Here is a 57,671-nt window from a genome sequence, read left to right as displayed (position 1 = left end):
GCCGGCGCCGGAACCGAGCCGCGAGGACACCCCGGACGGCCGACCAGTCCGTGGGATCCTCCGGTGGGATGTGGCGCAGCGACCACCACAGCAGCACCAGCACCCCCGTGGCGGCGGCCAGCGCGGCACCCGACCAACCGGCCCAGAGGGCCGCGGCGGGGAAGAGCAACCCGGCCACCAGCTGGCTGGCCTGGACCCCGGACTGTTTGACCCCGATCCACCCGGCCCGCTTGACGGCGGGCACGGCCGAGTAGATGACGCGGTTGGTGGTCGGGTTGGCGATCACCTGTGCCGGGCCGACGAGGACGCACGCCACGATCAAGGTCCAGTACTGCGGGCCGAGGGACGAGACCAGCAGTGCCAGCACGGTTCCGCCGTAGTTGAAGACCAGTTGGCTGCGGATGCTGAGGACGTCGGCGAGCCGCCCGATCACCATGGAGGAGACGGCGGCACTGACGAACAGCACCGTCACGAGGAGACCGAACTGGCCGGCCGAGACACCGAGTTCCTGGATCAGCAGGTCCGAGGTCGCCGAGAGCCCGTAGTTGAGCAGCGGGCCCACGCCCATGGCGATGAGCAGTACGGTCAACAGCGCCGCGCCGGCTTTCGGCACCTCAGGTTCCGGTGCCGGACTTGACTGGCTCACTCCATTCCTCGATTCCCTAGAGCGGTGGAAAACGCCTCAGCGGCCTGCTGTAGCTGGTCGATGAGGACCGACAGCCCGGCGTCCGGCAGCCGCTCCGTGGGGGCCACCACGGCCAGGCCGGCCACGGTGCGCCCGGTGACCTCCCGCAGTGGCACCGCGACGGCGGAGATCCCCTCCGTGCTCTCGCCTCGGGACACCGCGTAACCGGCCTGTCGGATTCTAGCCAGCATCCCCGTCAGGTCCGGCACGGTGTCCACGGTGTGGTCCGTCAGCTTCTTCAGGCCACCGCCGAACATTCCGGCGACGTCGGCCGGGGCCAGATCCGCCAGCATCACCCGGCCTCCGGCCGTGCCGTACGCCGGCATCCGGGCGCCGATGCGAGGAGAGGCCCGGAGGACATGCGCGGACTCGATGCCGTCGACGAACTCGACCTCGGAACGGACCAGCACGGACAAGGAGACCGACTCCCCCGTGGCCGCGGCGAGGGACTCCATGGGCCGGTGGGCCGCACGCCGGATCTCCCGGTTCTCCACCACACCACCGGCCAGGGAGAGCAGGGCGGCCCCCGGCCGGTAGACGCGGCTGTAGGGGTCCTGGACCACATAGCCCCGCGAGGCCAGCGTGCCCAGGAGGCGGTGTGCGCTGGACGGGGCGATGCCGAGGTCCTCCGCGATCTCCCGCACGCGGACACCTCCCTCCGCCATGACACGGTCCACCACGGTCAGTGCGTGGACCACAGACCTGATCTCCGTCATGGCATCCTCCTCGTCCCTGGGCGGTAATCGTTCCGTACAGCAGAACATTTGACCTGATCGTTCCGCCTGGCGCTCCTGCATCCTACGCTTCTGGAAACACCGACGTCATCCACAGCAGCTGGGCCTGCCAGACCAGCACGAGTCACACGAGTCAGGAGCCCCGATGAGAACCACCGCGAGGACAGGGACGAGCACCCGGCGCCGCAGCCGCTGGCTGGCACCACTGCTGGCAGCACCCTTGCTGCTGGCCGCCTGCGGTGATGGCGGCACCTCAGGCCAGGAGTCCAGTGGCGGAACCGGGTCGCCGGCCGAGGGCACCGCCACCGGCACGGCCGGGCCCGCGGGCGCCACGGAGGTCCGGGTGGCGGACACCGCCGGCATGCCGTCGGCCTTCCTGCAGTACGGGGTGAACGAGGGCTACTTCGAGGCGGAGGGCCTGGACGTCACGGTCGATGTCAGCATCGGCGGTGCCGCGGCCGTGCCGGCCGTGGTCAACGGAGAGACCCAGTTCGCCGGCTCGAACACCGTCAGTGCCATCCTGGCCGCCAGCAAGGGCCTCCCCATCATCATCGTGGCCGCCGGCACCCGCACCATGGAGGATCCCGAGGACGATTTCGCCCGCATCATGGCCTCCGCCTCCAGCGGGGTCGAGGAGGTCGAGGACCTGGAGGGCGCCACGATTGCGGTCAACACGTTGGAGAACATCAACGACGTGGTCATCATGACGCTGATGGAGGATGCGGGCGCCGACCGCACCCAGGTCAAGTTCGCCGAGATGGGCTTCTCGGACATGCTCCCGGCCCTGGCCAACGGGCAGGTCGACGCAGCCCTGCTGATCGAACCGTTCGTCACCATGGCCGTGGACCAGGGCGCCACGGAGGTGGCCAGCCCCTACGCCGAGTCCCGGCCGAACATGATGGTGGGCACGTACATGACCTCCGAGGAGTACGCCGCCGAGAACCCGGAGACGGTGGAGGCGTTCCAGCGGGGCATCAGTGCCACCGGACAGGCCATCGCCGAAGACCCGGACGCCTTCCGCGAGGCGCTGCCCGAGGTCACCACGATCGAGCCCGACCTCGCCGGCCAGATCCACCTGCCCGCCTGGGACGCCTCGGTGGACCTGGAGACCCTGAAGTTCCTCAACGAGCGCATGGTCCGGTACGGGCTGATCGACGAGGAGATCAACGTCGAGGACATCGTCACCGCGCCCTCTGACTAAGCCACCCCTGCCACCCCACCGGAGAGACCCGAGGATCCAGCACATGACCAGTGACACGACCGCCCAACCCGCACCCCGCCCCTACCGGCGCATCGCCACGGAGGAGGCCTGGGCACCGCCGGAGATGTTCGACCTGTTCCGGGGGATCCTCGGCGACCACCCGGAGGACGATCCGGGGTTCATGAGCCTCATGGGCTACTACGTCCTCAACGACGGCGACCGTCCGCGATTCATCCGCGAGCGCATGACGGACACCGAGGGGGTGCGCCTGCAGGAGATGGACGCGGCCGGCGTCGACCATCAGATCCTGTCCCTGACCGCCCCGGGCACCAACCCGCTCCCCCCGGTGCAGGCGACCGACCTGGCCCGGCTGGCCAACGACCAGCTCGGCGAGATCGTCCGGAACCGGCCCGACCGCTTCTCCGGCCTGGCCGCCGTGCCCTTCACCGCGCCCGACGCCGGCGCCGCCGAGCTCGAGCGGGCCGTCACGCGACTGGGCCTGAAGGGCGCCATCCTGAACTCCCACGTGCGGGACCGGTACACGGACACGGACGAGTTCCTGCCCTTCTATGAGGCCGCCGAGGCGCTCGGGGTGCCGGTCTACCTGCACCCCAACGCCCCCTCGGCCAGCCTGTTCAAGCCGCTGCATGACCGCGGCCTGGACGGCTCGATGTACGGCTTCGGGGTGGAGACCGGCCTGCATCTGATGCGGCTGGTGGTCTCCGGGGTGTTCGAGCGCTTCCCGAACCTGACGATGGTGGTCGGCCACCTCGGGGAGGCCGTCCCGTTCTGGCTGAACCGGATCGACTACATGTACGGCAAGCAGGTGGCCACGGGTCGCTACCCGCATGTGAAGCCGTTGCCGATGAAGCCCTCTGAGTACATCCGCCGCAATGTCTGGATCACCACGAGCGGCATGCCGTGGCAGGACGAGGTGATGTTCGTGCGGCAGATGATGGGCGCCGACCGCGTGATGTACGCGATGGACTACCCCTACCAGTACGAGCCGGCCGAGGTGACCCTGCAGGACAACCTGCCGATCTCGGCGGAGGAGAAGTTCGAGTTCTTCGAGGGCATCGCCACCCGGGTGTTCAACCTGGACCTCGGTTCCTGACCCACACACGCTTCGAGTCGAGTGGGGGGGTGTTTTCGCCCGGCACCCACCCCAACCCGACTGAAAGTAGGGCGGCAGGATCAGGAACCGAGTTTCGAGCGCAGGGCGGCGAGCGCCGCCGTCGCCGCCGTCCACAGGGTGGGCTCGGGGACGGGGACGAACCGGGGCGAGTGGTTGACCGGCATGGAACCGGAGTCCACGGCCTGGGCGTCGAATCCCCCGAAGAACCAGAACACGGAGGGCACTCCCAACGCGCCGGGGAGGATTCCGAAGTCCTCCGAACCCATCTTGGGCTGGCCGTCTTTCACCTTCTCGGCGCCGAGGGCTCCGCGCAAGGTCTCGACGAGCTCCGCCGTCGCGTCCGGGTCGTTGAAATTGCGGGGGAAGCGGTAGAGCTCCTCGATCACCGGCTCGGGTGCTCCGGAGGCCTGCGCCTCGGCGGAGATGATGCGTCGGAGGGCGGCCAGCACCGTGGTGCGCACCTCGTCGTCCATGGTGCGGACGTTGAGGGTGAACTCGGCGGAGTCCGGGATGATGTTCTCCTTGAGCCCGGCATGGAAGGTGCCGACCGTCACCACAGCGGACTCACGGGCGGAGATCTCCCGGGAGACGATCCCCTGCAGCCGCGTGACGATGTGGGCGCCGAGCACGATGGGATCGATCGAGTTCTCCGGCTGGGAGCCGTGGGACTGTTCCCCTCGCAGGGTGACCTTCCAGGAGTCCGCATAGGCCATGGCGGGCCCACCGACCACCTCGACCGTCCCGGCCAGACCCGGCATGACGTGCTGGCCGAAGATGATCTCCGGGTGCGGGGCGCGGTCCCAGAGGCCGTCCTCCACCATCGCCTGTGCGCCGGCCGCCGTCTCCTCCCCGGGCTGGAAGATCAGCACGACCGTTCCGGACCAGGTCTCTCGCCGGGCAGCCAGCACCTCGGTGGCGGTCATCAGCGCGGCCACGTGGGTGTCATGGCCGCAGCCGTGCATCACCGGAACCTCGGTGCCGTCGGCCAGGGTGCCACGGGCGGTGCTGCGGTAGTCAACCGTGGAGTCCTCCTGGATCGGCAAGCCGTCCGTGTCCGCCCGGAACCCGACGACGGGCCCGGCGCCGTTGCGCAGCACGCCCACCACGCCGGTGCCACCGCAGCGGAAGTGTTCGATGCCCAGCGTGTCCAGGTGCGCCTCGATGAACGCCGCCGTGGCGTGCTCCTGCATGGACAGCTCCGGATGAGCATGCAGATGCCGGTAGAAAGCGAGCATGCGCTGGCGCAGCTCGGCCGGGATCTCCGGGTGGTCGGTGTCGGACGGATCGAGGTGGGTCTGGGACTGCATCGTGGCCTTTCGGGAGGTTTTGGCGAGGAGAGGGAGGGTTTGGCGAGGAGGGGGAGGGTTCGGCGAGGTATGGAGGAAGTCGGCCGGGGACGAACCGGCAGAGCGGTCAGGCCGACGCGGAGTCGCCCGGCTCGGCCGTTCCGGACGCGGAAACCGCCGGCTCGAAGGGCTCGCGTTTGCGCACGTACCAGCCGATCACGAGGGTGACGATCACGGAGATCGCCGTGGCGGCCATGCCCAGGGCGGGCACCAGGGGCACCAGCACGAACTGCACCAAGGCGGCCACCACCGCGGCCACCGCGGTGGCGCGGACCTGCTTCAGGGAGACGATGGCCTGGATGATGACCGCGCCCAGCACGGCGGGCAGGACGTACACCCGGACCACGTCTGTGACGGACTCCGGGATGACACTGATGAGCCAGGTGCCGAGGATCCCCACGAAGACGAGGAGGGAGAGCAGATGCACGAAGGCCGCACCGCAGATCGCCATGACGGCCGCGAGCCCGCCGCGGTGCGTACCGGGCTTGGCACCGATCCGCGCCTGGGCGATCAGGGCGGAGGGCAGCAGCTTGTTCGAGATGTTGCCGATCATGAAGGCCTGGTACATCGAGGCCGGGCCCAGGATCGGGAAATAGGTGATCGGCTCGATGATCCAGATGACGAAGAAGGTTCCGGCGACGGCGGCGAAGGCGGTGAAGAGGGCGGTGGCGGTCACGCCGAGGTCGGCGAAGAAGACCAGGTAGAGCGGGCCGGCCAGGGAGAAGACCAGCCCGGCCAGCATGGTCAGCCGGCCCCACCGCGAGGTGGTGGCATCGAATTCGGCCATGCTGCCCGGCGACGCGGAGGTTGTGGAGGTGGCGGAGGTGGCACTGGCGGTGGGGGATGGTGCGGTCATCGGGACTCCTGGCGATGGAGGGGATCAAGGGGGTGGGCGGGACGGCCCGGCTCAGGCGGCCGGCGCGAGCCCGGCGGACTGGGCGAGGTAGGCGGCGGCGAGGCCGAGCAGGATGGCGATGCCCAATCCCCACTCGCGCAGCCACCGCATCCCCGGCAGTCGGGCCAGCAGCAGGCACACTCCCATCACGAGAGCCGAGGCGGCCAGGGTGATCAGGTGCACCGAGCTCTTGGGCACCTCGGCGAAGCCGAGGGAGAGGAAGGCACCGAGCAGGGCGGCCGCCGGGACCACGGTCATGAGGGCCGGGTTGACCTTGGCCATGCGGTGTTCGCCCTTCTTCAGCAGGGGTGTGAGGATCAGGGTGGCGAGCATCCACATGGCCCCGCCCAGGCTCATGGCGAAGAACATGATGGCGAACGCCTGCTGGTCATAGGAGGGGCCGCCCAGCTCCGCGCCGACTGTCCCGGCGGCGATGCTGGCCGCGGCCGTCTCATACTGCACCGACCCGATCAAGCCGATGCGGACCAGGGTGGCCGGGGTGCCGAACAGGGCGAGCAGGGCGACGGCGACGAGGACCACCGCCAGCGAGGGGCCGATCGCGGCGATGGCCCCGGTCCGGAAGGTGGTCTTTAGTTCCTGCTGACTGAGGCCGGCAGCCGGCGCCGCCTTGCGGGCGGCCATCATGTAGATCACCGACTGGACGGCGATGACGAGGAAGACGCCCAGGGCACAGATCCAGAGGACGGGCATGTTGGCCAGGGCCAGCACGCCGTTCGGGTCGGCGGCCGGGGCAGCGGCCGCGCTTGCTGCTGAGATCATGGCGATCCTTCAATTCGTGAGGTCGGTTCCGGCTCGGAGCTCGGAACTTGTTTGATGCACTTCGTCGCTACCATTGTGATGTGCGCTACATCACTTCACGAGAAATCGCAGGAAATTCACACTCATCGGAGGTTAGAGGCACATCATGAACAAAGCGCCCCGCCTCCTGGACGAAGGCGATCTCCAACTGGTCCATGCCCTGCAGATCGGGCCGCGTTTGCCATGGACGGTCTTGGGCGAGGTCCTCGAGCAGCATCCGACCTCACTGGCCGCCCGGTGGCGCCGGCTCGAACAAAGCGGCTCCGCCTGGATCACCGCCCACCCGCTGGGACACCCGGACCAGATGGCCCTGTCCTTCCATGACGTCCGGTGCCAACCGGGCCACCGGCAACAGGTCGCGGAGGCCATCGGCAGGATTCCGGAGGTCTTCTCGGTGGAGGAATGCCACCGGGACCGGGACTTCATGTTGACCGTCATCTCCCCCGAGCCGACCCAGCTCACGGAGATCGTCTATCCACAGCTTGAGGACATTCCCCATCTGTCCGGGTACGAGTCCACGTTCTGCACCCGCCTGCACCGCACCGCGGCCAACTGGGAGCTCGATGCTCTCAGTCCCCAGCAGCGGCGCGCGCTCCGCGCGGCCGCCGACCCGCCGCCGACACCCGAGGCGCACCCGGGCCCCCCACCGCCGTCCTTCGGTGCCATCCTGCGCGTGCTTGGCCGCGACGGCCGGGCCACCGCGGCACAGGTCGCGGAGGCCACCGGTCTGCACCCGGCCACGGCTCGACGCCGGCTCCAGCGGGTGCTGGACTCCGGCACCCTGAGCTTTCGCTGCGACGTGTCCCACCGGGCCACGGGCTACCCCGTGATGTGCCAGTGGTTCGCCCGGCTCCCGGCCGCCGACCACGATGCGGCAGCCGCCGAACTAGCGGGGCTCGGCGCCCTGCGGCTGTGCGCCTCGACGACGGGCCGTTCCAACTTCATGTTCATGATGTGGCACCGATCGCCCACGGACATCATGGCCCTGGAGCGGCGGGCTTCAGAGAAGCTGCTCCGCCTGGAGATCCGCGAGACCGTCATCATCTCGAACATCCCCAAACGTGCCGGGTGGCACCTGGACGCCGACGGGCGGCGCCGGGAGGACTTCGTCGAGGTGGGCCACCACTGGGATTGATGAAACCGGTCAGCAGACCGTCCACAGGTCGATGATGACCCGGTCGGGTTCGCGGCGGCCGGAGCCGATGACCACGGTGGACTCCAGCCAGGACCAGGTCTCGCCGGCCACCTCGAAGCGGGGCGCGCAGCGGAAGTAGATCCGTTCGGCGGGCACCCGTTCACCGCGGGCCAGGGCGGAGATGTCCTCGGCCGAGCCGGTGCGATAGGCGGCGTTCATGACGTAGAGCCGGTCGCCGTCGTCGGTCTCGATGACGTACCGGGCATCCAGGTCCGAGGCCGTGTCCGACTGGATGAGCTGGAAGTCCGCGCCGCCGGGCAGGATGCGTCCGTTCAGCCCGGGCCCGGTGACGGTGCCTCCGGAGATCGGGATGACGCGGCGCAGGCCCCGATGGGTCCTTCCGACCTCCACGGGTTCGGCCACGTCGACCGCCACGGTGGCCAGGAACTCGAGTCGGGGCGGGGTGGGGCCGGCAGTGGTGTCGAGGCGTCCGGAGGCGGCGGCAGAGGTCTGGGGCATGACCACCACGCTAGGGCCGGCTCCCCGCGGACGCCATGCACATCCTCCGTGCATCCGATGCACAGCGAATTCCGTTGAGATCGCCAACGGTCGGGGGCACCATGAGGTGTTATGGATCACATCACCGCTTCGCAGCCCCGCGCCTCGGGCGGCCCCTCCCCGGACCCCGCCGCCGTCTCCTCCCGTGGCTCCGCCCCGGCCACCACCACCTCGGCCGCCGCCGGCACCGCTGCGCGGCGCGCCGGCCGCCCGCGGGACCTCGTGGCCGTGAACATCGGCAACGCCCTGGAGTGGTTCGACTGGAACATCTACGCGATTTTCGCCCCGTTCTTCGCCGCCCAGTTCTTCCGCGCCGAGGACCCGGTGTCCAGCCTGCTCTCCACGCTGGCCGTCTTCGCGGTCGGCTTCCTCATGCGCCCGGTGGGCGGGTGGCTGTTCGGCCGGCTGGCGGATGACAAGGGGCGGAAGTTCAGCCTGACCCTGGCCATCTTGCTGGCTTCCTTCGGCTCCCTGCTGATCGCCGTGGCCCCGACCTTTGACGCGATCGGCGTGTGGGCCGGCGTCGTCCTCCTGGTGGCCCGGCTCATCCAGGGATTGTCCCACGGCGGCGAGACCGGCAGCGCCTTCACCTACCTGGCCGAGATCGCCCCGCAGGACAAGCGCGGCTTCTGGGCGTCCACCCCGTGGCTGGGCGTGGGGGTGGGCACCATGCTCGCCACCGGCGTCGGCGTGCTGCTGACTGCCCTGCTCTCCGAGGCGCAGATGGCCGAGTTCGGCTGGCGTATCCCCTTCGCCGTCGCAGCCGTCCTCGGGGTCTACGCCCTCTACATCCGCAAGACCATGAACGAGTCCGAGGTGCACACCGAGCGAAAGGAGCGCGACGAGCGCGAGGGGGTGGACTCCCTGTCCCTGCGGGAGGTCCTCTCCGAACTGGGCCGTGAATGGAAGCCGCTGCTGCAGATCGTCGGTTTGACGATCTCCGGCGTGGTGGCCTTCTACACCTGGTTCATCTTCGCCCCCGGCTACGCCTCCCGCGAGTTCGGCATGGATCCGAACGCCTCCCTGGTGGCTGGGCTGTGCGGCCAGGCCGTGTTCCTGGTGGCCATCCCCGTGATGGGCAAGCTCTCCGACCGCTTCGGACGCAAACCGGTGCTGATGGTCTTCGCGGCCGGCTTCGCGCTCGTGGCCTTCCCCCTGGAATGGATGCTCGGCCCGAGCCCGTTCATGCTCTTCCTGGCCATGGCCGCCGGCTCCGTGCTGCTGGCCGCGAACTGCGCCCCGCTCGGCGCCGTCTTCGCCGAGCTGGTCCCGACCAAGCTGCGGGCCACCCTGATCGGGGTCGGCTACGCCACCTCCGGGGCGATCTTCGGCGGCACGGCTCCCTATCTGAACACCTGGTTGTCCAGCATCGGGATGCACGGGTTATTCGTGGGCTACATGATCGTGCTCTGCCTGGTTAGCGTGGTGGTCATCATCAAGATGCCGGAGACCGCCCGCCGCGACCTCCGCTGAACCCGCCGGCACCGGTCCGGCAGGAAGACGGGAACGGGTGCGACTGACACTGCGCCAACTCGAACACTTCTGCGCTGTGGCTCGGACGGGCAGTATCAGCGCCGCGGCCGCCCAGCTGAGGGTGTCCAGGACCTCCGTCACGGAAGCCCTGGACACCCTCGAGCGCATCTCCGGCACCGTGCTGTGCCACCGCAGCAAGGCCGAGGGCGTGGTGCTCACGGCCTCCGGGGAGGACTTCTTCATCCGGGCGCGCTCGGTGCTGGACCAGGCCCTCGACCTTGAGGTGCCCGACGGCGACCGGCAGCTCGGCGGCACCCTCGCCGTCGGCTGTTTCCGGTCTCTGGCACCGACGGTCCTGCCCGCGTTGTGGTCCGAGTTCGCCGCGCGGCATCCCGGCGTCACCGTCTCCGTGACGACCGGGAACCGGGCTGAGCTGGTGGAGCAGCTCTCCCTCGGCATTCTGGACGTGGTCCTGGCGTACAACCTCCATGCCCTGCCCGGACTGGGATCCGCCCGCCTCTACGACACGACGATGTATGCCCTTTTGCCGGCCGACCACCGCTTCGCCGAGCGGGGACGGGCACCCCTGGCCGAGTTGGCGGCGGAGCCCCTGCTGCTGATGGACGTCTCCCCCAGTTCCGACGACATCCTCTCCTACTTCGCCCACCACGGCGCGGCCCCGAACGTGCGGATGAAGTCCCCGGACTTCGAGCTCATCCGGTCCCTGGTGGCCCGCGGGCTGGGCTATTCAATCTTCATCCAGCGGCCCCGGCACGATGTCTCCTATGAGGGGCTGCCGGTGGCCTGCGTCCCCCTGGACCCCGAGCCCCACCTGGAACGGGCGTCCATCGCCTGGTCGGAACGGCGGCGGCTGCCCGCCCCGGGCCGGAGTTTCGTGGACCTGGCTATCGCCCTGGGTCCGCAGGTTGCGCCGGCGCCGTGATGGCGAGGCCGGTCAGGACCCCAGCCGGCCCTCCGGCCGGGGCTCGTTGCTGACCACGGGGGTGGATCCGGTGTCCGAGCCGGAGCGCCGGGGCCGGGCGCCGTCGAGGTCCTTCTCCTCGGCATTCCGCTCGGGCGGGCGACCCTCGGAACGCGGTTCGCCCTCGCCCTCACTCTGCCCCTCGCCACGGCGATCGCCGGCCGAGTCTGTACCCGAGCCCGGGTCTCTGCCCGCGCTGGCAGAACCAGTCGCACCGGCGGAACCGGCCGGCGTGGGGACGGGGCGTTGCGCCTCACCGGAGCGCAGGGAGGACCGCAGGTCCCCGAGGGACATCGCGGAGGTCTGCACTTCCAGCTCATCACGCCACTGCGGATCGGGCTCGGTCAGGTAGCCGACGGGGGCGTGCTCGCCGAAGTGGTCGGCGTCCGCCTCCCGCCAGTCGGCGGCCCAGCCGCGCGGCGGCTCGTTGAGCAGTTCGTCCTCCCGCAGCCAGTGGTAGATGGAGGCGTAGGAGCGGGTGTTGAGGTGGTCCACCCGGCGGCGCAGCATGCGGGTGTTCAGCTGGGACGGATGGTTCAGGCCCATCGACGCCATGATCTGCACGGCCTCACGGACGGTGAGCTTCTGGTAGTTGTGCACGCGCTTGGACTTGTCCTCCACGTCCAGCGCCCGGGTGAGCCGCGGGTCCTGCGTGGCCACGCCCACGGGGCAGTGGTTCGTGTGGCACTTCTGGGCCTGGATGCATCCGGTGGCCATCATCATGGCGCGGGCGGACATGGTGAAGTCGGCCCCCTGGATCAGCCGTTTGACGATGTCCGATCCGGTGGCGACCTTGCCGGCCGCGCCCAGCTTGATCATGTGCCGCAGCCCCGTGCCGACCAGGGCGTTGTGCACCAGCATGAGGCCCTCGGTCAGCGGGGTGCCCACGTGGTCGGAGTACTCCAGCGGGGCGGCACCGGTGCCGCCCTCGGAGCCGTCCACGATGATGTAGTCCGGGGCGGTCCGCTCCTCCCAGATGGCCTTGCACATGGCCAGCACGTCCGTGCGGGAGCCCACGCAGAACTTGATGCCGACCGGCTTGCCGTCGGAGAGTTCGCGCAGGCGGCCGATGAACCGGACCATCTCCCGGGGCGTGGTGAAGGCCGAATGGGAGGCCGGGGAGATGCAGTCGACGCCGACCGGCACCTCGCGCGCCTCGGCGATCTCCGGGGTGACCTTGGGGCCGGGCAGCACACCGCCGAGCCCGGGTTTGGCCCCCTGGGAGAGCTTGATGGTGATGCCCTTGACCTCCGGCAGGGTGGCCTTCTCCGCGAAGCTCACCGGGTTGAACCGGCCGTCCTCGGTGCGGCAGCCGAAGTAACCGGAGCCGATCTCCCAGAACAGGTCCGCCCCGTTGCCCCGGTGGTACTTCGTCAGCCCGCCCTCTCCGGTCTCGTGGATGAATCCGCCCAGGCCGGCCCCCTTGTTCATGGCCACCACCGCGTTCTTGGACAGCGAGCCGAAGGACATGGACGAGATGTTCATCAGGGACAGGTCATAGGGCTGGCGGCAGTCAGGGCCGCCGATCCGCACGGTGGGGATCTTCTCCGGCGGCGCCACGGGTGCCGTGGAGTGCAGGAGGAACTCGTAGCCGATCCGCCCCGTGTCCCGCTCCGTCCCGAAGGCCTTGTGGTCGTCCGCACCCTTGGACCGCGAGTACACGATCGAACGGGTATCCCGGTCGAAGGGCTTGCCGTCGAAGTTCCGCTCGATGAAGTACTGCTGAATCTCCGGACGGATCGACTCCAGCAGGTACCGCATGTGCCCGATCACCGGGAAGTTCCGCAGGATCGCATGCCGCTTCTGGGTCAGGTCCCAGATGGCGAGTCCCACGAGCAGCAGGGCGACCAGGCAGAGGAAAATCCATGCCCAGAACCCGACCAGGTAGGCGATGACCAGGATGAGGACGAGCGTGGTGAGCCCGCCGATGATGAGGAGGCGGTTGTTCATGCCTCCCATCCTGCACCCGCGGGAGGCAGAACGCACGACGGCGGCGCGCGGCCTCCCCCGTTCAGGTCACCACAGGTGAGGGGCCGGCTTCCGGGAGCCCGGGAGGGCGACGTTGGTGCGCCACTCGTGCAGCCATTCAGGCAACTCGAGTTCGGCTGGCTTCGGCTGACCGAGCTCCTCGGCGACCGCTGTCAGGATCTCCTCGTTGGACACCGGGCCGTCGGGACCAAGGAGCCGGGTGGCGACATGGGCCCTGACGTAGACCTCGCCGTCCACCACGAAGCGCTGCTCGAACCAGATGGACTTGTCATCCAGGCCGATGATCCGGGTCTCCAAGGTATAGCGCTGCCACAGGTTCACCGATTTCCGGAAGGCGATCTGTTCGGCCTGCACCACCGGCGACCACTTCTTCTTCCGCATCAGGTCCCAGACACCGGCACGGACCATCAGATCGAAGCGGCCCAGGTCCATGAGGGAGAAGTACATCCCGTTATTGACGTGCACCGCGATGTCCACGTCGGTCGGCAGGGCCCTCAGCGGCAGCGAGGAACTGTCCCAGATGCCCAGCTTGGAGCGGCGCCGCGAGGTGATGAGCAACAGCAGGGTACGGAAGATCAGGTGCATGACCTCATCGTGCCAGCAATGTTACTGACAAGTAAAACAGGGGCGACGACCCGCCGGGCCACCCGCACGCTGACCCGATCTAGGCGAAGGCGCTGAACCCGGTGAGGTCGCGGCCGATCAGCAGAGCCTGGACGGACTCCGTGCCCTCGTAGGTATGGATCGCCTCGATATCCGCCTGGTGGCGGATGACCCCGTTCTCGAGCAGGATGCCATTGCCGCCGAGCATGTCCCGGGCCTCGGAGGCGATCAGGCGGGCGGTGCGGGTGTTGTGGTATTTCGCCAGGGAGGCCTGGGTGGGCCGGAGGAGACCCTCGGACTCGAGGTGGGCCAGGTTCACGCAGTACATCTGCATGGCCACCAGGTGGGAGAGCAACCGGGTCAGCTTCTCCTGGACCATCTGGTGCTGGGCCAGCTTCTTGCCGAACTGCACCCGCTGTTGCGAGTAGGCCAGCGCAGACTCGAAGCAGGCCGTGGCATGGCCGAGCGCGGACCACGCCACGCCGGCGCGGGTGGCATAGAGGACCCTGGAGGTGTCCTTGAACGAGTGCGCGCCGGGCAGCAGGGCCTCCGCAGGCAGTTCCACGTCATCCAGGTGGATCAGAGCCTGGTCGATGGCACGCAACGCACCCTTGCCGGCGATGACCTCGGCCCGGTAGCCCGGGGTCTCCTGCGGGACGAGGAAGCAGCGGACCGCTCCGTGGTCCTCCTCGCCCTCCGAGTCCACGCGCGCCCAGACGAAGGTCACGCCGCCCGAGGCCCCGTTGCCGATCCACTTCTTGGCGCCCCGCAGCACCCAGCCGGCCCCGGTGCGGGTGGCCCGGGTGGCCAGTCCCGAGGAGTCGGAACCGTGGTCCGGTTCGGTCAGAGCAAAGGATCCGAGCACCTCCCCCGAGGCGATGCGCTTCACGTACCGCTCCTGCTGCTCCTGACTGCCGAAGTACACGAGGGTGCGCAAGGCGAGCCCACCCTGGACCGCCAGCACGGTGCCCAGGGAGCCATCCACGCGGGAGAGCTCCATGTTGACCAGGCCGGTGGCCAGCGGGGAGAACTGCTCCAGGTCCGGGTGGGTCAGCCCATCGTTGAACAGCTGGTGGCGCCCGAGGCTGGTGGCCGCCTCGATCGGGTATTCATGACGGTCCCAGCCCTCAGCCATCTGATCAGCGACGGCGGTGGCAGCCTTGCGCGTCCGCTCCCAGATCTCGCGGTCCGCGGCGGGGATGGCCCGGAAGGCGCCGTAGTAGTCGATGTCCAGCGGGCTGGTGACGTCATAGGCGGGTTCGGTGGCGCCGGGGAACGGTGATCCGGCGGCGTCGGGCGCACGCTCGGTGCGGGCAGGGATCTCGGTCATCCCCTCAGCATAGGTGGGACTGCGTGTCAGATCCAGTGGCACTCAATTTCAACTGGAGGCGTTCGACTCCAGCGCCTGGCGGACTCGGCGCAGCACCTCGCCCGAGGGCATCGTCGTGGGAAAGCTGGCGACCACCACCTGGCCGGGCACGAGGGCGGGGTCCGGAACCCGGCCGGAGCCGTCGGCGAGGTCCGCACCCGCTGCCGCGCCGGCGTCGTCCGCGGGGTGCGGTGCATGTCCCGGACCGGCCCCCGTCTCGGCATCCGCCGGAGAACCCACCCCGAAACGCAGCCGGACCATGGCCAGCGCACGGTCCAGCGCCTCCGCGTACCGCGCGGTGACCTGGGCGCCCGCTTCCCTGTCACCGTTGCCGGCAGTGCCCCCGCTGCCCTCCATATCCCCACTGTCACCATTGCCCTCGTCGCCACCGCTGCGGACGGCCTGGCGCAGGAAGTGGTTGTGGGTGGCCGTGACGAGGGCGGCGAAGCCGATGGCGTCCACGGGCTCCAGGCCGGGCACGGTCCGGCGCAGATGCCCGGAGAAGAGCTGCTCGTAGCGGCGTTCCGTGACGATCTCGCGGTCGCGCAGGGCCTGCACCCCGCCGACCACGGCGTACCGGCGGCGCGCCAACTCCAGGTCCTCGGACAGGTGCGCGAAGACCCGCTCCGAGGCGGCGCACACGGTGGTCCAGGGGTCACTCTGCTGCTCGTCCATCCACGCGGCGAGCTCCTCGATCAGCGGCGGGTGGTCCGCGAAGACTGCGTCCTCCTTGCCACCGACCTGACGGAAGTACGTGGAGCGGGACAGCCCGGCGGCGCGTGCCAGGTCGTCCACGCTGGTGGCCTCGAAGCCCCGCTCGCTGAAGAGCTCCACGGCGGCCTCGACCACCAGGGATCGGACCTCGACGGATCGGGACTGCGCAGGTTCTAGAGTCATGCGCCCGACTCTATCCAGCCCCGCCCCGCCTTCCCCCCTACACTCCCATCCGGAGTGGTCAGAGCAGGTGGTCGGTCAGATGGTCCGGGGTGCCGAAGCGGTGGGCCGTGATCGAGATGGCCTGCTCATGCACGAAGGGCAGCAGCTCCACATCGCCGGCCGAGACCACGGGATTTGCGTAGACGGCCACGTCCGGCGAACCGTCAAGGGCCTCATGCAGGGCCAGCACGGCCGCACGGGACGCCTCGGCCCCTGCCTCAGCCCCGGTTCGGGAACGCGACCCGGCCCCTGAACCGGACTCGCTCCAGTCCAGCACCAGGCGAATGCGCGGGTCGCCGCCGGAGGGCGCCGACGGCGGCAGCTGGGTCAGCTGCGCGGCCCGGGCGTGGAACGCCACCGTGTCCTCGATCCGCACCTCCACCTGCGGATCCCCGGCCAAGATCTGCCCGACGCCGGCCGGCAGTTCCTCCGCCACGCTCACCGTGAGCGGTGCCCCGGTCCGACGGCCGGCCATGATCACGCGCAGCAGGTGCACCAGCGGGCCAGACTCCCAGCGGATGGTCACCGGGACCGGACGGTGGCGCAGCACGTTGCGCTCCGCCATCAGTCCGGAGATGTCCGTGGCCAGGCCGAAGCCCTCGTTCCACGCCTGCTCGTCCAGGCCGGCGGCGCCGGCCAGCCATGCGCGGTCCTCGGCATCCAGACCTGCGGCGTCGGCCCACACCGATCCTGCCGAGTCAGCCTGATTGTCGCTGTGGCTAGGCAGGAGGTCTGTGGCCGGAGAAGCGGCTGCCGGGGCGTCCGTCCAGGACCCCAGTCCATGCAGGTAGTGCGGGCCACCCGCCTTGGTGCCGGCGCCGACGGCGGAGCGCTTCCAGCCACCGAAGGGCTGGCGTCGGACGATCGCGCCGGTGATGCCGCGGTTGACGTAGAGGTTGCCGGCATTCACCGTCTCCAGCCAGGTCCCGATCTCGTCCGGGTCCAGGGAGTGGATTCCGGAGGTCAGGCCGTAGTCCACGGCGTTGACGAGCTCGATGGCGTCCTCGAGCGTCTCAGCGGTCATCACGCCGAGCACGGGCCCGAAGTACTCGGTGAGGTGCGCGTCCGAGCCCGGGCGGACCCCGGCACGGATGCCGGGGCTCCAGAGCCGCCCGGTCCCGTCCAGTTGACGCGGTTCCAGTGCCCAGGTCTCTCCGGTGCCCAACTCGGTCAGGCCCCGCTGCAGCTTCTCCCCCGGGACCTCGATCACGGGGCCCATCTGCGAGCGCGGGTCCTCCGGGTAGCCCACGGTCAGGGAGTTCACGGCGTCCACCAGCTGGCGGTGGAAGCGCGGGGAGGTGGCCACGGAGCCGACGAGGATCACCAGGGAGGATGCCGAGCACTTCTGCCCGGCGTGGCCGAACGCGGAGGTCACCACGTCCTTGGCGGCCAGGTCCAGATCGGCACTCGGGGTCACGATGACCGCGTTCTTACCGGAGGTCTCGGCGAGCAGCGGCAGGTCCGGGCGGAAGGAACGGAACAGCTTGGCCGTCTCGTAGCCGCCGGTCAGGATGACCCGCTCCACGTCCGGGTGCGCGATGAGTCCCTCACCAAGCTCGGCCTCCTGCTCCGGATCGATGCTGATGAAGCTCACCACGTCCGAGGCGAGCGTCCCGGCCTCCTCGGCACTGACGCCGTCCAGGGCGGTGAGTCCAGCCACAAGGCCCTCACGAATGGATTCAAAGACGACGGCCCCGGTCCGGACCGACTGCGGGGCCGGCTTGAACACCACAGGAGCCCCAGAGGCCAGCCCGGCGAGCACGCCGCCCGTCGGGATGGCCACGGGGAAGTTCCACGGGGGGATGACGAGCACGAGCTTGGACGGGTGGAACTGGGCGCCGGGCACCTCGTCGAGCCCGCGGGCCAGCCGGCCGTAGTACCGCGCGAAGTCGATGGCCTCGGAGACCTCCGGATCACCCTGGTCCAGCGTCTTGCCGGTCTCGGCGGCCGCCACCTCGAGCAGGTCCGCTCGGTGCGCCTCGAGGGAATCGGCCACGGCGCCCAGCACGCGCTCCCGCTCGGCTCCGGTCAGGCTCGCCCAGGCATCGCCCGCCGCAACGGCCTTCCCGACGGCGGCCTGCACCTGGTCCGGTGAGGTCACCGTGGCGGCGGCCACGGTTTCGGTGCCGAGCGTGGATCCCGGGATGTTGGCGGTGATGGACTGCCCCCAGTCGCGGTTTGCCGCGAGCGACGGGTCGGTGTCCGGGGTGTTGGCGAAGCCGTCCACGGGCTCCGGCACCGGGCCGCGCGCCACGTCGAGAGCCGCAGCCTGCCGGTTCTGAGTGCGGGCCGGCGTCGGGATGGCGGTGTCCAGGTCCTCGAGCGAGGCCACGAAGCGGTCCTGCTCACGGGCGAAGAGTGCCGGATCCGTGTCCAGTTCGAAGACGGCGGACATGAAGTTCTCCTGGCTGGCCCCCTCCTCGAGGCGGCGGATCAGGTAGGAGATGGCCACGTCGAACTCGTGCGGGTGGACCACCGGCGTGTAGAGCAGCAGCGAGCCGACGTCCTGGCGGACGGCCTCGGCCTGACCGGTGGCCATGCCCAGCAGCATCTCGAACTCGACGTCCGGGCTGCGGCCACCCTGCTCCCACTGCGTGGTGAGCCCGCGTTCCTGCACCAGCAGCCAGGCCAGCGCGATGTCGAACAGGTTGTGCCCGGCCACGCCGATCCGCACGTTGCGGGTGTGCTCGGGCGTGAGGGCGTAGTTCAGGACGCGCTTGTAGTTGGTATCGGCGGCCTGCTTGGAGGGCACCGTGGCGGCGGGCCAGCCGGTGACGGAGGCCTGGACCTGCTCCATGGGCAGGTTGGCGCCCTTGACCACGCGGACCTTGAGCGGGGCACCGCCGGCGGCCACACGGCGTGCGGCGAACTCCTGCAGGCGGATCATGGCATCGAGGGCGTCCGGCAGGTAGGCCTGCAGCACGATCCCGGCCTCGAGGTCCTGGAGCGCGGGATTGTCCATCAGGCGCATGAACACGGCCAGGGTCATGTCCAGGTCGTGGTATTCCTCCATGTCCAGGTTGATGAACGTGGGGCCGGTGCCGGTGGGTCCATCGGCAGCACCCTGGGAGGCGGCGAGCTCGTAGAGCGGCAGGAGGTGCGCGGTGACCTCCTCGACCGCCTCGTTGAACGCCCAGGCGCTGTGCGGGGCGGTGGCGGCGGAGACCTTGACGGAGACGTAGTCCACGTCATCCCGCTCGATCAGGGTGCGGATGCCGTCCATCCGGCGGTCGGCCTCCCGCTGGCCGAGGATGGCCTCGCCGAGCAGGTTGATGTTCAAGCGGATGCCCTCGGTCCTCAGCTTGGCGATGGCCGGGCCGAGCTTGGCGTCCGTGGCGTCCACGATCAGGTGGGAGACCAGCTCGCGCAGGACCTTGCGGGCCGCCGGCACGGCGATCGGGGCCACGGCGGGGGCCAGCCGGCCGCCCAGGCTCATGGCCGACTTCATGTACCACGGCAGGAAGCCGGGCGTCTGGGGCGCCAGGTCCGCGAGCGCCTCCGCGGCGATCCGGTGGTCCTCGGGGCGCACCACCCGGTCCACGAAGCCGACCGTGAAGTCCAGCCCCGCCGGGTCCTTCAGTACGCCCGCCAGCTGCTTGGCCGAGAAGTTCGAGGGGTGCTTCCGGGCCTCCCGGAGCCAGGTCCGGACCTGCTCGACGGCGGCCGGGGCCAGTGCGCGCAATTCCTCGGGATCCGGGATGGCTGGGTTTGCGGGTTGGGCGGAGCGATCAACGGGGTGGGACGTCATGCTGTCATTGTTCTCCCTCGCACTGTGCGTGACTAGCGAACGTTTCCGGGGAGTATTGTTCGGTTGATCCGAACTGTTTCTGGGGCGTGCCGGTGGCCTCCGGCCCTTGCACCCTCCGCCCACCCGATCCCCACGCACCCGATCCGATCCCTCGTGAAAGGCCTGAGTCATGTTGGACGTCCGCCGCCTCGTCCTCCTGCGTGAACTGTCCATCCGGGGCACGATCTCCGCGGTAGCCCGGGCCATGAACCTGGCCCCCTCCTCCGTCTCCGAACAGTTGTCCCTGCTGGAGCGGGAGACCAAGACCGAGTTGTTGCGCCGAGTCGGGCGGAACGTGCAACTCACGGAAGCGGCGATGGCCCTCGTGGAACGGGTGGAGCCGATCCTCGGTGCCCTCGAGGAAGCCGAGACAGCTCTCATCTCAGCCGGATCGGCCGGTGGCGCCATCAGTGGGCGCGTGCGCCTGGCGGTGTTCCAGTCCGCGGCCCTCGTCCTGATCCCGCCGGCCCTGTCCCTGCTGCGTGAGCGCCATCCCGCTCTGCGGCTGGAGATGGTCCAGTACGAGCCGGAGCGCGCGCTGCATGAGACGTGGGCCCGGGACTTCGACGTGGTGGTCGCCGAACAGTATCCCGGACATTCGGCACCGCACTGGCCGGGTCTGGACCGCCGCCAGTTGGTGAAGGACGAGCTGCAATTGGCCGTTCCGGCCGCGCTCACGATCGACGGCCAGCCCCTGCCGGCCGGGGAGGAACTGGCCACCCTGCTGCAGCACCGGCCGTTGCCCTGGGTCATGGAGCCGCGGGGCACGGCCACCCGGCACTGGGCCGAGCAGCTGATCCGGTCTGCCGGCCACGAGCCGGACGTCCGCTTCGTCTCGGCGGACCTGCAGTCCCACGTGAAGCTCGTCGAGTCCGGCAATGCCGTGGCACTGCTGCCCGGCCTGACCCTGGTGGACCACCCTCAGCGGCTGCGCCGGATCTCCCTGCCCGGGCGGCCGTTGCGCACCGTCTTCACGTCCATCCGATCCTCGTCGGCTCGGTCTCCGGCCGTCGTCGCCGTCCGTGCCGCCTTGGAGGAGGCGGCGCAGCCGCTGGATGCTGAGACCGGCTGATAACGAACAGGTCGCGACCGGCGCGGAACGGGGTCGGGGGGTTGCGTACTCGCATAGCATGGGGGAGTCGGTGGCCAGATGTCCGCTGCCCTGCGAATGTCAGGACCGACGCACTCGACCCCCGTGAAGCACCTGACGAAAGGGACCCATGCGCCAGGATCCGCAGGCACTGCCGCTCGGCGGGGTCGCGACGGACCTGTCCACGGACCAGTCAACAGCGGTGTGGCACCTGCCCGCGGACACCGAGCCGCAGGAACGGCTGTGGATGGCCTTCCCCCGCGACTATGCGCAGATGGGAACCTCCACGTGGGAGCTGTCCGGGGCACGCCGCGCCTGGACCCGGGTGGCGCACGCGGTCATGGACTATGAGCCGGTGACCCTGCTGGTGGATCCGGCGGACCGGCAGATCGTGCACACCTACGTGGACCCCATGTTCCCCATCGTGCCGCTGGCCATGGACAACCCCTTCCTCGGCCTGACGGGGCCGACCTTCACCACCGGTGACGTGAATCCGGCCACGGGCCAGCGCCAGCTTGGCATGATCGACTGGGTCTTCAACGGCTTCGGACGCCGGCCCGGATTCGAGTACCGCCTGGACGACGTGGTGGGCGGGACCATCTCCGACCTCACCAACGCCCGGCGCCAGCTCTCCCTCATGGTCAACGAGGGAGGTGCCTTCATCACCGACGGCGAGGGCACCCTGGTCGCCTCCGAGGCCGTCCTGCTGGACCCGGCGCGCAACGGCGGTTGGACCCGTGAGCACGTCGAGGCCGAGTTCACCCGCTACACGGACATCCGCAAGATCATCTGGCTGCCCGGCGGGCTCACCCGCAATCAGGGGCGGTTCGGCCTGGGCGGGCACATCGACCAGCTCATCGCCTTCGCCTCCCCCACCGTGCTGCTGTTGCACTGGCAGGAGAACCCGGCCCACCCGGACCACGCCGTCTCCGCCCGCACCCTGTCCATCCTCCAGAACGAGACCGACGCCCAGGGCCGGCCCCTGAACGTGGCCACCCTGACCGCACCCCTGGCCGGCCAGGACGACCGCGGCCCCCTCGCCTGGTCCTACGTCAACGTCCTGCCCGTCAACGGCGCCGTGGTGGTTCCCTCCTTCGAGGACCCGCACGACGACGGCGCTCACCAGCTGCTGCGGGCCGCCTACCCGGGGCGCACGGTCGTGCCCATCCCGGCGCAGCGGCTGTACCGACGCGGCGTCGGCATCCGCCAGGTCGTCCTGCCGCAGCCCTCCCGGAAGGTGCCCGCCTAGACAAGGCGTCCGTGGCGCCGGCCGCTCCGTGCCTCACGGTCTGCACCTCTCACGTTGTGCACCGCGATTCCCGATGATCGTGAACATTCCCACTCAGAATGACCGGGACTCTTCACGATGAAAGGGAAAGCCGCATCGGCTGATTCTCCACAGGCCGATCCTCCTGCGTCGTCTGATTCTCACAGGCCGATCCTCCACAGCCGGCAAGATGCTCACAATGGTCCACATCTACCCTCCAGCTGACCGCTCGGGACCTCCCGATCGTGATGTCCTGACTGGCATGATGGCCGCCTCGACAGGATTCTCAACCCCGGATCTCCAGTTTCCACTCGAGGCGACCTCCCCGCAGGCCTGACCCTGCGGGCATCAAGCACCAGCATGGCCGGCTCCGTCAAACGTGCGAAGCCGAAGGGGGCGGCCTGGCCGCTCTTCGGCGAGCGGAGGATTTCTGTGCCACGGGCGTGGAGTGACCTGTCCGCGGCACAGCAAAACCCGTTCCGCCAGCACCTCTTCCCGGGATCCTCGATGGTCCTGGAAGACCTCCGGCTGTGCCTGGCAGACACCTTGCCGCGGCTACCGTGGGAAGACGCCATCGTGGTGGCGGACGCGCTGCTGAGTGGACTGAGAAGCACTTCGGCCAGCATGCCGGCCGCCATGAACGCAGCGATGGCCACGCCGTGGAGCGTTCAAGACCTAACCTCCCTAGCCAACTCGTGCACCACCCAGAAAGCCGCCCACCGCCTACGTCAGATCGCGGCCTTCGCCTCGCCCCTGTCCGGATCCCCCGGCGAATCGTGGAGCCGAGTGGTCATAGACCGGCTTGGCTTCGAACCGCCAGTATTGCAACACCAGGTACGGGCCGTCGATGGTCGACTTCTGGGCATCCTCGATTTCTGGTGGAAGGGACTTCGGCTTGCCGGGGAGTTCGACGGCAAGAGGAAGTATGCGGGCAGCAACAGCTACTCGGGGCGCGACGTCGATCCAGTGATCCTGGATGAGAAGCTGAGATCTGAACGCATCCAGGAAGAAGGCATTCGCTTCGTCCGCTGGATGTGGGATGACCTGACGTCGCCTTGTCGACTGGAAGCCAAGCTACTGCGGGCAGGCGTCCCCCGTCACTGAATGCCACTGAGAACCCACCAGCCGCTCGCAGCAGCCGGCTCAGGGAGCCACTGCCTCAGTCGGTTTCGGGGGTGAACAGCTCGCGGACGTCGTCGGCGGTGATGGTGGAGGAGAAGGCGGCGTCCCCGTCGGTCAGCGAGGAGAACAGTGCTGCCTTCTTCTGTTGCAACGCCAGCACCTTCTCCTCGATCGTGCCTTCGGCCACCATGCGGTAGACCATCACGGTTCGGTCCTGACCGATGCGGTGGGCGCGGTCCACAGCCTGAGCCTCCGTGGCGGGGTTCCACCACGGGTCCAGCAGGAACACATAGTCGGCCTCGGTCAGGGTCAGGCCGAAGCCGCCGGCCTTGAGGCTGATGAGGAAAGCCGGAGCCGTCCCGGTCTTGAACCCCTCGATCACCTTCGCGCGGTTCCGCGTGGACCCGTCCAGGTAGGCGAAGCGGACGCCACGGTCCGCCAGGGCGTCCCCCACGCGCGTCAGGAAGGAGGTGAACTGGCTGAAGATGATCACTCGGTGGCCTTCGGAGACGATCTCCTCGAGCTGGCCCATGAGCGCCTCCATCTTGGAGGACGGCACGGAGGCGTACTTCTCGTCCACGATCGCCGGATCCAGCGCCAGCATGCGCAGCAGGGTCAGCGACTTGAAGATGATGAAGCGGTTCTCCTCCATGTTCTCCAGCAGCCCCAGGACCTTCTGCCGCTCGCGCTGGAGCACCTGGTCGTAGAGCCGGCGGTGCTTCGGCACGAGCTCCACGTGGCTGACCTGCTCCTGCTTCGGTGGCAGGTCCGAGGCCACGAGGTCCTTGGTGCGCCGGAGCATGAACGGCCGGATCCTCCGCCGCAGCCGAGCCATGCGCTTCGCGGCGAACCGCCGCCCGTCCTCGGAGGAGTCCGGCTGCTCGATCGGCTTGGTGTATTCGGAGCGGAACACCGTCGGCGAGGGGAACAGGCCCGAAGCCGTCAGCGAGAGCAACGCCCACAGGTCGGACAGGGAGTTCTCCATGGGCGTGCCCGTGATCGCCAACCGGAACGGCGCCCGGATGGCCTTGGCGGCCTGGTGCGCCTTCGCGGCCCGGTTCTTCACGAACTGGGCCTCGTCCAGCACCAGCCCGTCCCAGTCGAGCCCGGTGTACTCCTCGGATCCCAGCCGCAACAGGGTGTAGCTGGTGATCACGACGTCGGCTCCGGCCGCCTCCTCGGCCACGCTCGTCCCCCGCTTGGCGGTGGTGGTCTCGAGCACGCGCAGGGTCAGCTCCGGCGCGAACCGTGCGGCCTCGTCCTTCCACACGGCCAGCACCGATGACGGTGCCACCACCAGGAAGGGCGGGGCACCGGCCGTCAGCTGCCGCGCACGGACCATCAGCGCCAGGGTCTGGATCGTCTTGCCCAGCCCCATGTCATCAGCCAGGATCCCGCCGAGGTGGTGGTCGTAGAGGAAGGACAGCCACGCGAACCCCTCCAACTGGTAGGGACGCAAGGTGGCCTGCAGGCCCGAGGGGACGGCCGGCGTCGGGATCTCGGCGAGGTCTTTGAGCGCACCCACGGACTCCCGCCAGGCGACCGCTTCCTCGGACTCGTCCGCGAGGTCCTCGAACTCCTCCCAGAGCGCGACGTCGTACTTGTTGATCCGCGGCGCGTCAGACTTCCACTCGCCCATGGACTCGGCCTCGGAGATGAGCTCGCGCAGGCGGTTCAGCCCGGGATGGTCGAGGGAGAAGTAGCTGCCGTCGTTCAGCATCAGGGTCTTCTTGCCCTGGGCCAGCGCCTTGAAGACCGCGGTGAACGGGATGAGCTGGCCACCCACGGTGATCTCGAAGCCGAGGTCGAACCAGTCGTTGTCCCGTGGATTCGCCGCCTCGACCTGGGTGACGCGGACCTGGGGATCGTCCGTCAGCTCGCGGTAGTCCGGGCGCTTGCCGTGCTCGACGACCTTGACGTGGTCCAGCTTCGAGAGGATCGGCAGCACGTATTCGACGAACCGGGCGGTGTCCGCCCCGTGCAGGTGCGTGTTGCGGATGGTTCCGGGGAGCACGGTCACGCCGTCCGTGGCCTCCTCGGCGGCCGCGCGGACCGCTTCCAGCACGGCGTCCTCGTGCTCGACGTCCCGGTCCACGTCCACCCCGCGGGCCCGGCCGGAGTAGCCGGTCGGGGACCAGCCTCCGCGGGTGTGAGGACGCCGGTGCTCCACGGGCAGTTCGCGGCGCGGCCCCCAGTACAGCCAGGACCACTCCAGGGCGGTCTCATGGTTTTTCCGGTGGTCCACCTCGAGCCACAGCTCGGGGGCCGGAACCTCGGGGAACTCCACCGTCCCGTCAGCGCTGTCCACGTCCATGATGCGGGACAGCCGCGGGTAGACGTCGTAGAAGAACTCCTCGGACTCCTCCTGCGGGATCCGCAACGGTTCCGGCTGCTGCAACAGGTCCAGCACCGGGCGGGGGATGGCCGCCGACGCCGACGCCGGCGCGAGCGTCAGGCGCACGGGCGCGAGATGGCGCGGGGCGTCGTCGAGGATCTCGGTGGCCACGAACCCCCCGGCGCCAGCGGCCCGGGCCCCGGGGATGACCTCTCCTGCGGACTCCACGATCGGGGCCACCTCCAGGCCCTGGCCCGGTCCGCTGACGTCCAGCCGCACGGTGGCCGGCCCGGTGAAGACCACCTCACTGAGGATGCCTTGGCCCACGAACTCGACGCCCATGTCCTGTGCCCGCAGCAGGAGTTGCCAGGCCGCTGGGCCGGACAGGGAGTCCAGACGCAGGGTCTCGTCATTGCCGTAGGCGTGCGGCCGCTCGGCGAGGTAGAGGCGGTAGAGCTGTCCGAGCAGGTCCACATGGTCCCCGCGCAACTGGTGGCGCAGGCCGCCGTACTGGAACTTCTTCCAGGTCAGCCCACCCTTGATCCAGTTGTCCCGGGTGCCCCGGCGCATCGGCCGTAGTTGGACGTGCAGCGGGGCCCCCTCCTGGATGTCCGCCACCGAGGCCTCGTTGGCGCCCCAGCGCCGGCGCATCTCACTGCGCGGCTCGGCCAACAACTCCACGCCGATCCCCACCGGCTCCTCGGCGTGGGTGACGGCCTCCTGCCCGGTCAGCTCGCCGAGCACGGTCCGCCAGTCACCTACCGCCGAGCCGGCCTGGGCTCCACCGCCACCGTGCACTGTCGAGCTATTCCCGACGCCGGCACCGTCCGTGAAGCGGTCCACCTCGCCCCATCCCTGGGCTGGCGGGGCCGCATTCGGATCGAACATCCCGGCCAACGGCGCCCCGGGAGCCGGCGGCCGCAGGTGATCCCGGATCGCCAGGGTCGTAGCCGCATAGAGCAGGGCGGCGGCATGCTTGCAGTCGTTGCGGACCGGGCAGTTGCACCCGCCCCGCAGCGGGGTCCATTGGCGCGGCAGGGACTCCGAGGAGGCTCGACCTGGCACGAGGATCGCGAACGTGTCATACGGCAGCGGGTCATTGCCCTGCACCTGCCCGAACAACGTGCGCGGGGAGCTCGGTGCCGATTCTCCGGCACGGTCCGGGCCGGATCCACCGTCCGTCGGCTCCCACAGCAGCCCGGAGACCACTCCCTGGCGCGCGTATTTCTTGCCGCGCTCGGCCGCCTGGGCGCCCACCAGCCGGGCGATGTCCTGGTCGGCGACATAGGGGTAGGAGGGGGAACTGCTCATCCCTCCATCGTTTCACGGCCCACGGACACCCTCAGCCGCTCTCCACAGCGCGCCGATGCTATATCGGTAGTACTCCCATCGCCGAATAGTGCGCTCTGGGGAATGCTCTGAGTAATACTGAATCGCGGACATCACCGCAGCCGCGGTGGACAAACGTGTGGAGGGCAGACATTGAGCGAGGACGACCTACTGGAGAATGACGTCTTCATGTCCGTGCCGACGTGGGCGCCATCCCCGGTTCGGACAACGTCTACGACGTCATCGGTGCAGCTTTCATCTTCGTCAGCCTGCTTGGCGTGTTCTGGTGGCCGGTTGCGCTGACACCGAGGTGGTACCGGGACTGGCTGGCGTGGGGTGGGCCCATGGAGACTGATCCCTGGCCCACGGTCGAGGAGCGTACGGAAGGACGGCGCTGAGCGACTCCTAAGCTTCAGTAGATTCCCGACGACGGCCAGCCGCCCCACCGCGCGGTTCATTCCTTGCGTCGGTCTCGGTGGTGTCGGCCCTCACGGCGCCGGCCCCAGTAGATGCGGACGACTCCGGTCCGTCGCCAGCGGATTCGCCCGCCGCCGGCGCGGACACGTCTCCGAACCCGGTCCCGCCCTGGCCTTCCGCGGCAGGCGAGGCATCCGTGGCGGACACCGGCGCCGCCGTCGCGATCCGAGCCTTGCGGTGCCGGGTCTCCATGCCCTTCAGGTCGGAGGCGATGAAGGAATTGATCCACCGCGACTGGGGATCGGCGTCGATCATGATGGCCTTCAGCAGCAGCGTGGCGGGCAGGGCCAGGATGGCGCCGAGCGGTCCGAGGATCCAGGCCCAGAACAGCAGGGACAGGAAGGAGACGGTGGGGATCACTCCCACGGCATCGCCGGTGAACTTGGGCTGGATGATCGATTGAATGACGAAGTTCAGCACCGAGTAGGCGGCCACCACGGCGAAGAACGCGCCCCAGCCGCCCTCGACCAGCCCGAGCAGGGCCGGCGGGATCATGCCGATGATGAAGCCGATGTTGGGGATGTAGTTCGTCAGGAAGCTCAGCACGCCCCAGACCCAGATCATGGGCACCCCGATGATCGCCAGGGCCACGATGTCCAGGCCGGCCACGATCAACCCGAAGAGGGTGGTGACGACCCAGTACCGGCGGACCCCGTAGGCGAAGGCGGTGAGGGCGGAGCCGAGCTCGTACTTGGCGGTGTTGAGCAGGGCCATACGGCGGTCCACGGCCACGGAGTCCATGGCCAGGAAGAAGACGGCCATGATCACGGTGGCCAGCAGCCCCAGGATGGCGGTGACGTTGGAGAGCAGCGCGGTGACGATCCCGGTGGCCGTGGACACCACGGTGGACATGTTGAGGCCGGCGAGCTGCTCGATCATCATGTCCGGGGTGACGCCGAAGCTGCCGATCCAGGTGATCATGCTGTTGTAGATCTCGTTGAACTGCTGCCCGTACTCGGGCAGGGCCATCACGAGTTCGGAGGCAGACCACAGGATCAGCGCCATGAACACCAACAGCACGACGACGACCACCAGCACGGTGACCGAGGCTCCGATGAAGCGGTGCACGCCCTTCTTGATGAGCCAGGCCTGCAGCGGATAGGCGATGATCACCAGGTTCAGTCCGAGGAACACGGGGCCGATGATGGTCTGGAGACCCTGTACGAATTGCAGCGTGATGACCAGGCCGGCCAGACACAGCACGATCACCAGGAATCGCGGCCAGACGCGGTGCGATCTGGTCTCGGGGGTCATGCCGGAGGCATCTGCAGTGTCCACGTCCGAGAGTCTACGGCGGGCCCCGGGCACGTTGCTCTCAGGGAGGACCCTGAATCCCACCCTGAGAACCACCCGGAGCCACAGCGGCTGACAGCACCGCAGGGCCCGGTTACCCTCGGACCATGATCCGCGACGAGAGCATCCAGGGATACGTGAACCGTCTGGCCTCCGGTGAACCCACGCCGGGAGGAGGGGCCACCGGTGCCCTGCTGCTGGCCCAGGGGGTCGGTCTGCTGGCCATGGCCGCCCGGTTCAGCGACCACGAGGAGCTGGCGGAGCGGGCGGCCACCCTGGCCTCGCGCGCCCTCGCCCTGTCCGATGACGACGAGCAGGCCTTCGCCCGGGTCTCCGAGGCCTTCGGTCTGCCGAAGAACACGGACGCGGACCGCCAGGAGCGCTCCCGCCGGATCCAGGAGGCGATCCGGGCAGCCGCCGTGCCCCCGCGGGACCTGGTGGAGGCCTCTGCTGATGCCCTGCGGATCGCGGAGGATATCTTGGCTGACTGCAACGCGAACGTGCTCAGCGATGTCGGGGCCGGGCTCGGCTGTGTGCGTGGGACGTTGGTGGCTGCGGCGGTGACCCTCGAGACGGACCTGGCCCCGCTGAAGGACGAGGACGCCAGCACCCAGGTCAGCACGGACATCCGCGAGGCCGACCGCCTGACCGGCCACGCCGACGACCTCATCGGCCGCACGCGCCAGCGGATCTGCGGTTGAGGATCTGCGGTTGAGGATCACTGCCGGCCGCCCCGGCGCAGCCCTCACCGCCGTCCCAGCCATCACAGTCCCGCTCATCGCAGTCCCGGTCCCCCACCGACGACGCCGGCACGCAGCACCCGCTGGACCGTCGGGTCCGCGGGGCGCTGGTCCCGCCACGATGGGGCCGGGGCCGCCGCGGCGGCGTCCGGCATGCGTCTGAGCTGGGGCCGGCCGGCCCGGGGAAGCGGGGTGTTCGGGGTGTTCGGGGTGTTCGGGGTGTTCGGGGTGGAGCGCAGCATGCTCATCATCTCCGTAGACTGTTGCCAAGAAGTTTATGCAGAGATTTCTCTGCAAAGATGTCTATGCAAAGGTAGCTCTGCACATGGCCGATGACAAGACCTCCGCGCACGATTCCCCCGATCCAGTCGTCGGCGAGGACGCCATGCCGGGGGTGGCGTCCCGGGCGCTCGACGCCCGCGCCATGAAGGCTTTCGCCCACCCACTGCGGATGGCGATGTACTCCTACCTCACGGACCGCGGCACGGCGACGGCCACCTCGATGGCCCAGCACCTGAACGAGAGCACCGGTCAGACCAGCTACCACCTGCGCCAGCTGGAGAAGCACGGCTTCGTGGAGGAGGACACCGGGCGTGGCTCCGGCCGGGAGCGCTGGTGGAAGCCCGTGGGGTTCGCGGTGCCGACCTACGAGCTCTCGCAGGACGAGTCCAACCGGCCCGCCATCCAGGCCCTGTTCCAGACGACCCTCAACCAGCGCGCGCAAGCCCTCGGGCGGTGGCTGAGCGTGGAGAACCACGCCGACCCCGACTGGGTCAGGGCCTCCATCGACTCCTCCAGCACCCGCACCATGACCGCCCGGCAGGCGCGGGCCCTGAGCGAGGAGCTGATGTCCGTGATCGAGCGCCACGAGCAGGCGCTGGACCATGCGGAGCCGGCCCCGGACGCCCTATCCGGGCAGACCGCGGACGGTGAGGAGACCCGCCGGGTCCGTCTCTACCTCAGCGTCTTCCCCCTGGTGATCGAGGACTGAACGCCCCGCCCACGGCCACAGCCCAGGTGCTGCTGCTCGATACCGCAGGCGGATCTCTGCGCTCAGGGTCCTGCCGCGATTTCCGGGCCGCGCAGACGGCGGAGCAGCAGCCGGTCCAGGCTGAACCGGCCCGGCCCGACCACGGCCAGCACCAGGGCGCCGACACCCAGTCCGGCGGCCAGCTCCCACCCTCCGTCCGCGGCGAAGATGCCATTGCTCAGGTGGGCGAACACCACCGCCCCGGCCAGCACGAGCCCGGCCATCAGGCCGGCGATCGGTGTCAGCAGGCCCAGGATGAGCAGCACGCCGCCGCCGATCTCCACCGCCATCGTGAATACGGCAGCGGCTTCCGGCAGGGGGATGCCCATCCCGCCGAAACCCTGTGCGGTGGCGGACACGCCCTGGAGGACCTTCTGCATCCCATGGGCCACCAGCACCACACCGAGGACCACCCGTGCCAGCAGCAGTACGGCGTCCCGGATCAGCTGCGGGACGGGCACCACACTGGCGTCCGTGTCCACGGTCTTGGCGTGGGAGGGACGAGCAGCGGCCGATCGGGAGGACGAGGGAGACGGCGGGGAGGAGGCGGGAGACATGGAGCCGCTGGCCGCAGGGCGGAAGGGCGCCGCCCCGGCCTGTTGCCACTCCACGCCGCGGGGCTCCTCGTGTCCGCTCCTGGCGGCCAGGGCCTCGGCAGCGCGTTCCTCGGGCGTCTTCACCTCAGTAGTTCTGGTCATTCCTTCGAGGCTTCCGCGCCGGAGCGGTCGCGTCAAACGGCTTGCCGGTGAGGCGGCGGATGCACAGGGCCTTGCCAGTTGAGGCCAAGGATGCCCCCCTCAGGCCAAGCTTCTATCCTCCGCAGCGCGAACCCGTCGCCCTCCAGCTTTTACGAATCCGTAACATCGGCATGCCCTATGGAAACATCTCTCTGGTTTATTGATAGTGAACACAGTTTCACCAGAATGCACAACCTGAAAGGTGTTCCGATGACTTCCACTGTTCCTCTGACCGGAGCTGACGCCAGACCTGCACCGATCGGCTTGCCGGAGCCCACTCTGGCCGAGCTGGCCGCCGCAGACGACGTCCGGTTCCTGCTGGCGACCTTCGTGGACATGACCGGCCGGCCCTGCGCCAAGCTGGTCCCGGTCTCGGCCGCCGACGAACTGCAGTTCGAGGGTATGGGATTCGCCGGATACGCGGCCGGGATGATCGGCCAGAACCCGCAGGACCCGGACCTCGTGGTCTTCCCCGATCTGGCGTCCTATGCCCCCTTGCCCTTCGTCAAGGAAGGACTGGCCATGGTCCAGTGCGATCCCCACGTCGAGGGCGTCCCCTGGCCCTACGCACCTCGCGTGGCCCTGAAACACACGCTGGCCAAACTCGCCGAACGCGGAATGCGCCCCATGGTCGGGGCGGAGCTGGAGTACTTCCTGGTCCGCACGGCGGACAACGGCACCATCATCACCGCCGACGAGCGGGACAGCTCTCCGAATCCCTGCTATGACGCCCGCGGTGTGACGCGGATGTACGAGCACCTCACCGAGATCTCCGCGGCCATGAACAGCCTGGGCTGGGGCAACTACGCCAACGACCACGAGGACGGCGCCGGTCAGTTCGAGCAGAACTTCGCCTACGCCGACGCTCTGACCACGGCAGACCGGGTCATCACGGCGCGCTACATCATCGCCATGCTGGCCGCCGAGCGGGACATGACCGCCACCTTTATGCCCAAACCCTTCACCGACCGGCCGGGCAATGGGATGCACCTGCACCTGTCCCTGTGGGATGACTCCGGGCCTCTCTTCCCGGACGACTCCGACGGCAGGTCCCTGGGGCTGTCCGCACAGGCATACTCCTTCATCGGCGGGGTCCTGGAGCACAGCTCGGCGCTGCTGGCCTACCTGGCCCCCACGGTCAACTCCTACAAGCGCCGCAATGCCCAGACCACGGTCTCCGGAGCCACGTGGTCCCCCCGGAAAGCCACATATGGCGGCAATGACAGGACTCACTTCATCCGAGTCCCGGACGGCAACCGGATCGAGCTACGCGGCGGGGATGGATCCGGCAACCCCTACCTGATGATGGCGTCCGTCCTCGAAGCCGGGCTCGACGGCATCGACCGCCAGGTCGATCCCGGCGACCCCTGCGGCCCTGGCATCCAGCCGGACAGCGCGGCGGACCTGCCGAGCACCCTGCTGCATGCGGCCGCGGCCCTGCGGGCCGACACGACCGTACTCGGCGCACTCTGCGGCAGCCGTGCCGTCGGCGAGTACTACGCCGATGCCAAGGAACAGGAGTTCCTCTCCTGGCACAACCAGGTCAGCCAGTGGGAAGTGGATTCCTATCTCACCCACGTCTGACCCGCTCAGCCGCCCCTCCCACCATCACCCCGGACCCAGGAGACAGCCATGTGCGGAATTGCCGCCCTCCAGATCACCAATCCCGCCCTGCGCTCCCAGTTGGGCTCTCTGCTGAACACCATGCTGTGCGAGGTCATCGAGCGTGGTCCCGACTCGGCCGGCATCGCCGTCTACGACAATCCGGCCCTCACCGACCCCGACACAACCGTCCTCAGTCTGCTGGGTGGCGAGCAGGCCCTCTCTCCTGCCGGCCTCGCCTCCGCACTGGAGCGGGAACTGCCGGAGGCCGAGGTCACCGTCGAGGTCCTCGGGGACACGACCTTCGTCTCAGGCCAGGCCTCCTCCACCGAACTCACGGCGGCCCTTGAGACCGTCCTTCCGGGCCGGGACATCATTGGCCAGGGCCGGCACGTGGCGGTGATGAAGGGCGTGGGCAACCCCCGCGACGTCGCAGAACACCATGGGCTCACCTCCATGACGGGAACCCGCGGGGTCGCCCACACCCGGATGGCCACCGAATCGGCGGTCACCGCCGCGGGATCCCACCCCTTCTCCGTTGCTGATGACCTGTGCTTGGTGCACAACGGCTCCTTCTCCAACCACGCCACGATCCGGCGGGACCTCGAGCGCCAGGGGGTGGTCTTCGACTCGGACAACGACTCGGAGGTCGCTGCCCGCTACCTCGCCACCCGACTGACGGCCGGCGAGGAGTTGGAGTCAGCCTTGGAACACCTCGGCACAGTGTTCGACGGCTTCTACACCCTGGTCGTCACCACCCGGGACGGCATGGCCGTGGTGCGGGATCCCATCTCCTGCAAACCAGCCGTCGTGGCGGTCACCGACGACTGGGTCGCCATGGCCTCCGAATTCAGGGCCCTGGCGGACCTCCCCGGAATCGACCACGCCCACGTCTTCGAACCGGAGCCGGGCCGCGTCTACACCTGGCGCGCCTGAACCGGACCCCACCCACCCCATCGACCCCCTGAGGAGAGCACCATGACCGCAGTAGTTCAGAGCACCGCCGTGGCGGACCCGACCGGCACGGTCCGCGGCACCGGACCCATCACGGCGACCAGCACCGCGACCGTGGTCGACCTGGCCGCCACCACCGTCCGCGAACTCAATGCCGCCCTGCACGATCAGGCCGACCCCAGCACGGACTGGATCATCACCCACCCTGCCGGCCGGCACAACATCGCCGTCGGCATCGACCGGGACGTCACGCTGAGGGTGAACGGCCACGTCGGCTACTTCTTCGCGGGCATGCACCAGAAGGGTGAGGTCACGGTGCACGGCAATGCCGGCCAGGGCCTTGCCGAGAACATCATGTCCGGCCGGGTCCACGTCACCGGAGACGCCTCCCAATCGGCCGCCGCCACCGGGCACGGCGGCCTCGTGGTGGTGGAGGGCAACGCCTCCGCCCGCTGCGGGATCTCCATGAAGGGCGTGGACATCGTGGTCGGCGGCAACGTGGGCCACATGTCGGCCTTCATGGCCCAAGCCGGGCGGATGGTCGTCTGCGGGGACGCCGGGGAGAACCTGGGCGACTCGATCTACGAGGCCCGACTCTACGTCCGAGGCCAGGTGGCCTCGCTGGGCTCAGACTGCGTCGAGAAGCCGATGCGCCAGGAGCACCTGGCCGAACTGGCCGAGTTGCTCGTTTCAGCCGGCCGGGACGAGGACCCGGCCGCCTTTCGCCGCTACGGATCCGCCCGTACGCTCTACCACTTCCACTCGGACAACGCGGATGCCTACTGACCTCGGCGCCGGCCTTCCGCCGCACTGCCACGAGCAGCGTCCCGCCCCATCCCGCAGATCCCCGAGGAGAACTCCATGACCATCACCGACTACTCCCCCGCCGCTCCGGCCACCCCGCCGGCACCCCCGACGCCGGCCCAGTCGGGTCTGCGCGAATCCGCCACCTTCGACCGGGCCACCATCGCAGACATCCAGCGGGCCGCCTCCACCGGTATCTATGACATCCGCGGCTGGGGTGCCAAGAGGCGGCTGCCGCACTTCGACGACCTGCTCTTCCTGGGCGCCTCGATGTCCCGCTACCCGTTGGAGGGGTACCGCGAACGGTGCAACACCGCCGTCGTCCTCGGTGACCGCCACGCCTCCAAACCGCTGCACCTGGACATCCCCATCACGATCGCCGGCATGAGCTTCGGTGCCCTCTCCGGCCAGGCCAAGGAGGCACTCGGCACGGGCGCCAGCGCCGTGGGGACCTCCACCACGACGGGCGACGGCGGCATGACCTCGGAAGAGCGCGGCCATTCGAAGACCCTCGTCTACCAATACCTGCCCTCCCGCTATGGCATGAACCCGGATGACCTGCGCCGGGCGGACGCGATCGAGGTCGTGCTCGGCCAGGGTGCCAAACCCGGCGGCGGCGGCATGCTGCTGGGACAGAAGATCACCGAACGGGTGGCTGCCATGCGCACCCTGCCCGTCGGGATCGACCAGCGATCTGCCTGCCGCCACCCGGACTGGACCGGTCCGGACGACCTCGAGATCAAGATCGGCGAACTGAGGGAGATCACCGACTGGGAGAAGCCGGTCTACGTCAAGGTCGGCGCCTCCCGCCCCTACTACGACACCGCGCTGGCAGTGAAGTCCGGGGCCGACGTCGTGGTGGTGGACGGCATGCAGGGCGGCACCGCCGCCACCCAGCAGGTCTTCATCGAGAACGTGGGCATCCCCACCCTCGCCGCGATCCCGGAGGCGGTCCGCGCCCTGCGGGACCTCGGGATGCACCGCAAGGTCCAGCTGATCGTCTCCGGCGGCATCCGCACCGGGGCCGACGTCGCCAAGGCCATGGCCCTGGGCGCCGACGCCGTGGCCATCGGCACCGCCGCCCTGATCGCCTTGGGCGACAACGATCCCCGCTACCAGGCCGAGTATGAGGCGCTCGGTTCGACCGCCGGGTTCTACGACGACTTCCAGGACGGCCGCGACCCCGCGGGCATCTCGACCCAGGATCCGGCCCTGTCCTCCCGGCTGGACCCGGTCGAGGGCGGGCGGCGCATCGGCAACTACCTGAGGGTGCTGACCATGGAGGCGCAGACCATCGCCCGGGCGTGTGGCAAGTCGGACCTTCGCCACCTCGAGCCGGACGACCTGGTCGCCTTGACGGTGGAAGCCGCTGCCATGGCCAAGGTCCCCCTCGCCGGCACCACGTGGATCCCGGGGGCACCCAGTTCGACCGGCGTGGTCGTGTGAGCACCGTGGACACCGCCCGGTACACCGTCATCGGGGCCGGGCTGATGGGGGCGGCCACCGCCTGGCAGCTGGCCGTCCGCGGCGAGGAGGTGCTGGTGGTCGAACGGGACGAACCCGCCAACGCCCAGGGGTCCTCCCACGGTTCGGCCCGCATCTTCCGCCACGCCTACCCGGACCAGCTGTACGCGGACCTGACGGTGCAGGCCTGCGACTATTGGGACCGGCTGAAGATCAACTCCGGGCGGACCCTGATCGACCGCGTCGGCTGCCTGGACCACGGCCGGGGGCGGGATCCAGGGCAGCTGGCCGGGGTCCTGGAGCGGGCGGGTGTGGAACACGCCCTCCTGAGTGCCGGGGAGGCCTCCGAACGGTGGCCCGGAATCGAGTTCTCCACCCCCGTGCTGCATCAGCCCCACGCCGGTGTGATCGACGCCCAGGAGGCCGTGGCGTCCATGATCGACCTCGCCGTGGCCGCCGGGGCCCGGGTGCTGACCTCATGGCCCGCCTCCGGCGTGGAGCGCGCCGGGTTGGGATTCCGGGTGTCCGGGCCGGCGGGCGGCACCATCGAGACCTCACACGTGGTGGTGGCCGCCGGAGGCTGGCTGCCCGGGCTGCTGGCGCGGTTGCCCCTGCCGGCTGGCGCCGCCGAGGCCGTACCCCCGCTGACCGTGATGCAGGAGAATGCTTACCACTTCCCCTACCGGGACCCCCAGCAGCTGTGGCCGTCCCTCATCCACAAGGACGAGATGCAGGTCTACTCGCTGCCGGGCGGCCGCGACGCCGGCTTCCGAGGACAGAAGCTGGCCGAGTACAACGGCGGCAGGGCCTTGGGATCCGCGGCGCTCCAGGACGGGATCATCGACCCGGCCAACCGCGAGCGCGTGATCGAGTACGTGCGCCGGAACCTGCCCGGCCTGGTCCCCGAGCCCTACGCCGAGACCACCTGCCTGTTCACCAACACCCCGGACGAGCACTTCGTCCTGGACACCCTTGACGGCATCACCCTGGTCTCGCCCTGTTCCGGGCACGGGGCCAAGTTCGCCCCGCTGATCGGGGCCTTGGCCGCGGATCTGGCCACTGGGTCCACGGAGGACGGCGACAGCCCGCTGGTACCGGAGGTCTTCCGGGTCTTCAACCAGGATCACGACGCCGGCCCGGCCGGCCGGTCCATGCCGGTCTCCGGAACCGTTCGGGTCGCCTGACAGTGCCGCGTGGCCGGGAATGGGCTGACTGCCCGGTATAGGCTGACTGGATGCCACTCGCCGAGAATCCCGGAGAACCGCTGGAGAAGTCGATCGGTGAGCAGGTCAGGCACTACCGGATCCAGTTGAGCCTGACGGCGTCGGATCTGGCCGACCGGACCGGCCTGTCCAAGGCCATGATTTCCAAGGTCGAGAGCGCCTCGGCATCCTGCTCCCTGTCCACCCTGGCCCGGCTGGCCGACGGTCTGGGCGTTCCGGTGACGGCCCTGTTCCGCAGCCTCGAGACGGACCGGGAGGCCTCCTTCACGAAGTCCGGCGAAGGGGCTGTGGTGGTCCGCAGCGGGACACGCCGAGGCCACGAATACCAGGTGCTCGGCCAGCTCCGCGGCCGGCCGAACGCCCTGGAGCCCACGCTCGTGACGCTGACCAGCTCCTCGGACGTCTTTCCGCTGTTCCAGCACACCGGCACCGAATTCCTGTACATGCTGGAAGGGGAGATGGTCTACAGTCACGGACCCCACCGCTACCAGTTGCTCCCCGGAGACTCCCTGCTGTTCGAGGGCGAAGCCCCCCACGGACCGGCCGAGTTGGTCAGCCTGCCGATCCTGTTCCTGGCCATCGCGGATCCACAACCCGCCGCCTCGAAGCAGCACTGACCGGAGGCAGTACTGGCGAGGGCAGACCTGACCGGCTAACCGGCGTGGTGGGCGAGGGCGTCGGCCAGTGCGACCGTCCCGAGCCTGGCGTCGTCGTCCTCGCACAACTCCTCCGGTGAATGGGAGATCCCGGTGGGGTTACGCACGAAGAGCATGGCGGTCGGGACCTCGGAGGCCAGCACGCCGGCATCATGACCGGCACCCGTGGGCAGCATCGGAGAGCCTCCGGTGGCCACGGACAGTTCCAGGCCGAGTGTGGCGTCGAAGTGCACGGTGCCGCTGACGGACTCCTCTACCAGTTCCATGGTGCACCCCTCCTCGGCGGCCAGCCGGCGGGCCTCTGCGTGGATCTTCTCGACGATCACCGCAGTGACGGCGTCCTCCGCATGGCGGACATCCAGCCAGAAGTCCACACGGGAGGCAATGACGTTGGTGCCTCCGGGGATCGGCTGCAGCCGGCCGACGGTGGCCCGGGCCCCGGAGTGCTCCAGCGCGATCTCCCGCACCGCCACCACCGTCCGGGCGGCCGCCACCATCGCGTCCTGCCGGCCGGCCATGAGCGTGGTCCCGGCATGGTTGCCCTGGCCGTGTGCGGACAACCGCCACCGCCCGTGGCCCAGGATGGACGAGGCCACCCCCACGGGAGCCCCGAGGTCGATCAACCCCCGGCCCTGTTCCACGTGCAGCTCGAGGAAGATCCCGATCCGGGCGAGCATGTCCCGATCGGCCCCGATCCGGTCGCCCCGGCCGCCTTGGGTCGTCAGCGCCTGGGCGAAGGTGACGCCCTCGCCGTCCCTCAGGGCCAAGGCCCTCTCCGGGGAGATGGCCCCCGTGAGCAGCCGGGATCCCAGGCAGGCCACCCCGAAGCGGGAGCCCTCCTCCTCGGGGAAGACGGCCACCACGATGGGCCTGGACGGAACGAAACCCCGGTCCCGCAGCACATCGATGGCGGCGAGGGACGAGGCGACCCCGAGCGGACCGTCGTAGGCCCCGCCTCCGGGGACCGAGTCCAGATGGGAGCCGGTGACCACGGCGTCACGCCGCTGCTTCCCAGGCGCATACCACCAGGCCCACATGATCCCGTTGCGGTCTGTCTCCACATCCAGGTCCCGCTGGGCGGCGGCTTCCAGGAACCAACTGCGCAGCTCCAGTTCCGCCGAGCCGTAGACGGGACGGGAATAGCCCCCGCGGGCCCGGTCTCGGCCGATATCCTCGATGGAACGCATCAAGGACAGGACGGTGCGGGCTGCGCCGAGGTCCGCGGAGGCGGAGTTCGAATAGCCGGTCGAGGCGTCTGACGCGGTTCGGCCTTCGGCGGTGGTGGGGGTCTTCATGCGGCATCGGCCTCCTGGAGCCAGCGGGCGGCGGCATCACGGTAACGGGCGATCCCCTTGTAGTCGGCGAGGTCTTCGGGCAGGGTGCGCAACACCTCGGCGAGGCGGCGACCCCAGGCGGGCACGGCGGCCAGCTCACGCAGGGACAGCAGGTGGGTGCGGACCAGGAACAGCAGATCGCCCGTTGTCGGGACTTTGATGAGGTGCTGGACCTCGACGCGTAGGTGCAGCCGGTCCGGCAGTGCCGGGTCGGTCACCACGAGGCTGCGGTCCTGGGCCCATTCCGGGTAGGACTCGGTGGAGGTGTCCATTCGGCGGTCCACGGTCATGGTCCAGTTGGTCCGGCGGTAGGGGTCGCCGGGTTGGAGGTTCAGCAGGAATTGCTCCGCCCGGTCGATGACCCCCAGGTCCGCGGCCCGCGGCACCGGCCCGTGGATTTCGCTGAACGGCAGACCCACGTCGAATCCCATGGACCAGTCGGCGGCGAAGGTGATGACCCCGGCATCCAGCCAGAGGGCGCCCTCCCGGAGATTGAGCAGGGCGAAGTCGTCCTGCACCTGGGTGGACAGGAAACGCAGCGGGCCCTCGGGAAGTGAGTAGTCCGCCCCGACGATGAAGTCGGTCTGGAGCTGCTGGAGCCGATTGGTCCACCGGCACCGGTCACCGTGCCGCTCGTAGGCCATCCACTCCGGGTAGGTCACGGCCAGTTCGGTCAGCACCAGATGCAGTGCGCCCCACACACCGGGGCGCATGTGCGACATCTGGGCGGCCCGGCTCGGATCCCGGTCCAGGACGGCAGCCCGCGCCTCCAGGTCCTGGAGGTAGAAGCCGTCCACCTCAAGGATGCGCTCTCCCCACCTCCCGGCGGCCGTCTGGCTCGGATTCCTCCCCGGTTCCACGTTGACGCTGTACATGTACCGGTCATGGGGGAAGGGGAAGGGGAAACGGCGGACATGCTCCGGCAGGTCCAGGTGGGACGGCGCGTCGATACTCACAGGTCAACCTCCAGGATGGGCCCCTCCGAGCGCGACACGCACGGCATGAGGCAGGTGTTCGAGGACTTCTCGGCCGGGGAGAGGAAGCTGTCCCGGTGCACGGGCGTTCCCGCTGTCACGGACAGCCGGCATTCGCCGCACACGCCTTGGCGGCACAGGTTCGGCACGCCGATGCCCTCGACTTCCAGCGCCTCCAGCAGGGAGACTCCGGACGGCACCGGAAGCTCGCCACCCGAGCGTGCCAGCCGCACCGTGAAGGGTTCCCCCGGGTCGAGGGCCACGGTGTCGAAGACCTCGTGGTGCAGCCGGCCCTCGGGCCAGCCGAAGTCTCGGGCGGTCTGCAGGGTGGCGTCGGTGAGCGAGCCGCTGCCGCAGACATAGAGGTGGGTGCCCATGGGCTGGCGCCGCAGACTCTCGGTCAGCTGCCGGGCGAGGGCCTCCCGTCCGACGCACTCGACCAGCCGTTCCCCGCAGAGTCTCCGCATCCGCTCCAGATGGGGCGCGGAACCGTCCCGGTAGCCGTACAAGACGGTGAAGGGCCGGCCCCACCGCACGGCGGCCTCCGCGTGCGAGAGCACCGGGGTGATCCCGATGCCCCCGGCGACCAGCACATGGTGGGTGGCCGTGGCGGTCGGGGCGAAGCCGTTGCGCGGAAGCGAGACCTGGACGCGGTCCCCGGGGACCAGACCGTGGATGAAGGCCGATCCCCCAGTGCCGCCCGCGCGGAACTGGACGGAAATGGCGTAGTCGACCGGGGAGTTGCCACTGCCGGTCAGCGAGTAGGCGTTGACCGTGGTGCCGGTGGGTGCCGCACACTCGACCAAGACGTGGCTTCCCGGCACGTACTCGGGGAGCGGTCCCCTGCTCTCCCGCTCCAGGACCACCGAGCACACCCCAAGGGATTCGGTGCGGACTTCCCGGACCACCAGCTCCAGTCCCCGCCGCAACGGCAGGGGCCGCCGGTAGGCGGTGAGGACCTCGCTCGTCATGCTGCCGCCTCCCCGGTCCGCGCTGCCACGTCTTCGGCGCCGGCCACGGCCCCCAGGTAGGCACTGAGGCCGCGGGAGAAGTGCTCGAACACCTCGAGCACCAGCCGGCACCCGCTGCACTGGACCATCGAGGCCGAGGCCGCGGCCGTCGTCGTGCACCGGCAGTGCGGGCAGTAGACCCGTTTCTCGGTGTCCGGCCGCTCCAGTAGCTCGATCTCCTCGCCGATCAGGCCCGCCTCCAGGGCGTCCCTCTGAGCGGCGCGGACCGCCGTACTCGGTCCGGACAGGACCAGACGGGTCCCGACGAAGGCGGATCGGAGGTGATTCTCGAGCCAGGCGGCCTGGTCCCGGCCGTACTCCCTGGCCACGTATTCGGCGTACATGGTCCTGTCCATCTCCGGCCCGAGATGCTCGACCAGCCGGGTGCGGTCCTCTTCCGAGAAGGACAGGGCGATCCGCCAACGCACTCGAACGCCTTCCCGCTCCGGTGCCGCCGTTCCCTTCTCAACCGTCGTCGCAGTCATGACGGAGACTCAGGCCGAGAAGTCGCGGTCCCCGGTGAAGAACCCGAGGGCGTAGTCGTCCGTCTCGAACTTCACGTTGGTCCCTTTCGGGAAGAACAGGATGGACCCGGCATCGGCCACGAGCCGTTCCCCCGTGGACAGGTCCGTCAGCCTGAACTGTCCGGTGACCACGAACTTCATCTCGTCATAGGTGTACTCGTAGACCAGCGGCTCGCCGGCCTTGAGCTCGAAGAATCCGCTGCACATCCGCGAGCCCTCCGGGTTGGCGTAGGCATCCCCGATGAAGGCGTTCACGCCCGGTTCGTTCATGGATGGGATGATCTGCTGGGCGCCTTCGACCTTGTGGATGGCCCCTGCGCGGGTCATGCTGCCGAGTAGCTGCTGTTCCATGGTTACTCCTAAGAGATTCAGTTTCCTTGTGTTCAACAACCTAGTTCCCCGTACTGCGGGGTGATTTCAGCCGCGTAAATCGCGGGCAACGTGGCCCGGGCGCGGAAGGAATGTCCTCGTCAGACCGTGACCTGAGCGACGGCGGCCGACCCCTTCTCCCCCGTCCGGAGCCTCTCGACGTGGGCGAGTGCGGTGACCCAGAGCTTGCCGTCACCGATCTCCCCGGTGCGCGCGGCGGATCGGATGGCGTCCAGGGCGGACTCGAGCTGCTCCGCGTCAACCACGAGTTCGACCTTGATCTTGGGCAGAAAGTCCACCCGGTAAGCCGTGCCGCGGTAGTACTCGGTGCTGCCGCCCTGAGCCCCGTGTCCGGCGACCTCGGTGACGGTCAGTCCGGTCAGGCCGAACTCGGCCAGGGACTCCTTGACATCGCCGAGCTTGGCCGGCTGGATGATGGCGGTGATCAGGTTCATGGTCGAGTGCCTTTCGGATCGGGGCTGGGCCGGTCAGTTGCGGCTGAGGTGGTAGGCGGATTCTGCGTGCAGTGACGTGTCCAGTCCGGCGAACTCGATCTCCTCGTCCACGCGCAGTCCGATCACCTTGTCCATGGCCTTGGCGATCACGAAGGTGACCACGAAGGAGTAGAGGCAGGTGGCGACGATGGCGACGAGTTCGCGCCACAGGATGTCCCAGTCGCCGCCGAACAGCACGCCGGTGATACCGGCCGGGGCGGCCGCCGCACCGAAGAGCACCACGCACAGTGTGCCGACGATCCCGCCCATGCCGTGCACCATGAAGGCGTCCAGGGGTTCGTCGATCTTCAGCTTGGGCAGCAGGGTCATGAGCCAGCTGACCGCCGCGCCGGTGAACAGGCCGACCAGGAGGGCGCCGATCGGGCTGACGGCGTCCGCGGAGGGGGTGATGCCGACCAGGCCGGCCACCAGGCCGGTGATCATGCCCAGGGTGGTGGTTCGCCCCTCGCGGAGCTTCTCCACGATGACGAAGCCGAGCATGCCGGTGCAGCCGGCCAGCAGGGTGGCGAGGACCACATATTCGGCCAGGAAACTCGCGCCGCCGGCGGTGCCGCCATTGAACCCGATCCAGCCGACCCACAGCAGGCCTGCGCCCAGGACGGCCAGGGGCAGGTTGTGCGGCCGGCCGGGGAAGGCCTTGCGCTTGCCGAGGACCAGGGCCAGGGCCAGGGCGGCCATCCCCGCGTTCATATGGACGGCAGTGCCGCCGGCGAAGTCGTGCAGCTGGACCACGTTGCGCAGCCAGCCACCGGTGACGCCGGCCTCCTCGTCGTCGAAGGCGAAGACCCAGTGGGCGATGGGGCTGTAGACCAGCAGCAGCCAGAGGGCCGCGAAGCCCAGCCAGGCACCGAACTTCATGCGCCCCGCCGCACCGGAGGCGACGATGGCGATGGAGATGCCCGCGAAGAGGACGTAGAACGCGCCCCAGAAGGTGGAGCCGGAGCCGTCGTCCGTCATGAGCGATTCGAAGCCGAGCATTTCGACGGGGTTGCCGATGAACCCGCCGATCGAGTCGCCGAGGACCAGCCCGTGGCCGATGACCACGTAGAAGACGGCGGTGACGGCCAGGGCGCCCATGACCATCATGATCATGTTGAGGGTGTGACGCGATCCGAGCATCCCGCCGTAGAACAGGGCGAGGCCGGGGAACATCAACAGGACGAGGGCAAAGGCTGCGAGGAGCCAGGCGAGATCGGTTGCTTCCACTGGTGCGACCTTCCATCGAGGTGACTGTGATTCAACAGTTTGCCCCGCAGGAAACCCGCCGTGGTTACCCTGCCGTTAACTCTGTGTTGCGCCTCCAGACGGCCAGACCCAGGGTTCCCAGCGCGGCGGAGAACTCCAGCCCGGACGCCCGCCGACCGTCTTGGGGGGACGGATGGTAGGCCGCCACGACGCCGGCCGGCAGCACGAGCACGGAGGCGCAGCCGGGTGCCCCGGCCTCGCCGTCCGCTCCGCCTGCCCCGGCAGTGGGAAGCAGTTCCCCACCGGCGATGGTCTGATGCGGCACGGTACGGGGGCCGAAGCCCGGCAGCCCGCCGGCCAGGCCGGCCGGCTCCACGGTCCGCCGCATCCAGCCCAGCATCCGCTCGGACCGGGCCACGGGACCGGACAGCAGGGCGCACAGGTCCGCGGGGTTGGTCTGCCCGAGCATCCCCTCGCCCCAGCTCACCGCATTCGACGAACCCGCGCCACCGTCCGACTCGACCCCGGTGAACACGGTCGCGCCCCGTCCGAGGTCGGCCGCCACGGCGCGGGCCTCGGCGAGCACCTCCACTCCCCGGGCGGCCAGCAGCTCCAGCAGGGCGAGCACGCAGGCACCGTCGCCGGTGCCGAGGATCAGCCCCATGGCGTCCTCCACGCTCAGTCGCAGGTCGCCCGACATCAGGCGGAGGGTGCCCGTTCGGGCGGCGTGGCGGTGCCGGTCGGTCACCGTGAGCGTCGTGCCCGGCAGCCCGGGGTCCCGCCCGGCCACGGTGTCCACCACGCAGGCCAGCCACAGTTTGCCGGTACCGGCCAGCGGATGGGGTGGGCCGGCGTCGTGCTCCAGGTACCGGCCGTCCGCGAACCGGACGGCGAAGCGCAGCTGCGGGTACGCCGCCGGGATGTCACCGAGGGGCAGGGCACGCACGGCGGGCAGCCGGCTCACGCGGCCACCACGGGCACAGCCCAGTCCTCGATCGCGCGGCCGACCTCCGCGAAGGCGGTGAAGACGGCGTTGCGGCCCGGTACCCCGTCCGGCAGCGAGGTGGGGACGGTCTCGGCAAAGACGGCGACGGCGGCCAGCGGCGCCCCCTGTGCGTCCAGTGCGAGCCCCACCTGGGACAGCGACCGCAGGCCGCGGCCGTTCTTCTCCGCAAAACTGATACGCGTGGTCGCCGCTCCGAGGCGCGGGGTGTAGATGCCCTTCATGAGACCGATGATCCGGCGGCAGTCGTCGGGGAGGAGCTGGAGTCGGGCGGCGGCGCTGACGGAGGCTGACCCCTCACCGGCGCCGGAGCCGATCAACGCGAGCAGGCGGGCCTGGTCGGCGGCCGTGGTGACGGTGAGCCCGTCGATCGGGTGGTGCCAGGCGAGGCCGCCGGTGCGCGGGAAGACCTCACGGTGGAGGGTCGATCGCATCCCGGCCCAAGCGCAGTAGTCGTTGACGTACTGCAAGGCCTCCTGTCGTTCGCCCTCCGAGTTACGACCACGCCCGTCGTCGAGAATCCCCGATGGACCCACCGAGGATCGTGTTCGTAACCCTGTGGCGAGGGCCTCGAAGACCAACTGGGTGCAGATGTTGTCCGAGGTGCACATCATCTGCGTCAGGCAGTCCGCCAGCGTCAGGTCGATCCCGGCGCTGAGGGTGCGCATGATGCCGGCCTGCACGCCGTCGCGGTGCGCCTCGGTGATCGTGTGCCGCTGCTCGAGGTCCAGTCGGCCGGCTCGGGCGAGCGCGAGGGTGGCGCAGAGGATGCTGACCTTGCGCGTGGAGAAGGACGGGACCACCATGTCGGCACCCCGGGTGATGCGGGTGAGGGGGACACCACGGGTGTTCGGACCCGCAGGGGCGTCCGATCGAGGATGCAACGGCTTCACGGCGTAGTGCAGCGCGAACGGCAGGGTCCCTGCCCGGGCGGTCAGGCGTCGGTGCAACTCGGCGGTGTCCACGGGCCGACCCTACGTCACCTCAGGAGCGCATGCCCCGGCTGAGATCCCAATGGCACCTCCGGGCCCAGCTGGGCACCTCGGGGACTTAACGCTCGCCGCACGTTTTCGAAACAGAAACGAAACGCGGTGTTCCTACCGTGAGGTGCACGGAATGGAGACCGTCTGCCCTCCAGGGTCAGGCTTCTCCCTCCGTGATCGCACCCATCACTCGAGGAGTCCCCGTGAGCCTGCCGTCCCCCACCTCCCGTTCGCCACGAGACTGGCGGCGGCGCCGACGCCGGATTGCCGCCGTACCAGCCACACTGGCGGTTCTCGCACTGGCTGTCACCGCGTGCGGGGCCCGCGCCGGCGAGACGGCAGCCGGGGGCTCCTCCACCTCGGCGGACTCATCGAGCACCAGCTGCGTGGACACCAGCGGGGACTCCATCAAGGTCGGGTTCATCAACTCTCTCTCCGGCACCATGGCCATCAGCGAGACCACTGTCTTCCAGTCGTTGTCCATGGCCGCCGAGGAGATCAACGAGGACGGCGGCATCCTGGGCAAGCAGATCGAGGTCGTGTCCGAGGACGGGGCCTCCGAGCCGACCATCTTCGCCGAACGCTCTGAGCGGCTGATCCAGCAGGAATGTGTGGCCGCAGTCTTCGGCGGCTGGACCTCCGCCTCCCGCAAGGCCATGCTCCCCGTCTTCGAGGCCAACGATTCCCTGCTGTTCTATCCCGTGCAGTACGAGGGCATGGAGTCCTCGGAGAACATCTTCTACTCGGGGGCCACCACCAACCAGCAGATCATTCCCGCGCTGGATTATCTGGCCGAGGAGCAGGACATCGAGTCCCTTTACCTGGTGGGCAGCGACTATGTCTTCCCTCGGACTGCCAATGCCATCATCAAGGCCTACGCCGAGGAGCACGGCATCGAGATCCTCGGCGAGGACTACACGCCGCTGGGCTCCACCGACTTCACCACTATCGTCAACGGAGTCCAGGCCTCCGGGGCGGACGCCGTGTTCAACACGCTCAACGGCGACTCCAATGTGGCCTTCTTCCGGCAGTACAACAGCGTGGGGCTGGAGGCCGAGACCATGCCGGTGATGTCCGTGTCCATCGCGGAGGAGGAGATCGAGGGCATCGGCGCCGAGAACGTCGAGGGCCAGTTCACGGCCTGGAACTATTACCAGACGCTGGACACCCCGGAGAACGAGGCCTTCGTGGAGCGATTCAAGGAGAATCAGGGAGAGGGTCGCGTGACCTCCGATCCCATGGAGGCCGCCTATACCAGCCTGTATCTGTGGAAGGCGATGGTGGAAGAGGCGGAGTCCTTCGCCACCGACGACGTCCGTGCGGCTGCCGGCGAGGTGGACTTCGAGGCGCCCGAGGGCACCGTCTCCTACGATCCGGACAACCAGCATCTGGTGAAGACCCCGCGGATCGGGCAGGTCACTGAGGACGGCTTGATTGACATCGTGTGGGAGACGGACGAGGCCGTCGAACCGGATCCGTTCCTGGAGGGCTACGACTGGGCCTCCTCCCTGGCCTCCTCGTTGGATACCGGTTCTGACAGCTGAGCCGAGGTAGCCCCCGGCCTGGGCCGGGGGCTACCGGACAGGAGACTCATGGACATCCTCATCTCTCAGCTCGTGGCAGGCGTCAGCATCGGATCCGTCCTGTTGTTGGTCGCGGTAGGGCTCTCGCTCACCTTCGGCCAGATGGGCGTGATCAACATGGCCCATGGCGAGTTCATCATGGTCGGCGCGTACACCACCTACGTGGTCCAGCGGATCCTCGTGGACGCGGGGCTCTCCCTGCTGTTCGCCATTCCTGCGGCGTTCGTGGTGGCCGGCGCGCTCGGCCTGATCATCGAGCAATTCCTCATCCGGCACCTGTACCACCGTCCTCTGGACACGTTGCTGGCAACCTTCGGTGTGGGTCTGGTCCTGCAGCAGGTGGCCCGCGACGTCTTCGGCGCCCAGGCCGTCGATGTGGCGGTCCCCGGCTGGCTGCAGGGCAACCTGCAGGTGTTCGGGGCTGTGGTGCCCTACTCCAGACTGTTCATCCTGGTGCTGTCCATCGCCGTCGTCGGGGCCGTGGTCCTGTTCATGGCCAAGTCGCCGGCCGGCCGCCAGATCCGTGCCACGGTCCTCAACCGAGACCTGGCCGAGACCAGCGGTATTTCGAGCCGGCGCATGGACCGGATGACGTTCTTCCTCGGCTCGGGACTGGCCGGGGTGGCCGGGGTGGCCGTCACCCTGATCGGCTCGACCGGCCCGACCATCGGCACCAGCTACATCGTGGACGCTTTCCTGGTGGTGGTCGCCGGCGGCATCGGCAAGATCAAGGGTGCGGTCATCGCGGCCTTCACCCTGGGCGTGCTGCAGGCACTCATCGAGTATTCGACCTCCGCCAGCCTGGCGAAGTTCTTCGTCCTGGTCATCGTGGTCGCGTTCCTGCAGCTGCGCCCGCAAGGGCTGTTCGCCGTCAAGACAAGGAGCCTGGCATGAGCCTCACCAGCACAGAGCGCGGAGACCCGTCCGCCGCCGGACCGGACGAGGCCCGAGTGGGCGACGCCGGACGGGGCCGTCCGGCGGGTCCGGTACCGGGGGTGCCCCGCCGGGGGCTCGCCTATGGCGGCATGGCGGTACTCGCCATCGCCCTGATGGTCCTGGTGCCGATGTTCTTCGGCACCTTCCAGGTCAACCAGATCGGCAGGTTCGTGTGCCTGGCCATCGTGGCGGTTGGCATCGGCCTGGCCTGGGGCCGCGGTGGCATGCTCACCATGGGTCAGGGCGCCTTCTTCGGCATCGGGGCCTACGTCATGGCGATGCACATGCTGCTCTCCGACGCCGCCCTGCGGGGCCCGGACACCCTGCCGTCCTTCATGGTGCTCTCGGGCAACGGGGAGTTGCCATGGTTCTGGGAGCCGTTCCGCAGCGGGACGGTCACCGTCCTGGGCATCGTGCTGCTGCCTGCCCTGGTGGCGGGCCTGCTGGGCTTCTCACTGTTCAAGCGCAAGGTCAAGGGCGCCTACTTCGCCATCCTGAACCAGGCCCTCGTCGCCGCAGTCGCGGTGCTGCTGATCGGCCAGCAGGACACCCTGGGCGGGTCCAACGGCCTCAGCGGGTTCCAGTCATTCTTCGGTCTCTCCCTGGCCGATCCGCTCAATCAGCAGTTCATCTACCTGTTGGCCTGTGGGGTGCTCGTGGCCATGGTCGCGCTGGCCTACTGGATGATGCGCAGCCGGTTCGGCGAACTGCTGGTGGCCACCCGGGACGGCGAGGAGCGCGTCCGGTTCCTGGGCTACGATCCCGCGGGCGTCAAGACCATCGCCTACATGGCCGCCGCCATGATGGCCAGCATCGGCGGGGCGCTGTTCGTGCCGATCGTCGGGATCATCTCGCCCACTTCGATCGGGGTCGCACCCTCCATCGCCTTCGTGATCGGCGTGGCTGTCGGCGGACGAGGTTCCCTGTTCGGTCCCGTCCTCGGCGCTCTGGCGGTCGCCTGGGCCGAGTCGTCGCTCGCGCAAGCCTTCCCCTCCGGATGGAGCTACTTCCAAGGGTTGCTCCTCATCCTGGTCATCGTCCTGCTTCCCGGCGGAGTCGCCTCACTCGGCCAACGATTCCGCCGCCGCCGGGCCGACTCCGGCAACGGCTCCACCCCGGATCCCGGAACCGACCCGGCCGAACCAGCGCACGTACCCGCCCCGAAGGGAACCCTGACATGAGTGTCACCGACATCGACAGCAGGCCCACAGCTGCAGCGGATCAGACTCCACTGACCACCCCAGCCGGGAACACCGGATTGGCCGTCCGAGACCTGACCGTCCGCTTCGGGCCCTTCACCGCGGTCGACGGGGTCGACCTCGACTTCGCCCCGGACACGGTCCACTTCCTCATCGGCCCCAACGGCGCCGGCAAGACCACCTGCGTGGACGCCATCACGGGCCTGTCCAAGGCCACGGGCTCCGTCCGGCTCGACGGACAAGAAGTGCTGGGCATCCCCGTCCGGAAGCTCGCCCGCCAGGGAATCGGCCGCACCTTCCAGACCGCCACCCTGTTCGAGAACCTCACCGTCCTGCAGAACCTGGACATCGCCGCCGGCATGCACCGCTCCCGATGGTCGTTGCTCGGTGCCCGCAGCCGGATCGACCCCGCCATCGACGAGGCGCTGGAGGACACGGGGCTCGGACATGTCATCGACCGTCCCGCCGGCATCCTCTCGCACGGGCAGAAGCAGTGGGTCGAGATCGCCATGCTCCTGGTCCAGCGGGCCAAGGTGCTGCTGCTGGACGAGCCGGTGGCCGGCATGAGCCACGACGAACGGCAGGCCACCGGCGAGCTGTTGCACCGGCTCAAGCGGGAACGCACCGTGATCGTGGTGGAGCATGACATGGACTTCATGCGCCAGTTCGCCTCCGAGGTGACCGTCCTGCACCAGGGAAAGGTCCTGTCCGCCGGTTCGGTGGACGCCGTGACTTCGGACCCTCGGGTCCAACAGGTGTACCTGGGAAGCGGGCCGGACGCAGAGGCCGAAGGGAACCAGCCAGCATGATGCTCGAGATCGAGAACCTGACCGTCGGCTACGACCGCACCACCGTGCTGCGGGACGTGAGCCTCGGGTGTGCAGAGCACGGTGTCACCGCCGTCCTGGGGCACAACGGAGCCGGCAAGACCACCCTGCTCAAGGCGGCCATCGGCCTCCTGCGCCCGAGCGCCGGGACCATCCGCCTGGACGGTGAGGACATCACCCGGCACGCTCCCCACCGCCGGGTCCACGCCGGACTGGCCTACGTCCCCCAGGGCCAACGATCGTTCGAGCAGCTCTCCGCCCTGGAGAACCTCCAGGTCGTGGCCGACGGCCAGCCCCGCTCACGGCGCCGCGCCGCCGTCCAGGAGGCCCTGGACCGGTTCCCCGCCCTGCAGGCCGTGCTCGACCGGCAGGCCGGACTGCTCTCCGGTGGCCAGCGCCAACAACTCGCCATCGCCCGGGCCCTCATCACGAAACCGCGGCTGCTGCTGCTGGACGAACCCACCGAGGGAATCCAGCCCTCCGTGGTCCTGGAGATCGAGCAGGCCGTCGAGTCCCTCGCCGCCGACGGCATGAGCATCCTCCTGGTCGAACAGCACGTCGGTTTCGCCATCCGCGTCGCCCAGAACTACACGGTGCTTGCAGCAGGCCGGGCCACCCACCAAGGCGACGGCGGCCTCGCCGCCCGAGACAGTGTCCGCGAGGCCCTGGCCCTGTGAACCGCGTCCTCCCGTCCACCGCACCAGACACCGTCCCGAGATGAGAACCGTGCCCCACCGCGCCCGGCGCCGTCGTACGTCGTCGTCCGTCCTCGCGCTGGCCGTCGCCGTGGCCTTGACCTCGTGCTCGACCGGCGGGACCGCCACCACCGCCGAGAGCGGCGCGGGACTGCGGCTGGCCGAATCCACCGAGTACGCGAGCCTCCATCCCCTCGACCACCCACTCGGCATCACCACCAAGTTCTACGACGGCCTCGTCAATGTGGGGGAGAACGGCGCCCTGGAGCCGGGGCTCGCCGCGCAGATGCCCACCCCGGACGAGGACCTGACCACGTGGACGGTCCAGCTGCGCCAGGACGTCACCTTCTCGGACGGTTCGAATTTCACCGCCGACGACGTCCTTGCCGCCTATGATGCCGTCCGTGATCCTGCGATGGGGTCCTGGATGGCGGCCGACTACGCCATGGTCGATGCTGTCACGGCGCTCGGCGAGCACACGGTCGAGTTCAAGCTGAGCCACTCCTATGCGGGGCTTCCCGCCCGGCTGACCCTCGGGATCCCGGCCTCTGAGGCGCTCGGCGACTCGGTGCTCCACTCCTCGCTGGCCGCCGAGCCGGTCGGCACCGGCCCCTACGTGCTGGAGGACTGGCGCCGCGGGGAGTCAATGGCCCTGTCCTCGCGCGACGACTGGTGGGCCGGGGATCCGGAAGTCGAGCGCATCGATATCGCCTTCGTCCCGGACGAGAACGCCCGCGCCCAGCGCCTACGTAGCGGCGAGTTCGACGGCGCCCAGCTCTCCCCCCGGCTGGCCGCGGCCCTGGACGGCGTCAACGACCTGGAACTCGTCACCAACCCCTCGGGGGACTTCCGCGGCATCTCCCTGCCGCAGTCGCTACCCTTCTTCCAGGACCCGCAGGTCCGGACCGCCGTGAACCTGGCCACCGACCGGCAGGCGATGATCGACGGCATTCTCCAGGGCCACGGCCGGCCGCTGGCCACGCCGATGACCCCGGCCCAGGGCGACTCCTACGAGCCCTCCGCGCGGTTCGACCATGACCCGGCCCGTGCCGCCGAGCTCCTGGACGGGGCGGGCTGGACCCTCACCGTGGACGGGGTGCGGGAGAAGGACGGCCGGCAGTTCTCCTTCGCCCTGATGTACTTCGCCGAGGACACGCTGCGCCGGGACCTGGCCCAGGCCTTCGCCTCGGACCTGTCCGAGCTGGGCATCCGGGTTGAGCTGGAGGGCGTCGACCGGTCGCAGGCCGCGGCATCCATGGAGGACAAGGCCTTTGTCCTCGGCGGCGGAGACCTGCCCTATGACGCCGACACCCAGGTCTACCGCCAGGTCAGCTCAGACTTCGCCGACTACGACCCGGACGACCCCTATTCGAACCCCTCCGGATACGCCGACGAACAGGTCGACCGGCTGCTGGCCGAGTCCCGCGAGGAGGCCGATCCGCAGATCCGCGCCGGTCTCTACCGCGAGCTGCAGACCCGGCTGGTCCAGAACCCTCCCATGGTCTCCCTCATGGCGCTGGAGCACACCTATGTGGCCCAGGGCCTGGACCGCTGGGACGGCCTGGCCCCGGTCGTCGAACCCCACGAGCACGGCGTGGCGTGGGGTCCATGGTGGAACGTCGAGTCCTGGACCCGGCCGTGAGCATGACGCCGGCGCCCGAGCGGGCGGTCGGCCCGCCTCTCGCATCCCCGGGCGCCTCCCAAGGTGCGGTGCGGGCCACGCGGAACCGGCGCGGCAGGCTCGTCGGGGTGCTCGTCGGGCGGCGCCTGGCCTGGACCGTCCCCTTGCTGGCGGTCATCTCCCTCGGCATCTTCGCGCTCGCGGCCCTCTCCCCGGCCGACGCCACGACGGGCTTCCTCGGGGCCCGCGGAGAGTTCACCCCGGCTTCCTCCCGGGATAACGTCGAAGAGCTCCTCGGCCACGGCACCTGGCTGGAATCGTGGCTCGCCTGGGCCGGTTCCACCCTCACCGGGGACCCGGGATGGTCCACGGCCTACCGTGCCCCGGTCGCCGAGATCGTGGCCGCCCGGCTGCCCTGGACCGTCCTGATCATGGCAACAGGCGTGCTGTCCGCCGCGGTGCTCAGCGTTGTGCTGGCCCTGGGGGTGGCCCTGACACCCCACCACCCGGTGTCCCGCACCGTGGTGGGCGGACTGTGGGCGGTCACGGCGCTCCCCTCCTTCCTCGTGTCCCTCGGCCTGATGGCGGTGTTCGCGATCGGCCTCGGCTGGCTGCCGGCGGGCGGGCTGACCAACCCCGGCGCGGACCTCACCGCGGGGCAGGTGGCCACGCACATGGTGCTGCCGACCGCCGCCGTCGCCGTGTCCCAGGTGCCGTGGATGAGCCTGCACCTGCACGAGGCCCTGCGCGCCCAGCTGAACGGACCGGCCGTCGAGGCCGCGCGAGTTCGCGGCCTGTCCGAGCCCACCATCGTGGCCCGTCACGCACTGCCGGCCGCCGCGATCCCCGTGGTGGCCATCGCGGGGACGCGACTGCCCGAGATCGTGGCGGGAGCCGCCGTCGTGGAACTGGTCCTCTCCTGGCCGGGGCTGGGCCAGGCGCTCGTCGAGGCCGCCCTGGCCCAGGACCTGGCCCTGCTGGCCACCGTCGGCGTCCTCCTGACGGCCGCCTCCCTCCTCGGCGGGCTGCTGGCGGATGTGGCCCTCGTGGCCCTGGACCCGAGGACCGACCCCCGTGAACTCTGAGACGCTCCGGACCCACACCACCCTGACCGCCGGAGGACGGGCACCGGACGCACCCCCACCTGCCCGGCGCCCCCTGCCGTCTCGGCAGTCCCGGCAGTTCCGCCCGTCCCGGGGCGCGCATGACGCCACGCCTGGCCGTGCCGTGCGGATCCTCTGCGCCACAGTGCTGGCGGCCCTGGTGGCCTACGCCGTGCTCGTCCCGATACTCTTCACCGTCGATCCGTTCCTGGTGGACTACCGCACCGGGGCACAGGGGCCGTCGCCGGCCCATCCTTTCGGCACCGACGTCGCCGGCCGGGACCTCTTCAGCCGCTCAGCCGCCGGCCTGCGCGTCTCGCTGATCGCCGCCATCGCCGGCGCGGCAGGTGCCGTGGTGATCGGCACCGCGGCCGGGGCCACGTGCGCGATGGTGGGCGGCCGGTTCGACCGCTGGTGCATGCGCGGAGTGGACACCCTCAACGCGGTCCCCCACCTGTTGCTGGGGATCGTGGTGGCCTCCTTCTTCCGTGGCTCGCTCCTGGCGATCGTGATGGTCGTCGCGGTCACCCACTGGACCCAGACCGCGCGGCTGGTGCGCTCAGAGATCTTGACCCTGCGCGCCCAGGACCATGTCCGCGCCGCCGTCTCCCAGGGGTTCACCCGCCTCCAGCTGGTCCGGCACCTCGGCCTGCCCCTGCTCGGCGGCCAGCTCGCGGTGGCGGCCGGCCTCCTGGTCCCTCACGCCGTCTGGCACGAGTCCACGCTGACCTTCATCGGCCTGGGCCTGCCGCCCCACCAGCCCTCCCTGGGATCACTACTCCAGCTCGGCCAGGAGGCCCTGCTCTCGGGTGCCTGGTGGTCCATCGCCGTCCCCGCCGGCCTGCTGGTCCTCGTGACCGTGTGCCTGGCCGGGCTCTTGCGCTCGCCCGCTGGACGTTCATGACCGGCAGACAGGGCGGCTCCGTACCCCACGCGCACGGTCAGGCGGCCGTCAGCGTCCGCGGGCTCACGGTGGACCTCGGAGCGGGGCCGGTCCTCCACGGGGTGGACCTCGACATCGTCCCCGGCGAGCTGCACGTGCTCTTCGGTCCCAGCGGGGCGGGCAAGTCGACTGTCGTCGCAGCCCTGTCCGGAACCCTCCGCAGCGGCGCCTCCGTCGATGGCGACGCCCGGCTGCTCACCGGGCAGCAGGAGATCGATCTGCTCACCCTCCCGGCGCGGGCATTCCGGCGGCGGGTTTCCGGCCGGCTGATCGGCACCTCCCGCCAGGGGTCCGGCGGCGCTTTCACCCCGACCATGACCGTGCTGGCCCAGCTTCGCCAGGCCCAGCACGCCCAGCACGGTCCACGGGGCTCCGTCTCCGGTTTCGGCTTCGCCCACCCGCACCAAGCCGGGCCCCCGTCCGGGCACCTCGACGATCTGGCGGCCGCCGCCGGGCTCGACCCCGCGACGCTCGGCAACCACCCGCACCGGTTCTCGGGCGGACAACTGGGCCGGCTGAGCCTGCTCGCCGCCATGGTCAACCACCCACCGGTGTTGCTGGCCGACGAACCGACCACCGGTCTTGACCGGGAAACCGCCGACACGGTGGGAGCCCTGCTGTCCGGATTCGCACGCGCCGGGCACGCCGTCCTGGTCGTGTCCCATGATGCCGATTTCGCCCGCCGCTGGGCCGGGCGGGTCACCCGGATCGCCGCAGGCCGCGTCGCGGACAGCGGCCCACCGGGCGGGGTCCTCGGGCCGGCACCGCGGATCCGCCCGCGGACCGGGGGCCCGGCACCGGGCCCGGTCCGCCTCGCGGCCCGGGCGGTGACGGTCCGCCATGGCTCGCGGGAGATCCTCGCCCCCACCGACCTGTCCATCCGCGCCGGTGAGGTGGTCGGGCTGACCGGACCGTCCGGCGTCGGGAAATCCTCCCTGGCCTCCGTGCTGGCGCTGCTCGATGAACCGGACGGGGGCCAGGTGGAGGTGGACGGCGAGGCCGTCCGAGGCGCCGGGCTGTCCCTGCCCCCGGGGCTCCGCCGGCGCTGCGGGTGGATCTCCCAGCATCCGCAGCGGGCCGTCTCCGCCCGGCACCGGCTGGGCGAGAGCCTCACGCTGCCGGCCCGGCTGGCCGGGATCGACGTGGACCCGACCCCCCTGCTGCACTCCCTCGGCCTGGACCCGGCCATCCTGGACCGGCGTCCGCACCAGGTCTCCGGCGGCCAGCTCCAGCGCATCTGCGTGGCCCGCGCCCTGGCCCTCCGGCCGCAGTCCGTCATCGCCGACGAGCCCATATCCATGCTGGACGGGGAGTCCGCCGCGCTCATCCTGCGCACGCTCCGCACCGCTGCGGACGAGGGTTCGGGCGTGCTGCTGGTGGGACACTCGCTCGAGGCCATGGCCGGGGTCTGCGACCGGGTCCTGCACCTGAGCCCCGGTCAGCACGGCGCCGTGCTGACCAATGCTGCGGACCCATCCTGGCTGGCCCCGGAGTCATAGCGCCTCGGTGCCCCAACGGCGGCGCCCTCGAGATCGTCACGGGGGCGGGGCCGCCCTGTGAGGACGGCCCCGCCCCCTGCGGGTTGGCATCAACGCCGTATCAATCCGTCCGCAACGGACTCTTGCTCGTTTCCCGGGACAGGGCCACGGCCACCAGGGAGATGACCGCAGCGACAACCAGCATCCACGCCGGAGCGACGGTGTTGCCGGAGGTGGCGATGAGCCAGGTGGCGATGAGCGGGGCAGTGCCCCCGAAGATCGCGTTGGCGATGTTGAAGCTCACGGCAAAGCCCGAGAACCGGACCTGCGTCGGAAAGATCTCGGCCAGGTAGCTCGGGAGCGTGCCGTCGTTCAGGGTAAGCATGGCGCCCAGGATGATCTGGATCAGGAGAATCACCACGAAGTTCTCCGTGCCCAAGAGGAGGAACGCCGGAACGGTGCACAGGATGAACAACAGCGAAGCACTGATCAGCACATTCTTCCGGCCGCACCGGTCGGACAGGGTTCCGGAGACGAAGATGAAGCCGATGTAGGTGACCAGGGCCACCGTGGTGGCGATGAACGAGAGGGTGGCGTCAAGGCCCATTTCCGTCGACAGATACGTCGGCATGTAGCTGAGGATGACATAGAAGCCAACCGCGTTCAGCAGTACGGCTCCGGTGGCCTGTAGCAGTTGGCGCCAGTGGTTTCTGAACAGTGTCCCGATCGGGGTAGCCACCTCGGCTTTCTTCGCGGCCATCTCGTGGAACACCGGGGTCTCCTCGAGCCGGGAGCGGATGTAGCGGCCGATCAGGCCCATGGGCGCGGCCAGGAGGAACGGAAGCCGCCACCCCCAGCTCTCCATCTGCTGGTCATCCAGGACCGCGGTCATGACAGTGGCCAGCAAGGATCCCAGCAGGAGTCCGGCAGCGGTGCTGGCCGGGACGATGGCCGCATACAGGCCGCGCCTCCCGTTCGGGGCGTACTCAACGAGGAAGGCGGAGGCACCCGCATACTCGCCCGAGGCCGAGAACCCCTGGACCAGCCGAAGGAGGAGCAATAGCAATGGCGCCCACAGCCCGATCGACGCGTAGGAGGGAATCAGCGCGATGCAGAAGGTGGCGACCGACATCAAGAGGATGGACCAGGACAACGCCGCCTGGCGGCCGATCCGGTCACCCACGTGTCCCCAGAAGAAGCCGCCGATAGGTCGGATGAGGAAGGACACGGCGAAGAGCCCGAAGGTCATCATGAGCCCGACCTGGGGGTCTGATCCGGGGAAGAAGACCCGGGTGATGACGACGGCGAAATAGCCGTACACGGCGTAGTCGAACCATTCGACGAAGTTCCCGATGAAGCTGGCGCCGACGACGCGCTTGCGCATGCGGGAGTCGACGACCTGGCCGGAGGGCGGAGGTGTTGTGGAAGTGGTGTCGGTGCTCATGATGGAGTGCCTCTTTTGATTGGGGTCGTGACGAGAATGTCTACGGGGTGCTGATATCCGGCCACAGCGGACACCTACTCCGGGGCACTCAGGCGTCGATGATGTTGTTCTCCGGGCCGAAGCCGAACTTCGTGATGTTCTCCACGCCGCCGTCTTCTCCGATGACCAGGATGTC

General features: G+C 69.4%; 50 protein-coding genes (1 of these 50 running past the window's edge). 25 read left to right on the top strand and 25 right to left on the bottom strand.

Annotated elements, in window-relative coordinates; translation table 11 throughout:
• Together AB0333_RS10365 and AB0333_RS10360 are read right to left on the bottom strand one after the other, a co-directional pair.
• Positions 1-646: the 5' portion of an MFS transporter gene (locus AB0333_RS10365; RefSeq protein ID WP_366218612.1), read on the bottom strand. The gene continues 593 nt to the left of window position 1, outside the view; 646 of the gene's 1,239 nt are visible here — the first part of the coding sequence; its start codon is at positions 644-646; its stop codon lies beyond the left edge, outside the window.
• Complete coding sequence (locus AB0333_RS10360) at positions 643-1,401, bottom strand: IclR family transcriptional regulator (RefSeq protein WP_366218611.1); 759 nt, start codon at positions 1,399-1,401, stop codon at positions 643-645. Before AB0333_RS10360 ends, AB0333_RS10365 begins: the two co-directional genes overlap by 4 nt.
• A gap of 163 nt (positions 1,402-1,564) precedes the next feature.
• Between AB0333_RS10360 and AB0333_RS10355 the strand changes: the two genes are divergently transcribed.
• Together AB0333_RS10355 and AB0333_RS10350 are read left to right on the top strand one after the other, a co-directional pair.
• Entirely contained in the window at positions 1,565-2,620 is a 1,056-nt protein-coding gene (locus AB0333_RS10355) for an ABC transporter substrate-binding protein (protein WP_366218610.1), read from the top strand.
• 43 nt (positions 2,621-2,663) lie between these two features.
• Positions 2,664-3,734: an amidohydrolase family protein gene (locus AB0333_RS10350; RefSeq protein WP_366218609.1), complete on the top strand. Its 1,071-nt coding sequence runs from the start codon at positions 2,664-2,666 to the stop codon at positions 3,732-3,734.
• Between the two features lie 80 nt (positions 3,735-3,814).
• Here AB0333_RS10350 and AB0333_RS10345 read toward each other — a convergent pair whose 3' ends face one another.
• The 3 genes from AB0333_RS10345 to AB0333_RS10335 form a co-directional block, all read right to left on the bottom strand.
• A complete protein-coding gene (locus AB0333_RS10345; RefSeq protein WP_366218716.1) occupies positions 3,815-4,990 on the bottom strand; it encodes an amidohydrolase in 1,176 nt (391 codons plus the stop codon).
• Between the two features lie 178 nt (positions 4,991-5,168).
• Positions 5,169-5,888, bottom strand: coding sequence for a hypothetical protein (locus tag AB0333_RS10340; RefSeq protein ID WP_366218715.1), 720 nt, complete (start codon positions 5,886-5,888; stop codon positions 5,169-5,171).
• Between the two features lie 120 nt (positions 5,889-6,008).
• Positions 6,009-6,776: a DUF5058 family protein gene (locus tag AB0333_RS10335; protein WP_366218607.1), complete on the bottom strand. Its 768-nt coding sequence runs from the start codon at positions 6,774-6,776 to the stop codon at positions 6,009-6,011.
• A gap of 145 nt (positions 6,777-6,921) precedes the next feature.
• On the opposite strand from AB0333_RS10335, the gene AB0333_RS10330 reads away from it, so the two are divergent.
• Entirely contained in the window at positions 6,922-7,950 is a 1,029-nt protein-coding gene (locus tag AB0333_RS10330) for an Lrp/AsnC family transcriptional regulator (protein ID WP_366218606.1), read from the top strand.
• Between the two features lie 9 nt (positions 7,951-7,959).
• Here the strand turns inward: AB0333_RS10330 and AB0333_RS10325 are convergent, their stop codons facing one another.
• Positions 7,960-8,469: a DUF3237 domain-containing protein gene (locus tag AB0333_RS10325; RefSeq protein ID WP_366218605.1), complete on the bottom strand. Its 510-nt coding sequence runs from the start codon at positions 8,467-8,469 to the stop codon at positions 7,960-7,962.
• A gap of 111 nt (positions 8,470-8,580) precedes the next feature.
• Here AB0333_RS10325 and AB0333_RS10320 point away from each other — a divergent pair, with 111 nt between their 5' ends.
• On the top strand, positions 8,581-9,981 hold the full coding sequence (locus AB0333_RS10320) for an MFS transporter (RefSeq protein ID WP_366218604.1): 1,401 nt from the start codon (positions 8,581-8,583) through the stop codon (positions 9,979-9,981).
• A 37-nt stretch (positions 9,982-10,018) separates the two neighbouring features.
• Positions 10,019-10,924: a LysR substrate-binding domain-containing protein gene (locus AB0333_RS10315; protein ID WP_115932134.1), complete on the top strand. Its 906-nt coding sequence runs from the start codon at positions 10,019-10,021 to the stop codon at positions 10,922-10,924.
• 12 nt (positions 10,925-10,936) lie between these two features.
• On the opposite strand, the gene AB0333_RS10310 is transcribed toward AB0333_RS10315, so the two are convergent.
• The 5 genes from AB0333_RS10310 to AB0333_RS10290 all read right to left on the bottom strand — a co-directional run bounded on the left by AB0333_RS10310 (position 10,937) and on the right by AB0333_RS10290 (position 19,608).
• A complete protein-coding gene (locus AB0333_RS10310) occupies positions 10,937-12,913 on the bottom strand; it encodes an FMN-binding glutamate synthase family protein (RefSeq protein WP_366218603.1) in 1,977 nt (658 codons plus the stop codon).
• A gap of 66 nt (positions 12,914-12,979) precedes the next feature.
• Positions 12,980-13,537: an acyl-CoA thioesterase gene (locus AB0333_RS10305; RefSeq protein ID WP_366218602.1), complete on the bottom strand. Its 558-nt coding sequence runs from the start codon at positions 13,535-13,537 to the stop codon at positions 12,980-12,982.
• 79 nt (positions 13,538-13,616) lie between these two features.
• Positions 13,617-14,885, bottom strand: coding sequence for an acyl-CoA dehydrogenase family protein (locus tag AB0333_RS10300; RefSeq protein WP_366218601.1), 1,269 nt, complete (start codon positions 14,883-14,885; stop codon positions 13,617-13,619).
• Positions 14,886-14,933: 48 nt separating this feature from the next.
• Positions 14,934-15,821 carry a helix-turn-helix domain-containing protein gene (locus AB0333_RS10295; RefSeq protein WP_366218600.1) on the bottom strand — a complete coding sequence of 296 codons (888 nt, stop codon included), beginning with the start codon at positions 15,819-15,821 and terminating at the stop codon, positions 14,934-14,936.
• 58 nt (positions 15,822-15,879) lie between these two features.
• Positions 15,880-19,608, bottom strand: coding sequence for a proline dehydrogenase family protein (locus AB0333_RS10290; RefSeq protein WP_366218599.1), 3,729 nt, complete (start codon positions 19,606-19,608; stop codon positions 15,880-15,882).
• Between the two features lie 169 nt (positions 19,609-19,777).
• Between AB0333_RS10290 and AB0333_RS10285 the strand changes: the two genes are divergently transcribed.
• The 3 genes from AB0333_RS10285 (at position 19,778) to AB0333_RS10275 (ending at position 23,108) form a co-directional block, all read left to right on the top strand.
• Positions 19,778-20,719, top strand: a complete 942-nt coding sequence (locus AB0333_RS10285; protein ID WP_366218598.1) for a LysR family transcriptional regulator — start codon at positions 19,778-19,780, stop codon at positions 20,717-20,719.
• 148 nt (positions 20,720-20,867) lie between these two features.
• A complete protein-coding gene (locus AB0333_RS10280; RefSeq protein ID WP_366218597.1) occupies positions 20,868-21,986 on the top strand; it encodes an agmatine deiminase family protein in 1,119 nt (372 codons plus the stop codon).
• Between the two features lie 378 nt (positions 21,987-22,364).
• A complete protein-coding gene (locus AB0333_RS10275) occupies positions 22,365-23,108 on the top strand; it encodes a hypothetical protein (protein WP_366218596.1) in 744 nt (247 codons plus the stop codon).
• 55 nt (positions 23,109-23,163) lie between these two features.
• Here the strand turns inward: AB0333_RS10275 and AB0333_RS10270 are convergent, their stop codons facing one another.
• Both AB0333_RS10270 and AB0333_RS10265 read right to left on the bottom strand, forming a co-directional pair.
• Complete coding sequence (locus AB0333_RS10270; protein ID WP_366218595.1) at positions 23,164-26,772, bottom strand: SNF2-related protein; 3,609 nt, start codon at positions 26,770-26,772, stop codon at positions 23,164-23,166.
• Positions 26,773-27,195: 423 nt separating this feature from the next.
• A complete protein-coding gene (locus tag AB0333_RS10265) occupies positions 27,196-28,545 on the bottom strand; it encodes an AI-2E family transporter (protein ID WP_366218594.1) in 1,350 nt (449 codons plus the stop codon).
• Between the two features lie 122 nt (positions 28,546-28,667).
• On the opposite strand from AB0333_RS10265, the gene AB0333_RS10260 reads away from it, so the two are divergent.
• A complete protein-coding gene (locus AB0333_RS10260) occupies positions 28,668-29,261 on the top strand; it encodes a cyclodeaminase/cyclohydrolase family protein (protein WP_366218593.1) in 594 nt (197 codons plus the stop codon).
• A gap of 74 nt (positions 29,262-29,335) precedes the next feature.
• Here AB0333_RS10260 and AB0333_RS10255 read toward each other — a convergent pair whose 3' ends face one another.
• A complete protein-coding gene (locus AB0333_RS10255; RefSeq protein ID WP_366218592.1) occupies positions 29,336-29,551 on the bottom strand; it encodes a hypothetical protein in 216 nt (71 codons plus the stop codon).
• Between the two features lie 74 nt (positions 29,552-29,625).
• On the opposite strand from AB0333_RS10255, the gene AB0333_RS10250 reads away from it, so the two are divergent.
• A complete protein-coding gene (locus AB0333_RS10250) occupies positions 29,626-30,291 on the top strand; it encodes a helix-turn-helix domain-containing protein (RefSeq protein ID WP_366218591.1) in 666 nt (221 codons plus the stop codon).
• A 62-nt stretch (positions 30,292-30,353) separates the two neighbouring features.
• Here the strand turns inward: AB0333_RS10250 and AB0333_RS10245 are convergent, their stop codons facing one another.
• Positions 30,354-31,028: a DoxX family protein gene (locus AB0333_RS10245; RefSeq protein ID WP_366218590.1), complete on the bottom strand. Its 675-nt coding sequence runs from the start codon at positions 31,026-31,028 to the stop codon at positions 30,354-30,356.
• A gap of 249 nt (positions 31,029-31,277) precedes the next feature.
• Here AB0333_RS10245 and glnT point away from each other — a divergent pair, with 249 nt between their 5' ends.
• The 6 genes from glnT (at position 31,278) to AB0333_RS10215 (ending at position 37,731) form a co-directional block, all read left to right on the top strand.
• Entirely contained in the window at positions 31,278-32,651 is a 1,374-nt protein-coding gene (gene glnT, locus AB0333_RS10240) for a type III glutamate--ammonia ligase (protein ID WP_366218589.1), read from the top strand.
• 48 nt (positions 32,652-32,699) lie between these two features.
• Positions 32,700-33,605, top strand: a complete 906-nt coding sequence (locus tag AB0333_RS10235) for a glutamine amidotransferase (RefSeq protein WP_366218588.1) — start codon at positions 32,700-32,702, stop codon at positions 33,603-33,605.
• 42 nt (positions 33,606-33,647) lie between these two features.
• A complete protein-coding gene (locus AB0333_RS10230) occupies positions 33,648-34,409 on the top strand; it encodes a protein glxC (protein ID WP_366218587.1) in 762 nt (253 codons plus the stop codon).
• Between the two features lie 75 nt (positions 34,410-34,484).
• A complete protein-coding gene (locus AB0333_RS10225; RefSeq protein ID WP_366218586.1) occupies positions 34,485-35,873 on the top strand; it encodes an FMN-binding glutamate synthase family protein in 1,389 nt (462 codons plus the stop codon).
• The gene (locus AB0333_RS10220) at positions 35,870-37,075 is read left to right on the top strand and encodes an FAD-dependent oxidoreductase (protein WP_366218585.1); all 1,206 of its coding nucleotides are present in this window, start codon (positions 35,870-35,872) and stop codon (positions 37,073-37,075) included. Before AB0333_RS10225 ends, AB0333_RS10220 begins: the two co-directional genes overlap by 4 nt.
• 50 nt (positions 37,076-37,125) lie before the next feature.
• On the top strand, positions 37,126-37,731 hold the full coding sequence (locus AB0333_RS10215; RefSeq protein WP_115932152.1) for an XRE family transcriptional regulator: 606 nt from the start codon (positions 37,126-37,128) through the stop codon (positions 37,729-37,731).
• A gap of 35 nt (positions 37,732-37,766) precedes the next feature.
• On the opposite strand, the gene AB0333_RS10210 is transcribed toward AB0333_RS10215, so the two are convergent.
• The 9 genes from AB0333_RS10210 to AB0333_RS10170 form a co-directional block, all read right to left on the bottom strand.
• Entirely contained in the window at positions 37,767-39,065 is a 1,299-nt protein-coding gene (locus tag AB0333_RS10210; protein ID WP_366218582.1) for an allantoate amidohydrolase, read from the bottom strand.
• The gene (locus AB0333_RS10205) at positions 39,062-40,060 is read right to left on the bottom strand and encodes a DUF3445 domain-containing protein (RefSeq protein ID WP_366218581.1); all 999 of its coding nucleotides are present in this window, start codon (positions 40,058-40,060) and stop codon (positions 39,062-39,064) included. Before AB0333_RS10205 ends, AB0333_RS10210 begins: the two co-directional genes overlap by 4 nt.
• Positions 40,057-41,049, bottom strand: a complete 993-nt coding sequence (locus AB0333_RS10200; RefSeq protein ID WP_366218580.1) for a PDR/VanB family oxidoreductase — start codon at positions 41,047-41,049, stop codon at positions 40,057-40,059. The genes AB0333_RS10205 and AB0333_RS10200 overlap by 4 nt, the downstream gene beginning before the upstream one ends.
• Complete coding sequence (locus AB0333_RS10195; protein WP_366218579.1) at positions 41,046-41,573, bottom strand: dimethylamine monooxygenase subunit DmmA family protein; 528 nt, start codon at positions 41,571-41,573, stop codon at positions 41,046-41,048. Before AB0333_RS10195 ends, AB0333_RS10200 begins: the two co-directional genes overlap by 4 nt.
• A 9-nt stretch (positions 41,574-41,582) precedes the next feature.
• Positions 41,583-41,963: a cupin domain-containing protein gene (locus AB0333_RS10190; RefSeq protein WP_366218578.1), complete on the bottom strand. Its 381-nt coding sequence runs from the start codon at positions 41,961-41,963 to the stop codon at positions 41,583-41,585.
• A gap of 119 nt (positions 41,964-42,082) precedes the next feature.
• On the bottom strand, positions 42,083-42,436 hold the full coding sequence (locus AB0333_RS10185; RefSeq protein ID WP_366218577.1) for a P-II family nitrogen regulator: 354 nt from the start codon (positions 42,434-42,436) through the stop codon (positions 42,083-42,085).
• Positions 42,437-42,469: 33 nt separating this feature from the next.
• Positions 42,470-43,702 (bottom strand): ammonium transporter, encoded by a 1,233-nt coding sequence (locus tag AB0333_RS10180; RefSeq protein ID WP_366218576.1) that lies wholly within the window; start codon positions 43,700-43,702, stop codon positions 42,470-42,472.
• Between the two features lie 64 nt (positions 43,703-43,766).
• Entirely contained in the window at positions 43,767-44,645 is an 879-nt protein-coding gene (locus AB0333_RS10175) for a serine hydrolase (RefSeq protein WP_366218575.1), read from the bottom strand.
• On the bottom strand, positions 44,642-45,649 hold the full coding sequence (locus AB0333_RS10170; protein ID WP_366218574.1) for a serine hydrolase: 1,008 nt from the start codon (positions 45,647-45,649) through the stop codon (positions 44,642-44,644). Before AB0333_RS10170 ends, AB0333_RS10175 begins: the two co-directional genes overlap by 4 nt.
• A 221-nt stretch (positions 45,650-45,870) precedes the next feature.
• Between AB0333_RS10170 and urtA the strand changes: the two genes are divergently transcribed.
• The 9 genes from urtA to AB0333_RS10125 are packed head-to-tail and all read left to right on the top strand — an operon-like array spanning position 45,871 to position 56,073.
• Positions 45,871-47,211, top strand: a complete 1,341-nt coding sequence (gene urtA / locus AB0333_RS10165; protein ID WP_245952247.1) for an urea ABC transporter substrate-binding protein — start codon at positions 45,871-45,873, stop codon at positions 47,209-47,211.
• A 48-nt stretch (positions 47,212-47,259) separates the two neighbouring features.
• Positions 47,260-48,144, top strand: a complete 885-nt coding sequence (gene urtB, locus AB0333_RS10160) for an urea ABC transporter permease subunit UrtB (RefSeq protein ID WP_366218573.1) — start codon at positions 47,260-47,262, stop codon at positions 48,142-48,144.
• Positions 48,141-49,367, top strand: coding sequence for an urea ABC transporter permease subunit UrtC (gene urtC / locus AB0333_RS10155; protein ID WP_366218572.1), 1,227 nt, complete (start codon positions 48,141-48,143; stop codon positions 49,365-49,367). The genes urtB and urtC overlap by 4 nt, the downstream gene beginning before the upstream one ends.
• A complete protein-coding gene (gene urtD, locus AB0333_RS10150; RefSeq protein ID WP_366218571.1) occupies positions 49,364-50,194 on the top strand; it encodes an urea ABC transporter ATP-binding protein UrtD in 831 nt (276 codons plus the stop codon). The genes urtC and urtD overlap by 4 nt, the downstream gene beginning before the upstream one ends.
• On the top strand, positions 50,191-50,889 hold the full coding sequence (gene urtE, locus AB0333_RS10145) for an urea ABC transporter ATP-binding subunit UrtE (protein WP_366218570.1): 699 nt from the start codon (positions 50,191-50,193) through the stop codon (positions 50,887-50,889). Before urtD ends, urtE begins: the two co-directional genes overlap by 4 nt.
• Before the next feature lie 40 nt (positions 50,890-50,929).
• The gene (locus AB0333_RS10140; protein ID WP_366218569.1) at positions 50,930-52,549 is read left to right on the top strand and encodes an ABC transporter substrate-binding protein; all 1,620 of its coding nucleotides are present in this window, start codon (positions 50,930-50,932) and stop codon (positions 52,547-52,549) included.
• Between the two features lie 2 nt (positions 52,550-52,551).
• Positions 52,552-53,613, top strand: coding sequence for an ABC transporter permease (locus tag AB0333_RS10135; protein ID WP_245952469.1), 1,062 nt, complete (start codon positions 52,552-52,554; stop codon positions 53,611-53,613).
• Entirely contained in the window at positions 53,603-54,535 is a 933-nt protein-coding gene (locus AB0333_RS10130) for an ABC transporter permease (protein ID WP_366218568.1), read from the top strand. Before AB0333_RS10135 ends, AB0333_RS10130 begins: the two co-directional genes overlap by 11 nt.
• Positions 54,532-56,073, top strand: coding sequence for an ATP-binding cassette domain-containing protein (locus tag AB0333_RS10125; protein ID WP_366218567.1), 1,542 nt, complete (start codon positions 54,532-54,534; stop codon positions 56,071-56,073). Before AB0333_RS10130 ends, AB0333_RS10125 begins: the two co-directional genes overlap by 4 nt.
• A 100-nt stretch (positions 56,074-56,173) precedes the next feature.
• Here AB0333_RS10125 and AB0333_RS10120 read toward each other — a convergent pair whose 3' ends face one another.
• Positions 56,174-57,436 carry an MFS transporter gene (locus AB0333_RS10120; protein WP_366218714.1) on the bottom strand — a complete coding sequence of 421 codons (1,263 nt, stop codon included), beginning with the start codon at positions 57,434-57,436 and terminating at the stop codon, positions 56,174-56,176.
• Positions 57,437-57,671: the final 235 nt, after the last annotated feature.

Origin of the sequence: Citricoccus sp. NPDC079358, assembly GCF_040702545.1 — a bacterium.
Taxonomy (GTDB): Bacteria; Actinomycetota; Actinomycetes; order Actinomycetales; family Micrococcaceae; genus Citricoccus.
Note: the sequence above shows the minus strand (reverse complement) of the source record. Positions and strands in the feature narration are given on the sequence as shown.

Excerpts from the sequence above, each read along its gene's own strand:
- glnT (WP_366218589.1), top strand. The coding sequence starts at position 31,278 with ATGACTTCCACTGTTCCTCTGACCGGAGCTGACGCCAGACCTGCACCG.
- AB0333_RS10210 (WP_366218582.1), bottom strand. The coding sequence starts at position 39,065 with ATGAAGACCCCCACCACCGCCGAAGGCCGAACCGCGTCAGACGCCTCG.
- AB0333_RS10325 (WP_366218605.1), bottom strand. The coding sequence starts at position 8,469 with ATGCCCCAGACCTCTGCCGCCGCCTCCGGACGCCTCGACACCACTGCC.
- AB0333_RS10140 (WP_366218569.1), top strand. The coding sequence starts at position 50,930 with ATGAGAACCGTGCCCCACCGCGCCCGGCGCCGTCGTACGTCGTCGTCC.
- AB0333_RS10245 (WP_366218590.1), bottom strand. The coding sequence starts at position 31,028 with ATGACCAGAACTACTGAGGTGAAGACGCCCGAGGAACGCGCTGCCGAG.
- AB0333_RS10360 (WP_366218611.1), bottom strand. The coding sequence starts at position 1,401 with ATGACGGAGATCAGGTCTGTGGTCCACGCACTGACCGTGGTGGACCGT.
- AB0333_RS10190 (WP_366218578.1), bottom strand. The coding sequence starts at position 41,963 with ATGGAACAGCAGCTACTCGGCAGCATGACCCGCGCAGGGGCCATCCAC.
- AB0333_RS10285 (WP_366218598.1), top strand. The coding sequence starts at position 19,778 with ATGTTGGACGTCCGCCGCCTCGTCCTCCTGCGTGAACTGTCCATCCGG.
- urtE (WP_366218570.1), top strand. The coding sequence starts at position 50,191 with ATGATGCTCGAGATCGAGAACCTGACCGTCGGCTACGACCGCACCACC.
- urtC (WP_366218572.1), top strand. The coding sequence starts at position 48,141 with ATGAGCCTCACCAGCACAGAGCGCGGAGACCCGTCCGCCGCCGGACCG.
- AB0333_RS10275 (WP_366218596.1), top strand. The coding sequence starts at position 22,365 with ATGGCCGGCTCCGTCAAACGTGCGAAGCCGAAGGGGGCGGCCTGGCCG.
- AB0333_RS10230 (WP_366218587.1), top strand. The coding sequence starts at position 33,648 with ATGACCGCAGTAGTTCAGAGCACCGCCGTGGCGGACCCGACCGGCACG.
- AB0333_RS10200 (WP_366218580.1), bottom strand. The coding sequence starts at position 41,049 with ATGACGAGCGAGGTCCTCACCGCCTACCGGCGGCCCCTGCCGTTGCGG.
- AB0333_RS10260 (WP_366218593.1), top strand. The coding sequence starts at position 28,668 with ATGATCCGCGACGAGAGCATCCAGGGATACGTGAACCGTCTGGCCTCC.
- AB0333_RS10345 (WP_366218716.1), bottom strand. The coding sequence starts at position 4,990 with ATGCTCGCTTTCTACCGGCATCTGCATGCTCATCCGGAGCTGTCCATG.
- AB0333_RS10335 (WP_366218607.1), bottom strand. The coding sequence starts at position 6,776 with ATGATCTCAGCAGCAAGCGCGGCCGCTGCCCCGGCCGCCGACCCGAAC.
- AB0333_RS10330 (WP_366218606.1), top strand. The coding sequence starts at position 6,922 with ATGAACAAAGCGCCCCGCCTCCTGGACGAAGGCGATCTCCAACTGGTC.
- AB0333_RS10225 (WP_366218586.1), top strand. The coding sequence starts at position 34,485 with ATGACCATCACCGACTACTCCCCCGCCGCTCCGGCCACCCCGCCGGCA.
- AB0333_RS10270 (WP_366218595.1), bottom strand. The coding sequence starts at position 26,772 with ATGAGCAGTTCCCCCTCCTACCCCTATGTCGCCGACCAGGACATCGCC.
- AB0333_RS10290 (WP_366218599.1), bottom strand. The coding sequence starts at position 19,608 with ATGACGTCCCACCCCGTTGATCGCTCCGCCCAACCCGCAAACCCAGCC.
- AB0333_RS10135 (WP_245952469.1), top strand. The coding sequence starts at position 52,552 with ATGACGCCGGCGCCCGAGCGGGCGGTCGGCCCGCCTCTCGCATCCCCG.
- AB0333_RS10280 (WP_366218597.1), top strand. The coding sequence starts at position 20,868 with ATGCGCCAGGATCCGCAGGCACTGCCGCTCGGCGGGGTCGCGACGGAC.
- AB0333_RS10120 (WP_366218714.1), bottom strand. The coding sequence starts at position 57,436 with ATGCGCAAGCGCGTCGTCGGCGCCAGCTTCATCGGGAACTTCGTCGAA.
- AB0333_RS10215 (WP_115932152.1), top strand. The coding sequence starts at position 37,126 with ATGCCACTCGCCGAGAATCCCGGAGAACCGCTGGAGAAGTCGATCGGT.
- AB0333_RS10320 (WP_366218604.1), top strand. The coding sequence starts at position 8,581 with ATGGATCACATCACCGCTTCGCAGCCCCGCGCCTCGGGCGGCCCCTCC.
- AB0333_RS10350 (WP_366218609.1), top strand. The coding sequence starts at position 2,664 with ATGACCAGTGACACGACCGCCCAACCCGCACCCCGCCCCTACCGGCGC.
- AB0333_RS10305 (WP_366218602.1), bottom strand. The coding sequence starts at position 13,537 with ATGCACCTGATCTTCCGTACCCTGCTGTTGCTCATCACCTCGCGGCGC.
- AB0333_RS10185 (WP_366218577.1), bottom strand. The coding sequence starts at position 42,436 with ATGAACCTGATCACCGCCATCATCCAGCCGGCCAAGCTCGGCGATGTC.
- AB0333_RS10255 (WP_366218592.1), bottom strand. The coding sequence starts at position 29,551 with ATGATGAGCATGCTGCGCTCCACCCCGAACACCCCGAACACCCCGAAC.
- AB0333_RS10125 (WP_366218567.1), top strand. The coding sequence starts at position 54,532 with ATGACCGGCAGACAGGGCGGCTCCGTACCCCACGCGCACGGTCAGGCG.
- urtD (WP_366218571.1), top strand. The coding sequence starts at position 49,364 with ATGAGTGTCACCGACATCGACAGCAGGCCCACAGCTGCAGCGGATCAG.
- AB0333_RS10300 (WP_366218601.1), bottom strand. The coding sequence starts at position 14,885 with ATGACCGAGATCCCTGCCCGCACCGAGCGTGCGCCCGACGCCGCCGGA.
- AB0333_RS10355 (WP_366218610.1), top strand. The coding sequence starts at position 1,565 with ATGAGAACCACCGCGAGGACAGGGACGAGCACCCGGCGCCGCAGCCGC.
- urtB (WP_366218573.1), top strand. The coding sequence starts at position 47,260 with ATGGACATCCTCATCTCTCAGCTCGTGGCAGGCGTCAGCATCGGATCC.
- AB0333_RS10235 (WP_366218588.1), top strand. The coding sequence starts at position 32,700 with ATGTGCGGAATTGCCGCCCTCCAGATCACCAATCCCGCCCTGCGCTCC.
- AB0333_RS10195 (WP_366218579.1), bottom strand. The coding sequence starts at position 41,573 with ATGACTGCGACGACGGTTGAGAAGGGAACGGCGGCACCGGAGCGGGAA.
- AB0333_RS10250 (WP_366218591.1), top strand. The coding sequence starts at position 29,626 with ATGGCCGATGACAAGACCTCCGCGCACGATTCCCCCGATCCAGTCGTC.
- AB0333_RS10340 (WP_366218715.1), bottom strand. The coding sequence starts at position 5,888 with ATGGCCGAATTCGATGCCACCACCTCGCGGTGGGGCCGGCTGACCATG.
- AB0333_RS10310 (WP_366218603.1), bottom strand. The coding sequence starts at position 12,913 with ATGAACAACCGCCTCCTCATCATCGGCGGGCTCACCACGCTCGTCCTC.
- AB0333_RS10295 (WP_366218600.1), bottom strand. The coding sequence starts at position 15,821 with ATGACTCTAGAACCTGCGCAGTCCCGATCCGTCGAGGTCCGATCCCTG.